This window comes from Streptomyces sp. NPDC046860 (assembly GCF_040645115.1).
Lineage (GTDB): Bacteria > Actinomycetota > Actinomycetes > Streptomycetales > Streptomycetaceae > Streptomyces.
Window position 1 is genome coordinate 1 of record NZ_JBEYXQ010000013.1, and the last position, 57671, is coordinate 57671.

The 57671-nt window shown below is 72.9% G+C and carries 51 protein-coding genes, 1 tRNA gene and 1 pseudogene (1 of these 53 running past the window's edge); 22 read left to right on the top strand and 31 right to left on the bottom strand.

Features of this window, described 5'->3' with window-relative positions; all coding sequences use genetic code 11:
• Positions 1–596 precede the first annotated feature (596 nt).
• A complete protein-coding gene (locus tag ABZ898_RS19685) occupies positions 597–2225 on the top strand; it encodes a penicillin-binding transpeptidase domain-containing protein (protein ID WP_361660129.1) in 1629 nt (542 codons plus the stop codon).
• A 96-nt stretch (positions 2226–2321) separates the two neighbouring features.
• Positions 2322–3977 (top strand): penicillin-binding transpeptidase domain-containing protein, encoded by a 1656-nt coding sequence (locus tag ABZ898_RS19690; RefSeq protein WP_361660132.1) that lies wholly within the window; start codon positions 2322–2324, stop codon positions 3975–3977.
• Between the two features lie 19 nt (positions 3978–3996).
• Here the strand turns inward: ABZ898_RS19690 and ABZ898_RS19695 are convergent, their stop codons facing one another.
• The gene (locus ABZ898_RS19695) at positions 3997–4338 is read right to left on the bottom strand and encodes an SsgA family sporulation/cell division regulator (RefSeq protein ID WP_361660135.1); all 342 of its coding nucleotides are present in this window, start codon (positions 4336–4338) and stop codon (positions 3997–3999) included.
• 158 nt (positions 4339–4496) lie between these two features.
• On the opposite strand from ABZ898_RS19695, the gene ABZ898_RS19700 reads away from it, so the two are divergent.
• The 4 genes from ABZ898_RS19700 (at position 4497) to ABZ898_RS19715 (ending at position 8307) form a co-directional block, all read left to right on the top strand.
• Positions 4497–5543: an energy-coupling factor ABC transporter permease gene (locus tag ABZ898_RS19700; RefSeq protein WP_361660137.1), complete on the top strand. Its 1047-nt coding sequence runs from the start codon at positions 4497–4499 to the stop codon at positions 5541–5543.
• 1 nt (position 5544) lies between these two features.
• On the top strand, positions 5545–6306 hold the full coding sequence (gene cbiQ / locus ABZ898_RS19705) for a cobalt ECF transporter T component CbiQ (RefSeq protein WP_361660139.1): 762 nt from the start codon (positions 5545–5547) through the stop codon (positions 6304–6306).
• Positions 6294–7055, top strand: coding sequence for an ABC transporter ATP-binding protein (locus ABZ898_RS19710; protein ID WP_361660142.1), 762 nt, complete (start codon positions 6294–6296; stop codon positions 7053–7055). Before cbiQ ends, ABZ898_RS19710 begins: the two co-directional genes overlap by 13 nt.
• 85 nt (positions 7056–7140) lie before the next feature.
• Positions 7141–8307, top strand: a complete 1167-nt coding sequence (locus ABZ898_RS19715) for a serine hydrolase domain-containing protein (protein WP_361660512.1) — start codon at positions 7141–7143, stop codon at positions 8305–8307.
• 3 nt (positions 8308–8310) lie between these two features.
• On the opposite strand, the gene ABZ898_RS19720 is transcribed toward ABZ898_RS19715, so the two are convergent.
• The 4 genes from ABZ898_RS19720 to ABZ898_RS19735 form a co-directional block, all read right to left on the bottom strand.
• The gene (locus ABZ898_RS19720; RefSeq protein WP_361660145.1) at positions 8311–8586 is read right to left on the bottom strand and encodes a DUF1876 domain-containing protein; all 276 of its coding nucleotides are present in this window, start codon (positions 8584–8586) and stop codon (positions 8311–8313) included.
• Between the two features lie 90 nt (positions 8587–8676).
• Positions 8677–9651 (bottom strand): NAD(P)-dependent oxidoreductase, encoded by a 975-nt coding sequence (locus ABZ898_RS19725; RefSeq protein WP_361660148.1) that lies wholly within the window; start codon positions 9649–9651, stop codon positions 8677–8679.
• Between the two features lie 18 nt (positions 9652–9669).
• Positions 9670–10779: an NAD(P)/FAD-dependent oxidoreductase gene (locus tag ABZ898_RS19730; RefSeq protein WP_361660150.1), complete on the bottom strand. Its 1110-nt coding sequence runs from the start codon at positions 10777–10779 to the stop codon at positions 9670–9672.
• A 125-nt stretch (positions 10780–10904) separates the two neighbouring features.
• Positions 10905–11216 (bottom strand): hypothetical protein, encoded by a 312-nt coding sequence (locus ABZ898_RS19735; RefSeq protein ID WP_361660153.1) that lies wholly within the window; start codon positions 11214–11216, stop codon positions 10905–10907.
• A gap of 279 nt (positions 11217–11495) precedes the next feature.
• On the opposite strand from ABZ898_RS19735, the gene ABZ898_RS19740 reads away from it, so the two are divergent.
• Together ABZ898_RS19740 and ABZ898_RS19745 are read left to right on the top strand one after the other, a co-directional pair.
• Positions 11496–12500, top strand: coding sequence for a transcriptional regulator (locus ABZ898_RS19740; RefSeq protein ID WP_361660156.1), 1005 nt, complete (start codon positions 11496–11498; stop codon positions 12498–12500).
• Positions 12501–12502: 2 nt separating this feature from the next.
• A pseudogene (locus tag ABZ898_RS19745) lies at positions 12503–12869 on the top strand (hypothetical protein).
• Between the two features lie 24 nt (positions 12870–12893).
• Here the strand turns inward: ABZ898_RS19745 and ABZ898_RS19750 are convergent.
• The 3 genes from ABZ898_RS19750 to ABZ898_RS19760 form a co-directional block, all read right to left on the bottom strand.
• Complete coding sequence (locus ABZ898_RS19750) at positions 12894–13739, bottom strand: EamA family transporter (RefSeq protein WP_361660159.1); 846 nt, start codon at positions 13737–13739, stop codon at positions 12894–12896.
• Positions 13740–13868: 129 nt separating this feature from the next.
• Positions 13869–16073: an MMPL family transporter gene (locus ABZ898_RS19755; protein ID WP_361660162.1), complete on the bottom strand. Its 2205-nt coding sequence runs from the start codon at positions 16071–16073 to the stop codon at positions 13869–13871.
• A 105-nt stretch (positions 16074–16178) separates the two neighbouring features.
• Positions 16179–16778, bottom strand: a complete 600-nt coding sequence (locus ABZ898_RS19760) for a TetR/AcrR family transcriptional regulator (RefSeq protein ID WP_361660165.1) — start codon at positions 16776–16778, stop codon at positions 16179–16181.
• Between the two features lie 203 nt (positions 16779–16981).
• On the opposite strand from ABZ898_RS19760, the gene ABZ898_RS19765 reads away from it, so the two are divergent.
• Complete coding sequence (locus ABZ898_RS19765; protein ID WP_361660167.1) at positions 16982–20281, top strand: S41 family peptidase; 3300 nt, start codon at positions 16982–16984, stop codon at positions 20279–20281.
• Positions 20282–20409: 128 nt separating this feature from the next.
• A complete protein-coding gene (gene helR / locus ABZ898_RS19770; protein ID WP_361660169.1) occupies positions 20410–22572 on the top strand; it encodes an RNA polymerase recycling motor ATPase HelR in 2163 nt (720 codons plus the stop codon).
• Between the two features lie 89 nt (positions 22573–22661).
• Here the strand turns inward: helR and ABZ898_RS19775 are convergent, their stop codons facing one another.
• From ABZ898_RS19775 to ABZ898_RS19790, 4 genes are all read right to left on the bottom strand, one after another.
• Positions 22662–22868, bottom strand: coding sequence for a hypothetical protein (locus ABZ898_RS19775; protein ID WP_361660172.1), 207 nt, complete (start codon positions 22866–22868; stop codon positions 22662–22664).
• 89 nt (positions 22869–22957) lie between these two features.
• Positions 22958–23842 (bottom strand): SDR family oxidoreductase, encoded by an 885-nt coding sequence (locus ABZ898_RS19780; protein WP_361660175.1) that lies wholly within the window; start codon positions 23840–23842, stop codon positions 22958–22960.
• The gene (locus ABZ898_RS19785) at positions 23839–24726 is read right to left on the bottom strand and encodes an alpha/beta hydrolase (RefSeq protein ID WP_361660177.1); all 888 of its coding nucleotides are present in this window, start codon (positions 24724–24726) and stop codon (positions 23839–23841) included. Before ABZ898_RS19785 ends, ABZ898_RS19780 begins: the two co-directional genes overlap by 4 nt.
• The gene (locus tag ABZ898_RS19790; protein ID WP_361660180.1) at positions 24723–26237 is read right to left on the bottom strand and encodes an NAD(P)/FAD-dependent oxidoreductase; all 1515 of its coding nucleotides are present in this window, start codon (positions 26235–26237) and stop codon (positions 24723–24725) included. The genes ABZ898_RS19785 and ABZ898_RS19790 overlap by 4 nt, the downstream gene beginning before the upstream one ends.
• A 184-nt stretch (positions 26238–26421) precedes the next feature.
• Between ABZ898_RS19790 and ABZ898_RS19795 the strand changes: the two genes are divergently transcribed.
• Positions 26422–27042: a MerR family transcriptional regulator gene (locus ABZ898_RS19795; protein WP_361660515.1), complete on the top strand. Its 621-nt coding sequence runs from the start codon at positions 26422–26424 to the stop codon at positions 27040–27042.
• 248 nt (positions 27043–27290) lie between these two features.
• On the opposite strand, the gene ABZ898_RS19800 is transcribed toward ABZ898_RS19795, so the two are convergent.
• Positions 27291–28094, bottom strand: a complete 804-nt coding sequence (locus ABZ898_RS19800; RefSeq protein WP_361660184.1) for an exodeoxyribonuclease III — start codon at positions 28092–28094, stop codon at positions 27291–27293.
• A 68-nt stretch (positions 28095–28162) separates the two neighbouring features.
• Here ABZ898_RS19800 and ABZ898_RS19805 point away from each other — a divergent pair, with 68 nt between their 5' ends.
• Both ABZ898_RS19805 and ABZ898_RS19810 read left to right on the top strand, forming a co-directional pair.
• Positions 28163–28675: a GNAT family N-acetyltransferase gene (locus tag ABZ898_RS19805; protein WP_361660187.1), complete on the top strand. Its 513-nt coding sequence runs from the start codon at positions 28163–28165 to the stop codon at positions 28673–28675.
• A gap of 2 nt (positions 28676–28677) precedes the next feature.
• Positions 28678–29172, top strand: coding sequence for a tetratricopeptide repeat protein (locus ABZ898_RS19810; protein WP_361660190.1), 495 nt, complete (start codon positions 28678–28680; stop codon positions 29170–29172).
• Positions 29173–29244: 72 nt separating this feature from the next.
• Here ABZ898_RS19810 and ABZ898_RS19815 read toward each other — a convergent pair whose 3' ends face one another.
• The 14 genes from ABZ898_RS19815 to galU all read right to left on the bottom strand — a co-directional run bounded on the left by ABZ898_RS19815 (position 29245) and on the right by galU (position 43831).
• Entirely contained in the window at positions 29245–29388 is a 144-nt protein-coding gene (locus ABZ898_RS19815; protein WP_361660193.1) for a hypothetical protein, read from the bottom strand.
• Positions 29389–29539: 151 nt separating this feature from the next.
• Complete coding sequence (locus ABZ898_RS19820; protein WP_361660196.1) at positions 29540–30865, bottom strand: MFS transporter; 1326 nt, start codon at positions 30863–30865, stop codon at positions 29540–29542.
• A 94-nt stretch (positions 30866–30959) separates the two neighbouring features.
• Positions 30960–32246, bottom strand: coding sequence for a hypothetical protein (locus ABZ898_RS19825; RefSeq protein WP_361660199.1), 1287 nt, complete (start codon positions 32244–32246; stop codon positions 30960–30962).
• A 114-nt stretch (positions 32247–32360) separates the two neighbouring features.
• On the bottom strand, positions 32361–32696 hold the full coding sequence (locus ABZ898_RS19830; RefSeq protein ID WP_361660202.1) for a hypothetical protein: 336 nt from the start codon (positions 32694–32696) through the stop codon (positions 32361–32363).
• A gap of 170 nt (positions 32697–32866) precedes the next feature.
• Positions 32867–33757: a LysR family transcriptional regulator gene (locus tag ABZ898_RS19835; RefSeq protein ID WP_361660205.1), complete on the bottom strand. Its 891-nt coding sequence runs from the start codon at positions 33755–33757 to the stop codon at positions 32867–32869.
• A 104-nt stretch (positions 33758–33861) separates the two neighbouring features.
• Complete coding sequence (locus ABZ898_RS19840; protein WP_361660208.1) at positions 33862–34953, bottom strand: phosphoribosylglycinamide synthetase; 1092 nt, start codon at positions 34951–34953, stop codon at positions 33862–33864.
• 89 nt (positions 34954–35042) lie between these two features.
• Positions 35043–38063 carry a BTAD domain-containing putative transcriptional regulator gene (locus tag ABZ898_RS19845; protein WP_361660211.1) on the bottom strand — a complete coding sequence of 1007 codons (3021 nt, stop codon included), beginning with the start codon at positions 38061–38063 and terminating at the stop codon, positions 35043–35045.
• Between the two features lie 202 nt (positions 38064–38265).
• Positions 38266–38339 (bottom strand) — tRNA-Ala (locus ABZ898_RS19850).
• 73 nt (positions 38340–38412) lie between these two features.
• Entirely contained in the window at positions 38413–39630 is a 1218-nt protein-coding gene (glpR, locus tag ABZ898_RS19855; protein WP_361660214.1) for a gephyrin-like molybdotransferase receptor GlpR, read from the bottom strand.
• A gap of 183 nt (positions 39631–39813) precedes the next feature.
• Positions 39814–40428, bottom strand: a complete 615-nt coding sequence (locus ABZ898_RS19860; RefSeq protein WP_361660518.1) for a GNAT family protein — start codon at positions 40426–40428, stop codon at positions 39814–39816.
• A gap of 26 nt (positions 40429–40454) precedes the next feature.
• Positions 40455–40985 carry a MogA/MoaB family molybdenum cofactor biosynthesis protein gene (locus ABZ898_RS19865; protein ID WP_361660216.1) on the bottom strand — a complete coding sequence of 177 codons (531 nt, stop codon included), beginning with the start codon at positions 40983–40985 and terminating at the stop codon, positions 40455–40457.
• Positions 40982–41461: a cyclic pyranopterin monophosphate synthase MoaC gene (gene moaC, locus ABZ898_RS19870; protein WP_030814523.1), complete on the bottom strand. Its 480-nt coding sequence runs from the start codon at positions 41459–41461 to the stop codon at positions 40982–40984. Before moaC ends, ABZ898_RS19865 begins: the two co-directional genes overlap by 4 nt.
• A 145-nt stretch (positions 41462–41606) precedes the next feature.
• Complete coding sequence (glp, locus tag ABZ898_RS19875) at positions 41607–42923, bottom strand: gephyrin-like molybdotransferase Glp (RefSeq protein WP_361660219.1); 1317 nt, start codon at positions 42921–42923, stop codon at positions 41607–41609.
• A 5-nt stretch (positions 42924–42928) separates the two neighbouring features.
• Positions 42929–43831 carry a UTP--glucose-1-phosphate uridylyltransferase GalU gene (gene galU / locus ABZ898_RS19880; RefSeq protein WP_361660221.1) on the bottom strand — a complete coding sequence of 301 codons (903 nt, stop codon included), beginning with the start codon at positions 43829–43831 and terminating at the stop codon, positions 42929–42931.
• A 94-nt stretch (positions 43832–43925) separates the two neighbouring features.
• Here galU and ABZ898_RS19885 point away from each other — a divergent pair, with 94 nt between their 5' ends.
• A complete protein-coding gene (locus tag ABZ898_RS19885; RefSeq protein ID WP_361660224.1) occupies positions 43926–44546 on the top strand; it encodes a 5-formyltetrahydrofolate cyclo-ligase in 621 nt (206 codons plus the stop codon).
• A gap of 71 nt (positions 44547–44617) precedes the next feature.
• Here ABZ898_RS19885 and ABZ898_RS19890 read toward each other — a convergent pair whose 3' ends face one another.
• Entirely contained in the window at positions 44618–47446 is a 2829-nt protein-coding gene (locus ABZ898_RS19890; RefSeq protein WP_361660227.1) for a penicillin acylase family protein, read from the bottom strand.
• 270 nt (positions 47447–47716) lie between these two features.
• Here ABZ898_RS19890 and ABZ898_RS19895 point away from each other — a divergent pair, with 270 nt between their 5' ends.
• From ABZ898_RS19895 to mscL, 6 genes are all read left to right on the top strand, one after another.
• The gene (locus ABZ898_RS19895) at positions 47717–49222 is read left to right on the top strand and encodes a potassium/proton antiporter (protein ID WP_361660521.1); all 1506 of its coding nucleotides are present in this window, start codon (positions 47717–47719) and stop codon (positions 49220–49222) included.
• A 223-nt stretch (positions 49223–49445) separates the two neighbouring features.
• A complete protein-coding gene (locus tag ABZ898_RS19900) occupies positions 49446–50735 on the top strand; it encodes an MFS transporter (RefSeq protein WP_361660230.1) in 1290 nt (429 codons plus the stop codon).
• A gap of 67 nt (positions 50736–50802) precedes the next feature.
• Positions 50803–51123 carry an FmdB family zinc ribbon protein gene (locus ABZ898_RS19905; RefSeq protein WP_361660233.1) on the top strand — a complete coding sequence of 107 codons (321 nt, stop codon included), beginning with the start codon at positions 50803–50805 and terminating at the stop codon, positions 51121–51123.
• A 110-nt stretch (positions 51124–51233) separates the two neighbouring features.
• Complete coding sequence (locus tag ABZ898_RS19910; protein ID WP_361660236.1) at positions 51234–52067, top strand: S-methyl-5'-thioadenosine phosphorylase; 834 nt, start codon at positions 51234–51236, stop codon at positions 52065–52067.
• 204 nt (positions 52068–52271) lie between these two features.
• A complete protein-coding gene (locus ABZ898_RS19915) occupies positions 52272–52874 on the top strand; it encodes an RcpC/CpaB family pilus assembly protein (protein ID WP_361660239.1) in 603 nt (200 codons plus the stop codon).
• Positions 52875–53015: 141 nt separating this feature from the next.
• Positions 53016–53540, top strand: a complete 525-nt coding sequence (gene mscL / locus ABZ898_RS19920) for a large conductance mechanosensitive channel protein MscL (RefSeq protein ID WP_361660242.1) — start codon at positions 53016–53018, stop codon at positions 53538–53540.
• Between the two features lie 19 nt (positions 53541–53559).
• Here mscL and ABZ898_RS19925 read toward each other — a convergent pair whose 3' ends face one another.
• On the bottom strand, positions 53560–53736 hold the full coding sequence (locus ABZ898_RS19925) for a hypothetical protein (protein ID WP_361660245.1): 177 nt from the start codon (positions 53734–53736) through the stop codon (positions 53560–53562).
• 73 nt (positions 53737–53809) lie between these two features.
• Between ABZ898_RS19925 and ABZ898_RS19930 the strand changes: the two genes are divergently transcribed.
• Entirely contained in the window at positions 53810–54463 is a 654-nt protein-coding gene (locus ABZ898_RS19930; protein ID WP_361660247.1) for a flavin reductase family protein, read from the top strand.
• 85 nt (positions 54464–54548) lie between these two features.
• Positions 54549–55319 (top strand): DUF6227 family protein, encoded by a 771-nt coding sequence (locus tag ABZ898_RS19935; protein WP_361660250.1) that lies wholly within the window; start codon positions 54549–54551, stop codon positions 55317–55319.
• Positions 55320–55334: 15 nt separating this feature from the next.
• Here ABZ898_RS19935 and ABZ898_RS19940 read toward each other — a convergent pair whose 3' ends face one another.
• Together ABZ898_RS19940 and pfkB are read right to left on the bottom strand one after the other, a co-directional pair.
• On the bottom strand, positions 55335–57446 hold the full coding sequence (locus ABZ898_RS19940) for a fructose-specific PTS transporter subunit EIIC (RefSeq protein ID WP_361660253.1): 2112 nt from the start codon (positions 57444–57446) through the stop codon (positions 55335–55337).
• 118 nt (positions 57447–57564) lie between these two features.
• A protein-coding gene (gene pfkB, locus ABZ898_RS19945) for a 1-phosphofructokinase (protein ID WP_361660255.1) crosses the window boundary here: on the bottom strand, positions 57565–57671 show its 3' end. It continues 841 nt past the right edge of the window; 107 of the gene's 948 nt are visible here — the last part of the coding sequence; its start codon lies beyond the right edge, outside the window; it ends in the stop codon at positions 57565–57567.

Here is a 57671-nt window from a genome sequence, read left to right on the forward strand (position 1 = left end):
AGGCGGAGGAGGGCGTCGACGCGGAGCGTCGGCAACCGACGACAACGCCGCAGACGCGCGTGCCAGACCCCGCGACCCCGGCAAGATCCGGAAGAAAGGCCCTAGGCGGGGCCGGGGCCGGGCGGCGGCACACGCCAGGTTTCGCCACCCCCCTGCCTCCGCTGCCTGCGGCTTCGGGATTCGCCATCCGAACACGCCAGTCGAACACCAGCGGGACCGCCACCGGCAAATCCGGGCGAACCACCGTCCGGGGGTGGCGGCGGGCGGCTTGAGCCCGCGGGGCGGTTGGGGTTTCCTCGTTCCCGGAGGCCCCAGGGGGAGAGCCTCCGTCACGGTCCCCGCAGGCGCGGGGCCCGGCTCCGGTCACGCACCCCGGAGCCGGGCGGGCGCGCGGGGACGGGGCGGGTCCGGCCGTGCGCGTGCCGGCCGGACCCGGCCCTCACACATCGAGCCGTTCGACGTCTCCGTTCGGACACATCTCGGCAACGGCCGCCCCAACTGCCTGGTGCACACATACAGTTCCCCCGCGACATCTTTTTTTGAACGCGTTCAGGAATCCGGTGCGCGACGGGCAGGACACGGGGAGGAAGCGCTTCATGGGCACGAGGAGCAAGGGAGTCAGAGTCGCGGTCGTCAGCGGGGTGTGCGCGACGATGCTGGGCGGGGCCGGGTACGGGATGTACACCTTCGCCTCCGCGCTGAACACCACCGCGACCGCCGACGGCCACGCACTGCCGACCGGGCCGCCCGGCCGCGAGGAGGTCGAGGCGACCACCGCGAAGTTCTTCGCCGCCTGGGAGAAGAACGAGCCGGAGCAGGCCGCCGCCCTCACCAACTTCCCCGAGGCGGCCGAGGCGCTGCTGACGGCGTACGGCTCGGACGCGCACCTCACCCAGGTGCACGTCACCCCCGGCAGGGCGAAGGGGGACTCGGTGCCGTTCCGGGTCCGCGCGACGGTGTCGTACGGCGAGGAGTCCCGGCCGCTGGAGTACGCGAGCAGGCTGCGCGTGGTGCGCGGGGTGAACTCGCACCGGGCGCTGGTGGACTGGGACCCCGCGCTGGTGCACCCGGAGCTGAAGAAGGGCGACTCACTGACCGTCGAGGAGTCCGGCACCCCGCAGATCGACGCCGTGGACCGCGACGGCAAGGTGCTGACCAAGGAGAAGTACCCCTCCCTCGGCCCGGTCCTGGACGAACTGCGCAAGCGGTACGGGGACAGGACCGGGGGCCGGGCCGGGGTGGAGCTGGTGGTCCGGCACACCGGCAGCGGCGCGGCCGACACCACGCTGGTGACGCTGGTCAAGGGCAAGCCCGGCAAGCTGCGCACCACGCTGAGCGCCAGTGCCCAGGCGGCGGCCGAGGCGGCGGTGACGAACTACACCAACTCCTCCGTCGCGGCCGTCAAGCCCAGCACCGGCGAGATCCTGGCCTTCGCCAACCACCGCGACGACGGCTTCAACGCGGCCTTCCTCGGTGAGCTGGCCCCCGGCTCCACCATGAAGATCATCAGCGCCGCGACCCTCATCGACTCCGGCCTGACCACGGCGAACGGCCCGGCGCCCTGTCCACCGTCGGCGGTGTGGCAGAGCCAGACCTTCACCAACCTCACCGGTCTCGCCCCGAACGAGAACGCGACCCTCTCCGAGAGCTTCGCCCGCTCCTGCAACACCGCGTTCGTGAAGTTCGCGGACGAGGTGAGGACGGACTCGCTGGCGACGGAGGCCGCGCAGCGGTTCGGGATCGGGCGGGACGACTGGAAGGTGGGCGTGCCCTCCTTCGACGGCCGGGTGCCCTCGCCGGAGGGCCCCGACAAGGCGGCCGGGCTGATCGGACAGGGCCAGGTGCAGATGAGCCCGCTGAACATGGCGTCGGTGACGGCGACCGCGAAGACCGGCGCCTTCCGGCAGCCGGTGATCGTGCCGCTGAGCCTGGACGGCCGGACGCCCGCCACCGCGCGGGGGCTGGCGCCGGGGACGTCCCAGCAGTTGCGGGCGATGATGAACCGCACCGCCCGCAGCGGCACCGCGGCGGGCGTGATGGCCGGCCTGAGCGGGAGCGTGGGCGCCAAGACCGGCTCGGCGGAGGTCGACGGGCAGTCGCGGTCCAACAGCTGGTTCACCGGATACCGCGACGACATGGCGGCCGCCGCGATGACGGAGGACGGCGGACACGGCATCGACGCGGCCGGTCCGATTGTCGCAAGAGTGCTACGGAGTGCGGGCTGAGTCCGGCCGGGTCCGCGAGGACTCTAGGCTGTTGAGGTCGTTGGGGACATGTGAGGGCTGCGGGGACCCTGGGGAGAGCGCGGAGGACTTGGGACTGTGGGCAAGAGAAGGCGTGCCACCGAACGGCCGAAGGGGAAACCCGCCGTCATCGGCGGCATGGTCGCCGTCGTCGTCTGCGGCGCCGGGTTCGGCCTCTACTCGCTGTACGGCGGCGGCTCGTCCGACGACGCGTCCACGCTGTCGGACCGCAAGAAGACCGGCCCGCCCAGCGCGCTGGAGGTGAAGACGGTCACCACCCGCTTCCTGACCGCCTGGCAGGAAGGCCGGATCACCGAGGCCGCGGCCGTCACCGACGACGTCCCGGCGGCCACCGCGCTGCTCACCGGCTACACCAAGGACGCCCGGCTCATGGGCGTGACGCTCACCGCCGGGAAGCCCACCGGCGCGAAGGTGCCGTTCGCCGTCAAGGCGAACCTCGCCTACCAGGGCGTCAGCAAGCCGATGGCGTACGGCAGTTCACTCACCGTCGTCCGGCGGGCGAGCGACGGCGCGGCACTGGTCGACTGGCAGCCCGGTGTCGTGCACCCGGATCTGAAGGACGGCGACACCCTGGTCACCGGCGAGTCCGGCACCCCGCCGGTCAAGGCGCTGGACCGCACCGGGGCAGAGGTGACGGCCGCGAAGTACCCCTCGCTGGGCACGGTGCTGGACGGGCTGCGGGAGAAGTACGGCAAGACGGCCGGCGGCAAGGCGGGCATAGAACTGCGCGTGGTGCGCGGCAAGGCGTCGGAGAAGGCCGGGCTGTCCGACAAGACGCTGGCGGAGCTGAGTGAGGGCACGCCGGGCACGGTGAAGACCACGCTGGACCCGGGGCTGCAGGCGGCGGCGGAGAAGCAGGTGGCGAAGCGGGAGAAGGCGTCGGTGGTGGCGCTGCGCGCCTCGACCGGGGAGATCCTCGCGGTCGCCAACAGCGGGCACGGCTTCAACATCGCCTTCCAGGGCTCGCTGGCCCCCGGCTCCACGATGAAGGTCATCACCTCCTCGCTGCTGATCGAGAAGGGGCTGGCGGAGGCGGACAAGAAGCACCCGTGCCCGAAGACCTTCAGCTACGGCGGCTGGAAGTTCCACAACGACGACGACTTCGAGATCAAGGACGGCACGTTCAAGGCGAGCTTCGCCCGCTCCTGCAACACCGCCTTCATCAGCCAGGCGAAGAAGCTGAAGAACGACGACCTGACCAAGCAGGCCCAGCAGGTCTTCGGCCTCTCCATGGACAACTGGTCGGTCGGCGTGCCCACGCTGGACGGCTCGGTGCCGGTGCAGTCGGCGGCCCCGATGGCGGCCTCCCTGATCGGGCAGGGCGGGGTGCGGATGAACCCGCTGAACATGGCCTCGGTGGCGGCGACGGTACGGACGGGCAGGTTCCACCAGCCGTTCCTGGTCGCCCCGTCCGTCGACCACCGCACCCTGGCGTCGGCGTCGCGCACCATGTCGGCCAAGACGCTGGGACAGCTGCGCGAGCTGATGAACTACACCGCCGCGTCCGGCACGGCGGCCGAGGCGATGGCCGGGCTCGGCCCGGACTTCGGCGCCAAGACGGGCTCGGCGGAGGTCGACAACCAGAAGAAGCCCAACGGCTGGTTCACCGCCTACCGGGGCGACGTGGCCTCGGCGGGTGTGGTGCAGGCGGGCGGCCACGGCGGCGACACCGCCGGCCCCATCGTCGCCACCCTGCTGCGGACCGCCCGCTGAATCAAGTTCCGTCGGGGAATCAGTTCCGTACGGGTTCGGCCGTGTAGGTGCGCAGCAGGAAGCGGGTCAGCGACTTCACGTCGAACTGGACCACGTCCACGCCCTCGGGCGAGTGGAACTCCAGCACGGCCTGCACGCGCCCGCACGGCCAGACCCGTACGTCCCCGCTCTCGGCCGGGGCCCGCAGCCCGTCCTCCAGCAGGGCCCGCGAGAAGGTCCACTCGGCGGGGCCGGGCAGGCCGACCTGGACGGAGAGGGGGTCGGTGTCGGGGTCGTAGCGCAGCACCACCCGTACCGCGTCGGGGTCGTCCTCGGCGTCCGTGACGATGTGGGCGCGTGTGTACTGCTCGACTACGGACATCGGATCGCCCTCTCACGTTCGGTGACCCTCAGGAAGGCCGCACAGCCACTTCGTCTCTAATGTCGCATATTTTCCGATTTGCGCCTCAGGGGGTGAATGTCGATCCGAGACCCCCTCGCTCTTGCAAGCCGTTCGCAACAAGCGCTTAAAATCGAACGGTGCATGTACCCGACGGATTCATCGACGCCCCCACCTCCGCCGTCACCGGCGTGGTCGCCGCAGGCGCCCTCGCGGTGAGCCTGCGCGGCGCCCGCCGCGAACTGGACGAACGCACCGCGCCGCTGGCCGGCCTGGTCGCCGCGTTCATCTTCGCCGTACAGATGCTCAACTTCCCCGTGGCGGCCGGAACAAGCGGCCACCTGCTGGGCGGAGCGCTGGCGGCGATACTCGTCGGCCCCTATACCGCCGTGCTGTGCGTGTCGGTCGTGCTGCTGATGCAGGGCGTGCTGTTCGCCGACGGCGGGCTGACCGCGCTCGGCGTGAACATCACCGACATGGCCATCGTCACGACCGTGGTCGCCTACGCCGTCTTCAAGACCCTGCTCGCGGTGCTGCCCCGCTCCCGGCGCTCGGTCACCGCCGCCTCCTTCGTCGCCGCGCTGCTCTCGGTGCCGGCCGCGGCCGTCGTCTTCACGCTGCTCTACGCGATCGGCGGCACCACGGACGTGTCCATCGGCAAGGTGGCCACCGCGATGATCGGCGTCCATGTGCTGATCGGCATCGGCGAGGCCGTGATCACCGCGCTCACCGTGGCCGCGGTCGTCGCGGTCCGCCCCGACCTCGTCCACGGCGCGCGCGGACTGCGGCAGCGGCTCCAGCTCAAGGTGAACGGCGAGCTGGTGGACGCGCCGGCCCGGACCCCGGCCCCGGCCGCCGCCCGCACCTCCCGGCGCACGGTGTGGATCACCGGCCTGGTGACCTCCCTCGTCCTCGCCGGATTCGTCAGCTTCTACGCCTCCGCCAACCCGGACGGCCTGGAGAAGGTCGCGCACGACCAGGGCATCGACAAGAAGACCGAGCCGCACCACTCCTCGGACTCCCCGCTGGCCGACTACGGCGTCAAGGACGTGACGAACGCCCGGCTCTCCGGCGGCCTCGCGGGCGTGATCGGCGTCGGCATCACCGTCGTCGCGGGCAGCGCGGTCTTCTGGGCGGTGCGCCGCCGCCGCGACCACGACACCTCTCCGGCGAGCACGAGCGTCTGAGATGGGAGCCGGGCACGCGCACAAGCTCTACCGGCACGGGCACTCGCCCGTGCACCGGCTGCCCCCGCACACCAAACTGGCGGCCGTCTTCGCCTTCGTCGTGGTGGTGGTCTCCACCCCGCGCGAGGCGATGTGGGCGTTCGGGGCGTACGCGCTGCTGCTGGCGTACGTCGCCCACCGGGCGCGGGTGCCCGCCGGGTTCCTGTTGAAGCGGCTGCTGATCGAGGTGCCGTTCGTCGCGTTCGCGGTGCTCATGCCGTTCGTCGCGGAGGGCGAGCGGGTGCACGTCCTCGGCCTCTCGCTCAGCGTCAACGGCCTGTGGGGCGCCTGGAACGTGCTGGCCAAGGGCACCCTGGGCGTCGCCGCGTCCGTGCTGCTGGCCGCCACCACCGACCTGCGCGAGCTGCTGCTCGGGCTGGAGCGGCTGAAGCTGCCGCCGCTGCTGGTGCAGATCGCCTCTTTCATGATCCGCTACGGCGACGTCATCACCGACGAGATGCGCCGGATGCGGATCGCCCGTGAGTCGCGCGGCTTCGAGGCGCGGGGCGTCCGGCACTGGGGCGTGCTCGCCAAGTCGGCCGGCGCGCTGTTCATCCGCTCCTACGAGCGGGGCGAGCGGGTCCACCTGGCCATGGTCAGCCGGGGATACGCCGGGTCGATGCCGGTCATCGACGAGGTGACGGCGACCCGGGCCCAGTGGTCGTACGCCCTGGCCCTGCCCTGCTCCGCCCTCGTCGTCTGTCTGCTGGGATGGTTCCTGTGAGTACCGCATCGCTGGAGGTCTCCGGCCTCGCCTTCGCCTATCCCGACGGCCACCAGGCCCTGTTCGGCGTCGACTTCACCGTGCCGCGCGGTGAACGGGTCGCGCTGCTCGGGCCCAACGGCGCGGGCAAGACCACCCTCGTGCTGCATCTGAACGGCATCCTGTCCGGCGGCACCGGCACGGTCACCGTGGCCGGACTGCCGGTCGGCAAGCGGCACATGGCCGAGATCCGGCAGAAGGTCGGCATCGTCTTCCAGGACCCCGACGACCAGCTCTTCATGCCGACCGTGCGCGAGGACGTGGCGTTCGGACCGGCGGCGGCGGGGCTGAAGGGAGCGGCGCTCCAGGAGCGGGTGCGGACCGCGCTGGAGCAGGTCGGCATGGCGGACTTCGCCGACCGTCCCCCGCACCATCTCTCCTTCGGGCAGCGGCGCCGGGTGGCGGTGGCGACCGTGCTGGCGATGGAGCCGGAGATCCTCGTCCTCGACGAGCCCTCCTCCAACCTCGACCCGGCCTCCCGGCGCGAACTGGCCGACATCCTGCGCTCGCTGGACGTGACGGTCCTCATGGTCACGCACGACCTGCCCTACGCGCTGGAGCTGTGCCCGCGCGCACTGATCCTCAGCGACGGGGTGATCGCGGCCGACGGCCCCACCGGCAAGCTGCTCTCCGACGACACGCTGATGCGCGCGCACCGGCTGGAGCTGCCCTTCGGCTTCGACCCGCGCACGGTGGCCCTGGACGCGTAGCACTCCCGCCGGGGCCGAGGAATCCAAGGCCGTACGCCCGTGTTTCACTCGTGAGTGCGGGCGAGGAAAGGGATACGGCGTGGATGTGAACGTGCACGGCACGGTTGCCGAGGGCTTCGAGCCGGTCAGGGAGGCGTTCGCGGCGAACTTCGCCCGGCTCGGGGAGCGGGGCGCGGCCGTAGCCGTCTACCGGGACGGGCACCGGGTCGTGGACCTGTGGGCGGGCACCCGTGACCTGGACGGCACCGCCCCCTGGGAGCGCGGCACCGCGCAGGTCGTGCGCTCCGCCACCAAGGGGATCGCCGCCACCGCGCTCCTGCTGCTGCACCAGCGGGGCCTGCTGGACCTGGACGCGCCGGTGGGGGCGTACTGGCCCGAGTTCAAGGCGGCGGGCAAGGAGCGCGCCCTGGTGCGCGATCTGCTCGCCCACCGGGCCGGTGTGCCGGTGCTGGACCGGCCGCTGACGCCGGAGGAGGCCGCCGACCCGGACCTCGGCGCCGCGGCCGTCGCCGCCCAGGCGCCGGTGTGGGAGCCGGGCACGGACCACGGCTACCACGCGCAGACCTACAGCTGGCTGACCGGCGAACTGGTCCGGCGTATCACCGGGCGCCCGGTGGGCGAGTTCGTCGCGGCCGAGACAGCGGCGCCCACGGGGGCGGACATATGGCTCGGGCTGCCGGACTCGGAGCAGTCCCGGGCGGGCCGGGTGGGCCCGGTGGCGGCGCCCGAGACGGCCGGCGCCCTGAAGGTCCGGCCCAAGCGGGCCGTGGCCGACGCCTACGCCGACCCGGAGTCCCTCACCCGCCGCGCCTTCGCGGCGATCACCCCGGCACCGGACGAGAACGCCCCGGCCTACCGCCGTGCCGCGCTGCCCGCCTCGAACGGCGTCGCCACGGCCGACGGCCTGGCCCGCGTCTACGCGTCGCTGATCGGTGAAGTGGACGGCGGTACGCGGCTGTTCACGCCCCAGACCATGGAGCTGGCCCGTGCCGAGGCGTCGGCGGGGCCGGACCGGGTGCTCGTCGTGGGCACCCGGTTCGGCCTCGGCTTCATGCTCCACGGCCCCGCGTCCCCGCTGCTGGCCCCCGGCTCCTTCGGCCATCCCGGCCGCGGCGGCGCCCTCGCCTTCGCCGACCCCGGTTCGGGCATCGCCTTCGGCTATGTCACCAACGGCTTCAGCGGCACGGTGACGGCGGACCCGAGGGCGCAGTCCCTGGTGCGGGCCCTGCGCGAGGTGCCGGGCGTGAGCTGATTCCTACACGTGGATGGGGTGCGAGATGCGCCCGGAGTCCGCGTCGATCTCCTCGTGGGCCTTGGTCAGCAGCCGCATGGCCAGTTCGTTGAGGGCGCGGGCACCGGCGATCTCCTCGCCGACCCTCGGCTGGTTGGCGTCGACCCGGTGCCGGGTGGCGTGCCCGTGCGCCCGTACCTCGCTGCCGTCCGGCAGCCGCACCATCGCCGCCGCGCGCGTGTGCTGGTCGTCCTCCTCGAACTCCAGCTCGATGTGCCAACCCACGGTGTCGTGCATCATCCCGACCACCTCCGAAAACGACCGTGCCCCCGCTGTCCCCTGCTTCCAGGGTGCTCCAGCGTCCGGTGAAGTTCATGTCGGCCGGTGCGCTCAGCCGTCCGTCTTCTCCTCGAAGCTGGCGAAGTAGGCCGCCGCCATGTCCTCGTCCCCGTGCCCCTGGGCCGCGGCGCGGGCGAAGCGGTCGGCGGTGGCCTCGGCGAGGTCGAGGCGGACACCGCCGCGGTCGGCGGCGGCCGTGATCAGGCGGGCGTCCTTCTCGGCGGTGGCCACGGCGAAGGAGGCCGGGGTGAGCCTGCCGTCCAGGACGAGGGCCGACTTCGCGCGCAGGTAGCCCATGTCCAGCGGGCCGCCCTCGATGAGGTCGAAGAACGAGCGGGGGTCGACGCCGAGGGCCTGGGCCAGGGCCAGCAGCTCGCCGGTGGCCGCCGTGACCGCGAGCACCCAGTTGTTGGCGACCAGCTTGAGCCTGCTGGCGCTGCCCTCGGCACCGTCCTCGCCGGTCCACACCGTGCGGGAGCCGACCGCGTCGAGGACCGGCGCGAGCGCGGCGCGGCCCGCCTCGGGTCCGGCGGCGAGCACGGTGAGCTGACCGTCCTCGGCGGGCCCCCGCGTGCCGAGGACGGGCGCGTCGTAGAACTCCAGGCCGTGTTCGCGGGCGAACCCGGCGAGGCGGCCGGTGAGTTCGGTACCGGCGGTGGTGCTCTGCGCCCACAGCGTGCCGGGGCGCAGGGCGGGGGCGGCCTCGCGCATCACGTCCAGCACGGTGTCACCGTCGTACAGCATGGTCAGCACCACGTCCGCGCCCTCGACCGCCTCGGCGGGCGTGCCGGTGACGCGGACGCCGTCCTCGGCGAGCGGCTCGGCCTTGGCGCGGGTGCGGTTCCAGGCGCGTACGGGGAGCCCGGCCGCGGCGAGGTTGCGGGCCATGGCGGCGCCCATGATGCCGGTGCCCAGCACGGCGACGGTCGGCCGGTCGGTGACGGTCATACGGTGGCTCTCCTTCTCACGGGGTTCCCACGAGGTTCTCGCGGGGGTGGGGGTGACGATCTTGTCCCTCGTCCCCATCCTGCCCGCAGACCCCGGTCAGTCCTGGGAGAAGAAGTCGATCAGTTCCCCGGACGTGGGCTTGTGGTGGGCCTCGGCGGAGGCGTCGGCGCTGCGCGGGAACATCACGCGCTCGTACGCGGCCAGCGCGGCCTCGGTGTCGCCGGGGTGCGCGGCGAGCGCCTCGCCGAGTTCGGCGGCGTCCAGCATGGCGAGGTTGGCGCCCTCGCCGTTGGGGACGGAGATGTGGGCGGCGTCGCCGACCAGGGTCACGCCGGGGACCCGGTCCCAGTGGTGGCCGATCGGCAGCGTGTGGTGGGGGCGCAGGAGCGGGGCGGTGTCGGAGCCGGTGACGAGGGTGGCGAACTGCGGCGCCCAGTCCTCGAACTCCGCCGCGATCCGCGCGGTCGACGCGGCGAGGTCGGTGAAGTCGATCCCGGCGAACCAGTCGAGCGGCCTGGCGAGCGTGACGTAGGCGTGCACGGTCCCGCCCTTCTCCCGGTGGGCGCCGATCCACCGTCCGTCGCCGTCCGGGTCGACCACGCCGAACATGCCGCCGCCGACCATCCGGGCGACGGCGGGGTGCCGGCTCTCGACGTCGAAGAGGTAGGTCTCGACGAACGCCTCCCCCGCGTATTCCGGCACCGCGTCGGAGAGCAGCGACCGCACCCGCGACCAGGCGCCGTCCGCGCCGACGAGGAGGGCGGCCGTGACGGAGGTGCCGTTCGTGAAGGTCACCTCGTGGCGGCCGTCGGCCAGGGTGCGGGTGCCGCCGACCTTGTGGCCCCAGCGGACGGTGCCCTCGGGCAGCGCGTCCAGCAGGATCTGCCGCAGCTCACCGCGCTGGACCTCGGGGCGGCCGCCCGTGCCGTCGTCGGCCTTGTCGAAGAGCAGGCGGCCGTCGCGGTGGAAGAACCGCATCGCCTGGCGGCCTTCGAGGACGATGGCCCGGAACTCGTCCATGAGGTCGGCCGCCTTGACGGCGAGCTGCCCGTTGTAGTCGTGGATGTCGAGCAGCCCGCCCTGCGTACGGGCACCGGGCGAGGACTCGGCCTCGTACACGGTGGCCGCCATCCCGTGGACGTGCAGCACGCGGGCCAGGGTCAGTCCGCCGAGACCGGCGCCGATGATGGTGACGTGGGTGGACATGGCTTCTCCTCGCTGACGGTTCCCACCGGGCGGCCACCCGACGAGCACCCCCAACGTCCCAACCCGCCCCGACACCGGCCCGACACCCACCCGACAGCCCCGACAGGCGGCCGACAGCGGTGCCACTACCCGGACCGGTCCTCGTCCCAGGTATGCCGTCCGCCGTGCCCGTAGAATAGGCAGCAGCCCTCCCACGCCGTACCAGCGCTCGTCACCGGGCAGTCCGCGAGGACGGCCGGCTCGGCCTCGTCCCCGGACCAGCGCAGCCAGGACGCGGTCGCGTACTCGGCGTCGTCGAGGAAGCCGTAGTGATCACCGGTCCGGTGCTCGGAGAGCTGGCACCGCACGGCAGGGTCGGCGTGCCCGGAGGGTGACCGTTCCCTGGCCTGCCGCAACAGGTCCAGCGGCACGCGCCGCCAATGCACGCACTGGGTCATGGCGTCGCCCTGACACCGGCGCCGGGGCGCGGCCGACGACCACCGCAGCGTGGACACGAGCAGGGCGGAAACCCGACAGGGTTCTCCGAGAGCCTTCGGTCCTTCTTCTCCAGCACTTCTACGACCCGGCCCCACGTCCGTCCGGAGCCGTGGGAGACCCGGAGCGTCATGAGAACCCGCGGCCGAGAACCGGAGTCCTGCGCGGGCGGCCCACCACTGCCGGAGTTCCCCTGCCCGTCGCCTCTGGCAGACATGGCCTCACCTCTCCGTCGTACAAAGATGATCCGCCGCGAATTCCTTCGCCTTCTCACCGTCAGCGGGGCACTTGCCGCGCTCCCCGCCGAGGAGGCCGAAGCACTGGCCGACGGGGTACGCAGGGGCGCTCCCGCCGACTTCGCGCGCATGAACGGCCACCTGTGGCAGGTCTACCAACTGGCCCGCTCCAAAAAGTCCGTCCATCCCGTCGTACGCGACCAGCTGACCAGGCTCACCGAGGCGCTGGCGCAAAACAGGTGCGGAACCCGCCCCTTGCTGACCGCAGCGGCGGACCTCTTCCAGTTGGCGGGCGAGGTGGCTTTCGACGCCGACCGGTATTCCGATGCCGTTTCCTCCTACGCGCTCGCCGCCTCCCTGAGCAAGGACGCGGGTGCGTACGACCTTTGGGCCTGTGCCCTCGTCCGGCACGCCTATGTCGAAATGGCGGAGCACCGGTACACCCAGGCCGCCGAGATGCTCGGCGCCGCGGAAGCCCTGGCAGCGCGGGGCGACGATGCCCTGTCGACCCGCTACTGGGTGGCGTCCGTACGGGCGGAGGCCCACGCCGGCCTCGGGGACCTGGACGCGTGCGAGCGAGCGCTGGACCGGGCGGAGGAGGTACAGGGCCTGGGCGGGGACGGCGGCAACGGCGGCTGGCTCAGGTTCGACGGCTCACGCCTGGCCGAGGAGCGCGGGACACGCTATGTGCGCCTGGGACGCCTGGACTTGGCGGAAAGCACGTTGAAGAAGGCACTTGATCAGGGGCCCTTGGCCTCGGGTCAGTCGTTCCGGCGGCGGGGCACCGTGCTGGCCGGTCTGGCGGCCGTCGGGGCGAAGCGCGGAGATCCCGAGCAGGTCGTCGCGTACGGCAGTCAGGCCGTCGAGCTGGCTCGCACCTCCGCCTCGGGATACGTCGCCCGTAGACTCCGTGATCTGTACGACGAGTTCGGCACTCTGCGCCGTGACCGACGCGTGGCGGAGCTGGGAGCGGAGATCGTCGCGCTGAGCACGCCGTCACGAGAGGGGTAACCATGTCGGAGACCGAGGGCGCACGACTCTTCCGGGAAGCGTGGATCGCCGGCGTACATCGCCACTTCCCCGGTGAGCCCAAGCCCGGTTACGTGGCCCCGTGGGACGAGACCCCCCCAGTGGGAGCGGGAGGCCGCAGGGGCGGTGGCCGCGCAGGTGCTTCAGTTCGTGAGCCTCAGCAAGGGTGCCGCAGCGCGGCTGACCCGCGAGCAGAAGGGCCGTGTCGTCGCCATCAGCTGGACCGCCCAGATGTACCGGCACTTCACCGACCCCAAGCCCGCGTACGTGGCCGACTGGCCCCAGCTCCCGGCCTGGCAGCAGGAGACGGACGCGGACATCTTCGAGGCGATCGAGAAGTCCGCGGGCTGACCAGCCGCGGCACCCCCCCTCGGCTCACCCCGCGTGCAGCATCAGCCCGATCCCCACGACCAGCAGCCCGGCGGCCGCGATGCGCGGGGCGCCGAAACGTTCCTTGAAGAAGAGGGCGCCGATGGCCGCGCCGACGATGATCGAGGATTCGCGCAGCGCGGCGACGGGGGCGAGGGGGGCGCGGGTCTGGGCCCACAGGACGAGGGCGTAGGCGGCGACGGAGAGGACCGCGCCCAGGAGGCCGAGCCTGGCGTACGGCTTCAGGTGGCGGACCATGTCGCCGCGCACCCGGTAGTACATGTACGCGGGGATGAAGATCCCCTGGGCGGCCATCAGCCAGGCGATGTAGCCGAGCGGGGTCTCCGCGTGCCGTACGCCGATGCCGTCGAGGACGGTGTACACGGCGATGGTGAGCCCGGTGGCGACGGCGGCGCCGATGGCCTTCCAGTCGGGACTGCGTCCGCGCAGCCCCCACAAACTGACCCCGGTCAGCCCGACGCAGGACACGGCGACCCCGGCCGCCGCCCACCCGTCGGGCACCTCGTGCGCGAACAGCGCGGCCAGCACGGTCACGATCAGCGGCGCGGTACCGCGCGCGATCGGGTACGCCTGCCCGAAGTCGCCGAGCCGGAAGGAGGTCATGAGCAGCGCGTAGTACGCGACATGCACGCAGGCGGAGAGCAGGAGGTAGGGCCAGGCGGGCCCGGCCGGCCACGGCGCGAACAGCGCCATCACCAGCCCGACGACCAGCCCTCCCCCGGCGATGAGGGTGAATCCGGTCAGCTTGTCGTCGATACGGTGCGCGATGGCGTTCCACCCGGCGTGGGTGAACGCGGCCAGCAGTACGGCGGCGGCGACGATCGGCGTCACCGGGCGGTCCCAGACGTCGTCATACCCGGCACGCTAACGGATCACTGCGTGGCCTGTACAAGGGGTTCTTCCCCGCCCGGGACCAGCACCAAGGCAAGCACCGGGGCCGGACGGGAGGAACCCTTCATCTCACGCGCGGACCAGTTCGCGGTCCTCGTCCGGGTCGGGCCGGGTCCGCAGGCCCTCGCCCTCCACGTCCACGTCGGGCAGCGCGCGGTCCAGCCAGGCCGGGAGCCACCAGGCGCGGCGGCCGAGGAGGGCCAGGACGGCCGGGACGACCGCCATGCGGACGATGAAGGCGTCGAAGAAGACGGCGATGGCGAGGCCGAAGCCGATCATCTTGATCATCGCCTCGCTGGAGCCGATGAAGCCGGAGAAGACGGCGACCATGATGACGGCGGCGGCGGTGACGACGCGGGCGCTGTAGCGGAAGCCGGTGACGATCGCCTGGCCCGGGTTCTCCCCGTGGACGTACGCCTCGCGCATCCGGGTCACGAGGAACACCTCGTAGTCCATGGCGAGGCCGAAGACCACGCCGACCATGAAGATCGGCATCATCGACATGACCGGCCCGGTCTGCTCGACGCCCATCAGGCCGGACAGCCAGCCCCACTGGAAGACCGCGACGACCGCGCCGAGGGCGGCGAGCACGCTGAGCAGGAAGCCGAGGGCGGCCTTCAGCGGGACCAGGACCGAGCGGAAGACGACGATCAGGAGGAGGAAGGCGAGGCCGACGACCAGCGCGAGGTACGGCAGCAGCGCGTCGTTCAGCTTCTGGGAGACGTCGATGTTCATCGCCGTCGCCCCGGTGACCAGGAGCGTCGCGCCGGTCGCGGAGGTGATCGAGGCGCTCTTGCCCCGGATCGCGTGCACCAGGTCCTCGGTGGTCGCCGAGGACGGCTGGGACTTCGGTACGACGGTGATGATCGCGGTGTCGCCCGCCTTGTTCGGGGCCGGCGGGGTGACCGTGACGACGTTCTCCAGACCCTTGATCTCGTCGCCGACCTCGGCGAACGCGGCCTTCTTGTCGTCGCTGCCCTTGGCGTCGACGACGACCGTCAGCGGGCCGTTGAAGCCGGGGCCGAAGCCGTCGGAGAGCAGGTCGTAGGCGCGGCGCTGGGTGGTGGAGACGGGCTGGGAGCCGTCGTCGGGCAGGCCCAGTTCGAGCGAGGCGGCCGGGACGGCGGCGGCGCCGAGGCCGACGACTCCGAGCAGCAGCACGGCGACCGGGCGCCGGACCACGAAACTCGCCCAGCGGGTGCCCATGTTGGGCCGCCCGGACTTCTTCGCGGCGCGCGCCCCGCCGAGCAGCCTGCTCTTCTCCCCGGCCGGCTTGACCGTGCGGCCCGCGTAGCCGAGCAGCGCCGGGATCATGGTGAGCGCGATCAGCACGGCGATGGCGACCGTGCCCGCCGCCGCGACGCCCATCTTGGTCAGCATCGGGATGTTGACGACGGAGAGTCCGACCAGCGCGATGACGACCGTGAGACCGGCGAAGACCACCGCCGAACCGGCCGTGCCCACGGCGCGGCCCGCCGCCTCCTCGCGGTCGCGGCCCTCGGCCAGTTCGGCGCGGTAGCGGGAGACGATGAAGAGGGCGTAGTCGATGCCGACCGCGAGACCGATCATCGTGGCCAGCGTGGACGTGGTGGAGCCGAGGTCCAGCGGGTTGGCGAGCGCGGTGATCGTGGAGACACCGATGCCGACGCCGATGATCGCGGTGAGCAGCGGCAGCCCGGCCGCGATGAGCGAGCCGAAGGTGATGACGAGGACGACGGCCGCGACGGCGATGCCGATGACCTCGCTGGACCCGGTCTCGGGCGCGGTGGTGAGCGCGTCGCCGCCGATCTCCACGGTCAGCCCGGCGTCCCGCGCGTGCCCGGCGCTCTCCTTGAGGGCGTCCCGGGAGGCGTCCTCCAGCTCCATCCCGGAGACCTTGTACTTCACCGAGGCGTAGGCGATGGTGCCGTCCCGGCTGACCGCCTTGCCGGTGTACGGGTCGGCGACGGAGGCGACCTCGGAGCCGGAGCCCAGCTCCTTGACCGTCTTCTCCACCGCCGCCTTGTTGCGGGCGTCGGTCATCTTCTGGCCCTCGGGCGCCTTGAAGACGACGCGGGCGGTGGCGCCGTCGGCGCTCATGCCGGGGAAGCGCTGCTCCAGCAGGTCGAAGGCGCGCTGGGCCTCGGTGCCGGGGATGGAGAAGGAGGAGTTGCCGGCGGGCGGCGCGGAGGCGGCGCCCACCCCGGCGAGGGTGAGCAGCGCGACCCACAGCAGGGCGACGAAGTGCCGTCGCCGGAAGGCGAATCGGCCTATTTTGTACAGGTAGGTGGCCACGAGGGCGTACTCCCGGTCAGGTCGTGACAGGCATCTGGGCAGGAAAGGTCAGCCCGGCGACGTGAGCGGTGACGTCAGGTGGTGGGCTTGCGGGGAGGGGGTCGGTCAGGTGGTGGGGACGCCGAGGGCGGGGAGGACCACGGCGTCGATGTAGGAGCGCAGGAATTCCTGCGTGGGGGGCTGCTCGTCGATGAGCGCCCGGGTGGCGAACGCGCCGATCATCATGTGCACCACGAACGGCAGCGCCGGGTTGTCCGGGGCCACCTCACCCCGGCCCACGGCCCGTGCGACCATCGCGCGCAGCGCGGCCGTCTCGGGCTCGATGAGGTGCTCCCGGAAGGCCGCGAGCAGGTCGGGGTTGTTGTGGACGGCCATGGCCAGGCCCCGCATCAGGGCGCTGTTCTGCTCCATGGCGCAGTCGTCCTCGCGGCCGACGACGGCGTGGAAGTCGCCGCGCAGCGAGCCGGTGTCCACGTCGGAGATCCCGCCGGGTTTGCCGTGCCGGATGGCGCGGGCGACCAGTTCGGCCTTGCCGCCCCACTGGCGGTAGAGCGTGGCCTTGCTGGAGCGGGTGCGGGCGGCGACGGCGTCCATGGTGAGGGCGTCGTAGCCGACCTCGCGGAGCAGGTCGAGGACCGCCTCGTACAGCTCGGCCGCCCGCTCGGGCGTGAGTCTGCTGCGACGCGCGGTGGCGGCATCGGTCATCCGCCTCACCCTTTCCGCTTCGAACGACACGGCTCTCGTACGGGACTCCGTACGGGACTCCATACGCGACTCCGTACGGGATGAAGGTACCCCGGCGGCTTACGAAACGAAACCGTTTCGTATCGCTGAGGCGAGTGTCCTGCGTCACGGGGTGCCGGGCCGCACGAGTTGCTGTGCCTCCCGTGCCGGAAAAGCATGGATGAGTGAGCTATCTGCGCCTTCCCCACATCAGCGACGACCTGCTGTGCTTCGTGGCCGAGGACGACCTCTGGCTGGCGCCGCTCGACGAACCGGGCCGCCCCTGGCGGCTCACCGCGGACCGCACCAAGGCCGGTCATCCCCGCTTCTCGCCCGACGGCAAGCAGATCGCCTTCACGAGCTGGCGCAGCCTGGTGCCCGAGATCCACGTCGTGGACGTGGCCGGCGGCCCGGCGCGGCAGCTGACGTACTGGGGCAGCGCCGACACCCAGGTGTGCGGCTGGACTCCCCCCGACCAGCACGGCAGGAGCGACATCCTGGCCGTCGCCTCGCACGGCCAGCCCTTCTCCTACTTCACCTGGGCCCACAAGATCGGTACGGACGGCAGTCCCGGCGGGCGGCTGCCCTGGGGCCCGGTCGGCGACATCCAGGTGGCCGACGTGGACGGGGAGCACCGGACGCTGCTCCTGACCGGCACGCCCCCGCACGAGCCGGCGTCCTGGAAGCGGTACCGGGGCGGCGCCATGGGGCGGCTGTGGCTCCAGGGGCAGCGGCTGCTGGAGGACATCGACGGCCAGCTCTCCTCCCCGATGTTCGTCGCGGGCCGGGTCGCCTTCCTCTCCGACCACGAGGGCATCGGCAACCTCTACTCGGTCGCGCCCGACGGCACCGACCTGCGCCGCCACACCGACCACGACGCCTTCTACGCCCGGCACGCCGCGACCGACGGCGAGCGGATCGTCTACCAGTGCGCGGGCGACATCTGGATCGTGGACGACCTCTCCCCCACCGGCACCCCGCGCAGGCTGGACATCGACCTGGGCGGACCGGCCCCCGGCCGCCGCCCGTACCAGGTGCCCGCCGCGCACAACGTGGACGGCCTCTCCGTGGACGAGACCGGACGGGCCAGCGCGGTCACCGTCCGGGGCAGTCTGTACTGGCTCACCCACCGCGACGGCCCGGCCCGCACCATCTCCGACACCCCGGGCGTACGGGTGCGGCTGCCGGAGATGCTGGGCTCCACGGGCCAGCTCGCCTACGTCACCGACGCCGAGGGCGACGACGCCGTGGCCATCACCCAGCTCCCCCGTGCCAGCGGCCACCGCGAGCCCCGGCTGCTCGCGCCGGGCAGGCTGGGCCGGGTGCTGGAGCTGGTCTCCGACCCGGAGGGCGAGCGGCTGGCGGTCGCCTCGAACGACGGACGGCTGCTGCTGATAGACGTCGCCGAGAACGACGAGGGCGGCTTGGGCGACACGGGCGACGGGGGCTCCGGGGGCGGGCAGCCCGGCACCGTCACCGAGCTGATCCGCTCCGACAACGGGCCCGTGCGCGACCTCGCCTTCTCCCCCGACGGCGCGTGGCTCACCTGGTCCCACCCCGGCGTCGGCCGCTCGCTGCGCCAGATCAAGCTGGCCCGCATCAAGGACCGGATGGTCGTCGACGTCACCAACGGCCGCTTCGAGGACGAGAACCCGGTCTTCACCAGCGACGGCCGCTACCTCGCCTTCCTGTCCTGGCGCGGCTTCGACCCGGTGTACGACGTGCACACCGGCGACCTGTCCTTCCCGCTCGGCTGCCGCCCCTACCTGGTCCCGCTGAACTCGGCGACCCCCTCCCCGTTCGCGCTGAGCCCGGAGGGCCGTCCGGCCGCGGGCGGGCTCGACCCGCTGGAGGCGGGCTCCGGCGAGGGCGGCGCGGTGACGGTGGAGGTGGAGGGGCTGGAGAACCGGGTCACGCCGTTCCCGGTGATGTCCTCCAAGTACTCCGCGCTACGCCCGGTCGCGGGCGGCGGGCTGGTCTGGCTGCGCTGGCCGATCTCCGGCGCGCTGGGCGAGACCTTCGTGAACCCGGCCGACATCAGCGGGCGGCCCACGCTGGAGCACTTCAACATCAGCAAGGCGAAGAAGTCCGAACTGGTCGGCCACCTCGACTGGTTCGAGGTGAGCGGTGACGGCACACGGCTGGTCGTGGTCGACGAGGGCGATCTGCGCGCGGTGCCGGCCACCGAGCCCGGCGACAGCGACAGCACGGTCTGGATCGACCTGCGCCGCATCCTGCACGAGGTGGACCCGGCCGCCGAGTGGCGCGGGGCGTACTCCGAGGGCGGGCGCATCATCCGGGACTACTTCTGGGACCCCGGCATGTGCGGGATCGACTGGCAGGCGATCCTGGAGCAGTACCGCCCGCTGGTCGAACGGGTCACCTCCCCCGACGAGTTCGCCGACCTGATGCGCGAGGTCCTCGGCGAGCTGGGCACGTCGCACGCCTACGTCACCCCGGCCCGGCGCAACGAGGGCCCGCCGCACTACCAGCGCCGCCAGGGCCTGCTGGGCGCCAACTTCGTGTGCCGGGACGGCGCCTGGACCATCGCCCGCATCCTGGACGGCGACTCCTCCGACTCCCGCGCCCGCTCCCCGCTGGCCGGCACCGGCATCCGCGAGGGCGCGGTGCTGACCCACGTCAACGGCCGCCCGGTGGACCCGGTGACCGGGCCGTACCCGCTGCTCGCGGGCTCCGGCGGCACCACCGTGGACCTCACCTTCACCCCGCCCGCGGGCGAGCCGGGCCCCGCGCGCCGGGTGGCCGTGGTCCCGCTGATCGACGAGCGACCGCTGCGCTACCAGGACTGGGTGGCCAAACGGCGTGAGGTGGTACGGGAGTTGAGCGGCGGGGAGTGCGGCTATCTGCACATCCCCGATCTGGGCGGCTCCGGGTGGGCGCAGTTCAACCGGGACCTGCGCCTGGAGGTGGCCCGGCCCGCACTGATCGTGGACGTGCGCGGCAACGCGGGCGGGCACATCAGCGAGCTGGTGATAGAAAAACTGACCCGGACCATCCTCGGCTGGGACCTCACCAGGAACGAGCAGCCGGTGTCGTACGCCTCCAACGCGCCGCGCGGGCCGGTCGTGGCGCTCGCGGACGAGGCGACGTCCTCCGACGGCGACATGATCACCGCCGCGTTCAAGCTGCTCGATCTCGGCCCGGTGGTCGGGCAGCGCACCTGGGGCGGGGTCGTCGGCATGACCGGACGGCACCGGCTCGGGGACGGCACGGTGATCACGGTGCCGATGAACGCGGCCTGGTTCGACGAGTACGGCTGGGCGGTGGAGAACCACGGTGTCACCCCGGACCTGGAGGCGCTGCGCACCCCGCTGGACTGGGCCGAGGGCCGCTACGCCCAGCTCGACGACGCGGTGGGGCTGGCGCTGGACATGCTGCGGGAGAAGCCTGCCGCGGTCCCGCCGGACTACAGCGACGTACCGGACCGCTCGCGGCCCAAGCTGCCGCCGCGTGAGGAGACATGAGCCGGGAGGCGTACACACTCCCCGCCACTTACAACGTATAGCGCAAGGGGGGCCTTGCGGCAAGGCCCCCCTCGTGCCGCAGAATCGCTCGTCAAGCCCCGAACCTGCGGAAATGAGTGATCCACCACATGTGTGCGCGTCCCGTGCTCGAGCCCGCGCCCGAGTCCCGCGTGTTCGAGCTGCCCGACCGGCTCGCCGCCAAGGCCGATCCGGACCTGATCGCCGCCGACGAGAAGCACTTCGCGGCCGTCGCCACGAGCCTGGAGCAGTCCGTCGCCGAACTCTCCGAGAGCCTCGACCGGCTGCGCCGGGCGCCCGGCGGGGCGGGCCGGGAGGCACTGGAGCGGGACCTGGAGATCCACCGGCTGACCGCCCGGCTGCGGGCGCTGCGCCGCTTCGGGCTCGACCTGTGCCTCGGCCGTATCGTCCACTCCGACGACCCCGAGCCGGTCTACATCGGACGGCTCGGACTCACCGACGGCGACGGCCGCCGGCTCCTGATCGACTGGCGCTCCCCCGCCGCCGAGCCCTTCTTCGCCGCCACCCACGCCCACCCGATGGACCTGGCGAGCCGCCGCCGCTACCGCTGGACGCGCGGCCGGATCAGCGACTACTGGGACGAGGTGTTCACCGCCGACGGCCTGGAGCACCACGCGGCGCTGGACGACCAGTCCGCGTTCATCGCCAGCCTGGGCGCGGGCCGCTCGGAGCGGATGCGGGACGTGCTCGCCACCATCCAGTCCGACCAGGACGCGATCATCCGGGCCTCCTCGCGCGGCGCGCTCGTCGTCGACGGCGGCCCCGGCACCGGCAAGACCGTCGTCGCCCTGCACCGCTCCGCCTACCTGCTGCACTCCGACCCGCGCCTCGGGCACCGCCGGGGCGGTGTGCTGTTCGTCGGCCCGCACCAGCCGTACCTGAACTACGTCGCCGACGTGCTGCCCAGCCTCGGCGAGGAGGGCGTGCGCACCTGCACCGTGCGGGACCTGGTGGCCGAGGGCGCCGGGGCAGGCGTGGAGGCCGACCCGGAGGTGGCCCGGCTGAAGTCCTCCGCGGACCTGGTGAAGGGCATCGAGAAGGCGGTCCGCTTCTACGAGACCCCGCCCACCGAGCCCCTGACCGTCAGCACGCCCTGGGGCGAACTGCGCCTGACCGCCGCCGACTGGGCCGAGGCGTTCGAGGCCGCGGAGGCGGGCGTCCCGCACAACGAGGCCCGCGACCTCATCTGGGAAGCGCTGATCACGATCCTCGGGGACCAGCTCGGCAAGGACGTCCCAGCCAGGCTGTTCCGCCGGGCGCTCGCGTCCGACGGCGAGCTGACCGGCACCCTCAGGCGCTTCTGGCCCCTGCTGGAGGCGGCCGACGTGGTCGGGGACCTGTGGACGGTCCCGGCCTACCTGCGGATGTGCGCCCCCTGGCTCACCCCGGACGAGGTACGCCTGCTGCGGCGCGCCGACCCCGCCGCGTGGACGGTGTCCGACCTGCCGCTGCTGGACGCGGCCCGGCAGCGGCTCGGGGACCCCGAGACCTCCCGGACCAAGCGCCGCCAGGCCGCCACGGTGGCCGCCGAGCGCGACCGCATGTCCGCCGTCATCGACAGCGTGATCGCGGCCGACCCCGACGGCGAGGGCGCGGTGACGATGCTGCACGGGCAGGACCTGAAGGACAGCCTGGTCGACGAGGACGCGCTGCCCGCCATCGAGGCGGACGCGCTGGCCGGACCGTTCGCGCACGTCGTGGTGGACGAGGCCCAGGAGCTCACCGACGCCGAGTGGCAGATGCTGCTGCTGCGCTGCCCGTCCCGCAGCTTCACCATCGTCGGTGACCGCGCCCAGGCCCGGCACGGCTTCACCGAGTCGTGGCGGGAGAGGCTCGCGCGGGTCGGCCTGGACCGCGCGGAGGTGGCCTCGCTGAGCATCAACTACCGCACGCCGCAGGAGGTGATGGCCCAGGCGGAGCCGGTGATCCGCGCCGCGCTCCCGGACGCCAACGTCCCGGTCTCGGTGCGCGAGAGCGGCATCCCGGTCACCTACGGCGCGGTGTCGGACCTGGACTCCGTCCTCACCGACTGGCTGGACGGACACGCCGAGGGGACCGCCTGCGTCATCGGCGATCCCGGTTTCGAGGAGCGCCCCCGCGTCCGGTCGCTCACCCCGGAGCTGGCGAAGGGGCTGGAGTTCGATCTGGTGATCCTGGTGGACCCGGACGCCTTCGGCGAGGGCATCGAGGGCGCGGTGGACCGCTATGTGGCGATGACCCGGGCCACCCAGCGGCTGGTCGTCCTCGGCTAGAGACACTCCCCGGGCGAGGAAGCGGGCGCGGGGCGGGGCACCCGGGTGTACCGGGTGCCCCGCCGCGTGGCTCGCGCCGGACTGCCGCGTCAGGCGGTGTGGTCCGGGTCGAAGCGGTCCTCCGTGTCCCGCATGCCGCCCTCGGCGCGGTCACGCTGGGGCTGGTGAGCGCGCTCCTGGTGGTCACGCCCCTGCGGGCCGCGCTGACCGGCCTTCTCGCGGGCCTGGCCGGCCTTCTCCTTGGCCTGCTCCTGCATCTTGCGGGACTTCTCCTGGAACTGGTCCTTCATACCCATGTGGGTTCACATCCCTGGTGAGACGGGGTTTTCGGCCCTCGGTGGGGCCTCGACCAGATTCACACGGGTGAACACCCTCCGCATGTCGATCAGTTACGCTGCGTAGCGCGGGCCGCTTCGTCGGCCGCGCCGCCCGCGCCGACCAGCCCCGAGCGCATGCCGGTCAGCCGGTCCGCGTACCGGCGCATCTCGCGCTGTCCGACGGTGCCGATGAGCGCGGGGAGGTAGCCGCGCATCCCCTGCATCCCGCGCAGCCACCACTGCCCGTACACGTGCGCCGAGCGGCGCTCGATGCCGTCCACCAGCCGGTCGACGGCCGGGCCCAGCGGGTACGTCTTGTTCGACGGCCAGGGCAGCCGCTGCCTCAACTCCCGCATCACGTCGTCCTGGTCGGCCCCGCGCACCATGTCGGTGTCGGTCCAGGACAGATAGGCGACGCCCACCCGCACGCCCAGGTGGCCGACTTCGCCGCGCAGGCTGTGCGCGTACGCCTCCACTCCCGACTTGGAGGCGCAGTACGCCGTCATCATCGGCGCCGGGGTGATCGCGGCGAGGGAGGCGATCTGGAGGAGGTAGCCGCGGCTCTCGGTGAGCACCGGCAGGAAGGCGCGGGCGGTGACGGCCGAGCCGATGAGGTTCACCTCGATCACCCGCCGCCAGGCCACCGGATCGGAGTCGGCGAACGGACCGCCGCTCGCCACACCGGCGTTGGCCACCACGATGTCGACCTTGCCGAAGCGCTCCTTCACCTCGGCGGCGACCCGGCTCATCGCCTCGTGGTCGGTGACGTCGGCGTACCAGTGGGCGCTGTCGCCGTGCAGCCGCGCGGAGACGGCCTTCAGTTCGTCCTCCTCCAGGCCGACCAGGGCCACCGTGGCGCCGCGCGCGGAGAGTTTGCGGGCGAGCAGCTCCCCGACCCCGCGTGCCGCGCCGGTGACGACGGCCACCTGTCCTTCGAGTCCGACCCTGCTCATGCGCCCTCCTTCACAGTGGCGGGGGTGTTCCCCGTGACGTACGTGGTGACGAGTTCCCTGATCCGTCCGGTCACCGCCTCCGGCGCCTCCACCGGGGTCATGTGTCCGACGCCGAACAGCTCGGTGAGACCGGCCCCCTGGGGCAGCGCGGCCAGCAGGGCGCGGGCGTGCACCGGGGGCGTGAGCCGGTCCGCGGTGCCGTGCAGCACGGCGGTGGGCACGGTCAACCGCCGTACGCCGTGGTCGAGATCGAGCCGGTCCAGCACTGCGCCCCAGACGTGCCGGGCGGCGCGGGGGCAGGCGTGCACGATCCGGGCGCAGGCGTCGACCTGGTGCGGGGCCGCGCCGGGGCCCATGGTCGCGTACTTGAGGATCTTCCGCGCCAGGGGCGTGACCGGGCCGAGCGGCAGGGCCGAGCCGAGGATGCGCCCGGTCAGCCAGGTGCGCGCCCGTCCGGCGCGCAGCGGCACCACGCGCGCCTCGGCGGTCAGCCGTCCGCTGCCGGTGCTGCACAGCAGGGCGGCGGCCGCGTGCTCCTCGAAGCGGGGGCGGCCCGCGGCGGCCATGATCGTCATGCCGCCCATGGAGTGGCCGGCGACCAGGGCGCGTTCACCGCGCGCCAGGGTGGCCGCGAGCACCGCTTCGAGGTCGTCCGCGAGCGCGTCGGTGGAGCAGGCCGCGCTGTACGGGCTGCGGCCGTGGCCGCGCTGGTCGTAGGCGATGACCCGGTGGTCGCGGGCCAGGTCCCGTATCTGCGCGTCCCAGAAGGCGGTCGAGCAGGTCCAGCCGTGGGAGAGGACGACGGCCGGGGCGTCCTCGGGGCCGTGCACCTCGACGTGCAGGCGGGCGCCGTCGGCGGAGGTGGCCTGAAGGGTGCGGCTCATGCGGTGGCCTCGCTCGGGACGGCGGTCGGCCCGGGTGTCGCCGGCTTGCGCAGCACCTCGTACTCGGTGAGGTCCACGCGGCGGGTGGCCTGGCGGAACTCGGTGGTGGTGCCCGGCCAGACGGTGGTGTTGCGGCCACTGGCGTCCAGGTACCAGCTGGTGCAGCCGCCGGTGTTCCAGACGGTGCGCTTCATCCGCTCCTGCACCCGCCGGTTCCAGCGGTCGACGGCGGCGGGGCGGGCGTCCAGCGCGGTGCGGCCGCCGAGGGTGTCGAGCTGGCGCAGGTAGTCCGCGAGGTAGTTCAGCTGGGACTCGATCATGAGGATCATGGAGGAGTTGCCCAGGCCGGTGTTGGGCCCGATGACGCTCAGCCAGTTCGGGAACCCGGCGGCCGATCCGCCGCGCAGCGCCTCCATCCCGCCCTTCCACGCCTCGGCGAGCGTGACGCCCCCGGCGCCGACCACGCGCTCGGCGATGGGCATGTCGGTGACGTGGAACCCGGTGCCGAAGATGATCGCGTCGACCTCGGTCTCGGTGCCGTCGGCGGCGACCACGGTGGAGCCCCGGATCTCGCTGACCCCGCTGGCGACCACGTCCACGTTGGGCTGGGCGAGCGCCGGATAGTACGCGCTGGACAGCAGGATGCGCTTGCAACCGATGCGGTAGTCGGGGGTGAGCTTGGCGCGCAGGGCCGGGTCCTTGATGGCGCGGGCCATGTTGCGCTTGGCGAGCCGCTCGACCAGGCCGAGTTCGTCGGGGTGCTTGGTGAACGCCTGCACCTGCAGTTCCCGGATGCCCCACAGCAGCCCCCGCCGCAGCCGCGCGGTGACGGGCAGGGCCTGGTGCAGCCTGCGTTCGGCGGTGCCGATGGCCCGGTCCATGCGGGGCATCACCCAGGGCGCGGTGCGCTGGAAGACGGTGAGCCTGCCCACCTCGGGCTGGATCGAGGGGACGATCTGGATGGCGGAGGCGCCGGTGCCGACCATGGCGACGCGCTTGCCGCGCAGGTCGTAGTCGTGGTCCCAGCGGGCGGAGTGGAACACCCGGCCGGGGAAGGTGTCGAGGCCCGCGATCGAGGGGATCTTCGGGTCGGACAGCGGGCCGGTGGCGGAGACGACCACGTCGGCGGTGAGCGAGCCGCTCGCGGTCTCGATGTTCCAGCGCAGCTCGTCCGCGTCCCAGGTCATCAGCTTGACCTCGGAGTCGAAGCGCAGGTGCGGGCGGAGCCCGAAGTCGTCGGCGACGCGCTCCAGGTAGGCGCGGATGTGCTCCTGCCCGGAGAAGGTGCGCGGCCAGTCGGGGTTGGGGGCGAAGGAGAAGGAGTACAGGTGCGACGGCACGTCGCAGGCGCAGCCGGGGTAGCTGTTGTCGCGCCAGGTGCCGCCGACGCTGCCGGCCCGCTCCAGGACGACGAAGTCGGTGATCCCCTCGCGGCGCAGCCGCACGGCGGCCCCCAGTCCGCCGAAGCCGGACCCGATCACCGCCACCCGTACATGCTCGTGCTCGGTCATCCCGACGCCTCCACGCATCCTCGGACTCTGCCAGTGAACACTGGCGCAATGGGACTGTAGAACAGCTCCGTACCGAGCGGTAGGGGGCGCGGGAGGGAAAGTTACCGGCGGTACGCCATAGGCTGCGGGCGTGGCAGAAGACGGCGGACACAGCGGCGGACGGGCCGGCGGACGCGAGTACCGGATGGAGGAACTGGCGCACGCCGCCGGGATCACCGTGCGCACCCTGCGCTTCTACCGCGAGCGCAGACTGATCCCGCCGCCGCGCCGCGAGGGCCGTATCGCCTGGTACGACGACCATCACCTGGCCCGGCTGCGCACGATCGCGGCACTGCTGGAGCGCGGGCACACCCTGAACGGCATAGCCGAGCTGGCCGAGGCGCTGGACCACGGCCGGGACGTGGCCGACGTGCTGGGCGTCACCCCGCCCACCGAGGAGGAGCCGGTCCGGCTGACCCCGGAGGAGCTGGCGGCCCGCTTCGAGGGCGACGTCACCCCGGAGAACCTCGCGGCCGCGATGGACCTCGGCTACCTCGGCACCGACGGCGACGAGATCGTCCACATCAGCCGCCGCCTGCTGGACGTCTCCTCGGCGCTGGTCCGCGAGGGCATACCGCTGGCCGAGGTGCTGGCGGCGGGGGCGCGGGTGCGCGAACACGCCGACGCGCTGGCGGAGCTGTTCGGCGAGCTGATCCTCCGGCACGCCCCGGAGGAGTCCCTGCACCGCCTGCGCCCGCTCGCCCGCAGCGTGGTCGAGGCGGAGCTGTCCCTGGCGCTGGACCGGCGACTGAACAAACGGGACTAGGGCCTTTCTTCCGGATCAGGCCGGCTCGGATCGACGGCGCCCTTCGGGCCGAGCCGAGCGGGGTCTGGTGCGTGCGGCTGCAAGGCGGAGGAGGGCGTCGACGCGATGGGGGTCCCCCCGCGCGAGCGCAGCCGAGCGTGGGGGAGTCGGCAACCGACGACAACGCGGCTGGGGGTCCCCCCTGCTCGCAGAGCTTGGGGGAGTGCGTGCCAGACCCCGCGCCCTCGGCAAGATCCGGAAGACAGGTCCTAGCGGTCGTACACCACGGTCACCGGCGCGTGGTCGGACCAGCGCTCGGTGTGGGTGGCGGCGCGCTCGACAAAGCCCTTGACCGCCTTCTCCGCGAGGCCGGGGGTGGCCAGGTGGTAGTCGATGCGCCAGCCGGAGTCGTTGTCGAAGGCGCGGCCCCGGTAGGACCACCAGGAGTACGGCCCCTCGACGCCGGGGTGCAGGGCGCGGACGACGTCCACGTACCCGCCGTCCCCGGCCGCGAGCACCCGGCTCAGCCACTCCCGCTCCTCGGGCAGGAAGCCGGAGTTCTTGGTGTTGCCGCGCCAGTTCTTCAGGTCGGCCTGCTGGTGGGCGATGTTCCAGTCGCCGCAGACCAGGACCTCGCGGCCGTCGGCGGCGGCCCGCTCGCGCAGCCCCTTGAGGTGGGCCAGGAACTCGCCCATGAAGCGGATCTTCTCGTCCTGCCGCTCGGTGCCGACCTCGCCCGAGGGCAGGTACAGCGAGGCGACGGTCACACCGGGCAGGTCGGCCTCGACGTACCGGCCCGAGCCGTCGAACTCCGCCGAGCCGAAGCCGACCCGGACGCGGTCGGGCTCACGGCGCGTGCAGAGGGAGACGCCCGCGCGCCCCTTGGCCGCGGCGGGGGCGTGGACGACGTGCCAGCCCTCGGGCTGCCGTACGTGCCCGGGGAGTTGCTGCGGTTCGGCGCGCACCTCCTGGAGGCAGACCACGTCGGCCGAGGTCTGGTCCAGCCACTCCACGAAGCCCTTCTTGGCGGCGGCCCGCAGTCCGTTCACATTCACCGAGGTCACAGTCAGCACCAGGGCACGATACCGGCACACTGGGAGAGTCCGACGCTCACTCGCCGCATAGAAGTACGATGCCCAGCATGATTATACGCCGCGTTCGCTTCGACCACCCCGACGCCGTGAAGCTCAACGACGAGGTCCAGGCCGAGTACCACGTGCGCTACGGCGACGGCGGCGACGCCACCGTCCTGGACCCCGCCGACTTCGACCCGCCCAGAGGCGCGTACCTGATCGCGTACGACGCGCTGGACCGCCCCGTCGCCACCGGCGGCTGGCGCAGCCAGGACCTGAACGACGAGGGCAACAGGGACGGCGACGCGGAGCTGAAGCGCATGTTCGTCGTCGAGCAGATGCGCGGCCACGGCCTGGCCCGCCGCATCCTCGCGGAACTGGAGGCGGACGCCCGCGCGGCCGGCCGCACCCGCATGGTCCTGGAGACCGGCACCGAACAGCCGGAGGCGGTCGCGCTGTACACCTCCAGCGGCTACACCCCGTGCGCCAAGTTCGGCTACTACCGCCACCACGACAACAGCCTCTGCTACGCCAAGCCGCTCCAGGGGCCCCAGGACGGCGAGCGACGCGCCACGATATGACCATGCAGACCACACCGGAGTGGGAACAGCGGTGCGCCGCCCTTTGGGACGCCTTCGAGGACACGGACGCGGATGAATTCCGGTCCCGGATGGCCGCGTTGACCAGCAAGCTGCCCACCGGCCATCCCGTGGCCGCCTTCGAACTCGCCTCCGCCCACGACGCCACCGACCTCGGCCGGGACGCCGTCCGTCTCTACCGCCGGGCCCTGGACGCCGGCCTGCCCGAGGACCGCCGGCGCCAGGCCGTCATCCAGCTGGCCAGCACCCTGCGCGCCCTCGGCCGGCCGGAGGCGGCGGCCGAGCTGCTGCTCGCCGAGCGCGCCCGCACCTCGGACCGCCTGGACGACGCGCTGACCGCGTTCCTCGCCCTGACCCTCATCGACCTCGGCCGCGAACGGGAGGCCGCCGCCCTCGCCCTCGGCGCCCTCGCACCCCACCTGCCCGCCTACCGGATCTCCGTCGCCCGGTACGCGGACGCCGTGACCGGCACGGCCTGAAACGCGGACCGCCCCGCACGCCGGTGCGGCGTACGGGGCGGTCCGTGGCGGTACGGGGACCGGGCGGGGCGGTCAGGCTCTCGGACTCGCCGGGCCCTCCCCCTGGGCCACGCCGTGCCCCGCCTCACCCGAACCGGACAGCGCGGCGCTCCCCCCGAGCGCCAGCACGAGCGTCGTGACGAGAACCCCGGCCAGCCTGATCGCGTTGCTCAGCATGCCCCACCCCTTTGTCCCGGCCCGCGCCGAGTCGTGGTCGTACCGGTCGCTTCGACGCCACGGATACTGCTGGCCGCCGTTCCCGCCGCCCTCCTCCCGGACGGGAACGAACCGGGAAACGCACCTCAGGGGCCGTGTCCGGTGCCGGATGTCAGGGCACGGGCTGCGGCGCGCGCTCCTCGGCCACCGGCTGCCCGCCCGGCTCGCCGTCCGTCTCCCCGGCATCCCCGGCATCCCCGGGCGGCCGCAGCGCCTTGAGGTCGACCCAGCGCAGTGTCGCCAGCGTCATCAGCACCGGCAGCGTCCCGCCGAGCACGAAGACGGTCACCACGAACGCCCGGCCGCTGCCCACGCCCGCGATCACCGCCGACAGCGGGACGAGCGCCAGCGAGCCCAGCCAGTCGACGCTGATGACCCGCCCGCGCACCGCGCTCGGCACCGTCTGGACCAGCGTCGACCAGTACACGTTGCCCACGGTGGAGAAGAAGCCGTACACCACGGCGAGCGGGAGCAGCAGCCAGAACGACGGCACGAAGACGATCAGGGCGAGGGAGGCGGCGCCCGCGGTCCAGGCGAGCAGCATCCGGCGGGCGTAGTCCCGCGGGGGCTTGCGCGCCCCGAGCATCAGGGAGGCGGCGACGGCCGCGACCCCGGTCACGGCGACCAGCAGGCCGTAGTCGCGCGCGTCGCCGCCGAGCCGGCCGCTGATCAGGAAGGGCAGCAGCACCTGCCGGGGCCCGGACTGGAGCAGCAGCACCACGCCGGACCACACGATCAGCACCCACAGCCACCGCTCGCCGAAGAGGTACCGCAGCGCCTCCCGGTAGGAGACGGTCCCGGCCTCCTGCTCCTCCCCGGCCGCCGCGCCGGTCCCGCCGCCCCGCCGCATGAGGGCCACGCACAGGGCCGCCAGCCCGAAGCTCACCGCGTTGATCACGATGATGCCGAGGGAGTCGAGCACCGCGACCAGCACCCCGCCCAGCGCGGGCCCCACCATCCGCACGGCCAGCGCGCGCACCGTGGACTCCAGGGCGTTGGCGGAGTGCAGGTTCTCCTCGGGCACGAGGTCGGGGGTGAGGGCGTCGGAGGCGGGCCCGCTGATCGCGGCGGAGGCACCGAGCACGAAGGCGGCGCCGACGAGCTGCCACACGGCGAGGCCGCCCACCAGATGGACGGCGGCCAGCAGGCCGAGCACGGCGGAACTCGCCGCGAACGACCAGCCGATGACCCGCCGGCGCGGATACCGGTCGGCGAGCGCCCCGCCGACCAGCACGCAGGAGATCAGGCCCACTGCCTCCGCGCCCACCACCATGGCGAGTTCGGAACTGTCACCGCCCATCTCCATCGCCACCCACGGCAGCGCGACCAGCCACACGCCGTCGCCGAGCATGCTGATCAGGTACGCGAGGAAGAACAGGCGGTAGTCGCGGTGCCGCAGGGGCGCCAGCGACCGGTGTGGATGACGGAACCTCGGCACGGGGGCCACCTTTCGCCGACGGCGGCGGACGGGAGGGGACGTGGAACGCCCGCGGTGCGGCGCCGGGTTCGGCGGCCGCACCGCGGGCCGGTGTTCAGGAACCGGTCGCGACCCGCTTGCGCAGCGCGACCCGGATCTCCTTGCCGTCCTCCCCCTTGATCATCATGACCGCGGGGGTGGAGTGCGTGACCGGCAGCGCCCGCAGCGCCTTCTGGTCCGCGACCTGCGCCTCGTAGTACTCCCGCTCGGCCGGCACCGTGTTGGCGCGCAGCGCCGGGATCGGGCGCTTGGCCACCGCCCAGTCGATGACGTCGTTGCCCGGCTGGTACTCGCTGCCGTCCGCGGGCAGCAGGGTGCGCGGGCGGTTGACGGTGAACACGTTCTCCAGGTGCTCGAAGGCGTGCCCCACACCCGGCGGGATCAGCAGGTACCGCTCGGGGTCCGGGTAGAAGGTGTACGCCACGTCCGCGCCGTAGGTCGGCGAGTCCACCCGGGTGTCGATCAGGTGCAGCGTGACCAGCTGGTCGCGGGGTCCGGCGAAGGTGAGCCGGTCCTCCTGGCCGAGGTGGATGCCGTAGGCGTCGTGGGTGTAGCCCGTCTCGCCGTGGTCGATGAAGTAGAGCGGGTGGCGGTCCAGCAGGGCGGAGAAGCCGGACTCGGCACCGCTGCGGATCACCGGGTGGCGCACCCAGCCCACGCCGAAGACGTCGGCAAGCGGCTCCCAGTTCTTCCTGTCGTCCTTGGGCAGCGGGCGGCGCAGCTCGACCCGGCGGACCGTGCCGTCGGCGAGCTTCACGTCCCGGGTGACCGGGTACTCGTAGGCCACCTTGGGGATCATGGCGCGCTGCTGCGCGGCGACCATGTCGTACCAGAGCTCGCTGGCGGGGTGGGAGTTGGGCCGGTAGAGCGGGAGGTCCTCGTCGGCGACACCGAGGGGCAGGTTGATGATGTCCGCGTCGGGCTGCCAGTCGAGGCTGCCGTGGACCCATTCGGCCGGGTCGGGCAGGAACAGCTCGTAGGAGTTGAGGGTGTTGACGAACTCCAGGCCGTCGAAGGTGTGGGCCACGCCCGGCGGAATGTAGAGCGCCTGGGCCGAGGAGGGCGACCAGGTGTGCTTCTCCCGGACCCCGGCGGTCGGCGAGCCCTCACGGCAGTCGATGAACCAGCCGGTGACGGTGCGGCCGCTCGGCCCCATGAAGGTCAGGACGTCCGCCTGGCCGAGGTGGATTCCGTAGTGCCCGTAGCTGAATTCCGTTTCCCCGTGGAAAACCAGGGTCGCCGGCCGCAGCGTCGGGAAAGGGACGACGTAGGAATCGTTCCCGTTCTCGATCCGCCAGTTCTCACGCCAGCCGAGTCCTTCGATGGAAAACGACTCACTCACGACGTTCCCTTTCTTCTCTGCTTCGGGTGGAGCGGGTGCGGAATTCCGCCGAGGGGGGCGGTCCGCACCCGGACCCGGGGGCCGGGTGACGGACCGCTCCGTCCCGCGTCGGGATCAGGCGAGGATCTCGACCTCGTAGCCGGCGGCCTCGGCGGCGACGCGCAGGTCCTCGATGGAGGTGGTGGGCAGCTCCTCGAAGACCTCGGCCACGGCCGCCTGCTTGATGCCGGCCAGGGAGGCGGAGAGGCGCGCGGCCTGCTCGGCACCCTCGAACTTGCTGAACGCCAGGCTGGTGAGGAGCGACTGGAGCGCCTCGTCACCGGAGGCCGCCGCCTCGCGCAGCTTGGCGAGCGTGGCGTCGTCGACCTGGCTCCAGTCGGCGTCGAACTGGGCGCCGTCGGCGTAGAGGCCGTTCATCATCTGCTGGGCGGGGTTGGAGACGTTGCTCATAGCGGACTCCTTTGTTTTCCGCCCCCTGTCTTTGCTTTCCTTCGGGGGCTTCCCTGTTGGTGATTTGATTTCATCAACCGCGGCCGCCACGGTCAATGAATTCCCGATCGGCTTAAGTGAAAGGGGAATTCGGACAAGCCGATGGGTGGCGCTCGCCCGCCTCGGCCCCCTCAGGCCGCGTGGAGGCCGTTCTCCTCGACCATCAGGCTGCTGACCTGGTCGATGAACAGCCGCGCCTCCCGGCCGACCGGGGCGCGCCGCCGCACGAGCTGGGCGTAGACGGCGGACGGCGGGCGCCAGTCGAGCGGTACGAGCACCCCGGCCGCGATGTCGTCGGCGACGGCCATGTGGGGGAGCAGGCCGACGCCCAGCCCGGCCGCGGCCCAGCGCTTGGTCGACTCCACCGTGCCGGACTCCAGCACCGGTGCGGGCCGGGCGCCCAGCTCGCCCTCCAGCAGCCGCCGGTAGCCGCGCCCCGACTCCGGCGCCAGGATGGGCACGTCCCGCAGCCGTTCCCCGGTGACAGCACGGCCGGCGGCCAGCGCGTGGTCCGGCGCGACGACGGCGACCAGCGGCTCGGGCCCGAACACCGTGCTCTCCAGGCCCGGATGGAGTGTCTCGGCGTCGATCAGCAGGGCCAGATCGAGGGCGCCCTGGCGCAGCCCGTCGAGGAGTTCCGCCCCGCTGCCGGGGCGCAGCACCAGTTCCACCTGGGGGAAACGGTGGTGGAAGTACTCCAGCAGCGGCGGCATGCGATAGGTGGCGAGGCTCTCCAGCACCCCGACGACCAGCCGTCCCGACGGCTCGGGGGAACCGGCCGCGGCGCTGCGGGCCTCGTCGGCGAGCAGCAGCAGCCGCTCCGCGTACGGCAGCAGCCGCCGGCCCGCCGGGGTGAGGCTGACCCGGCGGCCGGAGAGCCGCTCGAACAGCGCCACGCCCAGGGCGTTCTCCAGCCCCTTGATCTGCCCGGTCACGCTGGACTGCGCGTAGTTGAGCTCGGCGGCGGTGCGGCTGAAGCTGAGCAGGGCGGCGGCCCGGTAAAACGTTCTGAGCTGGCGCATGTCCACGTGTCCTGTCCTCCGGAGTGTCGGGAGATGAGGGGGCACTGCGGTGAGCGGTCGGCGGGTCGGAGGTCGGCGGGTCAGAGGGTCGGCAGGCCGGCGGATCAGGGGGTCGTCCCGGTCCCGGCGCGTCGCGACCGCCGTACGGCGGCGATCCGTGCGACGGCCCGGCCGGCGTCCACCGCGCCGACCACGACGTGCACGGCCCCTCGCCGGCCGGGCGGCGGCGGGAGGAGGCCGAGCGCGGCGGTGCGCGCGGCGGGGGTGTGCGGCGGGCAGACGCCGAGCAGCAGGCTGCGGAAGAACTCCGCCTCCGGATCGGTCCCCCGCGCGACCCCGAACAGCAGGGACACGCCGTGGCCGGGGAAGCCGGGGCGCGCGGAGACGATGCGGGGGCCGGTGCGGGTCAGGACGACGGTGGTGTCGGCCGGCCCGTGCTCGAATCCCGCGAGGTCCAGCAGCGCGCACACCGCCGACCGGATCTCGGCACTCTCCCGCCCGCCGAGCGGGGCCGGATGCACCTGTTCCTCGGGCACGTGGTCCGGCGCTCCCCCGCTCCGGGTGGCGGTGACGCCGGCGACCCGGTGCATGCCGTCGACGCTGAGGGTGCTGACGACGTACCGCGTCCCGTGAAGGAACTCCTCGACGAGGTACGGCCCGGGCGCCCGCCGCGCCCACCTCGTCAGCGCGGCCGGGCCGGACGCGAGGACCGCGTCCCCCCGGGACAGGGAGCGGGCGACCACCGGATGACCGCCTATCTCCCGTACCGCACCGGGGAGTTCGGCGATCCAGTCGGCGCGCCGGAACCGCACGCCGAGCCTGCCGTGGCCGTGCAGCAGTTCCCGCAGGGCGGCCGGGTCCCCCAGAATCCGCTGCGCCTCGGGCGGGTTGGCGCTCAGGCCCAGCTTGTGGGCCTCCTCCAGCACGGGCAGGAGGCCCGTTCCGTCGCCGAGGTACATCACATGCCCGGTGCGATGCTCCTCGGCGGCCCCTACGACGAGTGCGCGCACGGACGGTTCGTCGGCGAGGTCGGCGCTGAGCACCTCCTCGGACCACCGGGCCACACCGGCCCGTTCGTCCGGGCCGCGGCGCACCGGGTCCCACACGGACCAGACGCGGAACCCCGCGTCGACCGCCTTGCGGACCAGCCGGGCCCGCGGCAGGACCATGAGCATGCGGTCGGGTCGGGTCTGCATGGTGCGGCTCCTCGGCAGCGGGGACATCGCCTGCCGGAAGTCTCCGCGCGCCTCTTCCCGTTTCGTTCCCGCGCCCGTCCGGCGGCGGATCAGCCCTCCGCGATCCCCAGCTCCGCCCGCAGCACCCGCGCCCGCTCCCGGTACCCGGCCGCCTCGGCCTTCTCTCCCAGGTCCTCGGCCGCGTCGGCCAGTCCGGCGAAGGCGTCGAGCAGTTCGGCGCGGTAGCCGAGGGCCGTCGCGTGCTCCAGGGCGCGCCGGTGCAGCCGCAGCCCCTGGGCGGGGTCGCCGGCCCTGCGGTGGACGCGGCCCGCGATGTTCTCGACCTCCGAGGCGCGCAGCCGTACCCCGGAGCGGTCGACGATCTCGCGGGCCCGCCCGGCGTCGAGCAGGGCGCGCCCGGTGTCCCCGAGGAGCTGGCGGGCCTCCGCCGAGAGGGCGAGGGCGAGCGCCTGGTTCTCCGGCTGCCGGGTCTCGTCGGCCGTGAGGCCCTCGCCGAGGACCGCCAGCGCCCGTTCCGGCTGCCCGAGGCCCAGCAGCCCGGCGGCCAGGTCGTTCAGGACGGACTTCTCCTTGTCCGGGTCCCCGGCACGGCGGTTGAGGCGCAGCGCCTCCTCGGCGGCGTCGACGGCCTCGCGGTGCCGGCCGAGGCGGCGGTAGGCGGAGGAGAGGTTGGCCCAGCTGTCCGCCTCGCCGGTGGTGTAGCCGCTCTCCCGCCGCAGCACCACCGCCTGTTCGAGGCAGCGGACCGCCTCGGCCAGCTCCCCGGTGTCCAGGTGCAGCAGCCCCAGCCGTCCGACGCTCATCGCCTCCCCCACCTCGTCCCCCAGCTCACGGGCGATCTCGCGGGCCTCGGAGACGCTGTCGACGCCGTCGCGGAAACGGCCGGCCCGCCACTGCGCGACCCCGAGGTTGTTGAGGCTGAGGCACAGCAGGTTCCGGTCCCCGAGCCGCCGCGCGGCACGCACGGCGGTACGGCCCTGCGCGACCTGCTCGTCCGGTTTGCTGCGCGTGTACAGGTAGAAGGCGAGGTTGCGGGAGAGGCGGACCACGCAGGCCGGGTCGGCGAGATCGCCCTCCCGCTCCAGGGCCGCCTGCATCACGTGGTACTCCCGGTCGAACCACTCCATGGCCTCGGCCGCCGTGCGCAGCGGGGGCAGCCCGGCGGCGGGGCGGACCGGCCCGCCACACTCCACGCGCAGCCGGTCGGGGAACAGCACGTCGCAGGCCGCCTCCGTCGCGTGCAGGTAGTACGGCAGCAGCCGCTCGGCGAGCATCCCGCCCCCGGTGCCCTCGCCCGGCAGGGAGCGGGCGAAGCTGCGCACCAGGTCGTGGAAGCCGTACAGGCCCAGCGCGTGCTGCTGCGTCATGTGCGCGTCCAGCAGGTATTCGAGGAGGTCCTCGGCCTCGCGCGCGGAGGTGCCGGTGAGCGCCGCCGCCGACCAGACGTCGAGCTCGGTGCCGGGATGCTGTCCCAGCAGCCGGAACCCGGCCCGCCCGGCCGCGCTCAGCGCCTGGTACGACAGCTCCAGCGTGGCCGTCACGCTGCGCCGCCCGGTGCTCAGTTCGTCCAGCCGGCGCGTCTCGTGGCTGAGCCGCTCCACCAGATGGGCCACGGTCCAGCGGGGCCGGTTGCGCAGCCGGGCCGCCGCGATGCGCAGGGCCAGCGGCAACCGGCCGCACAGCTCGGCGAGTTCGGCCACCGCCTCGGGTTCGGCCTCGGTCCGCTCGGTGCCCAGCGTCTCGGAGAGCAGCTCCGCGCTCTCCTCGGGGGCGAGCATGCCGAGCCCGATCCAGTCCGCGCCGTCGAGGTCGACCAGCCTGCCCCGGCTGGTGACCAGCACCAGGCAGCCGGAGGAGGCGGGCAGCAGCGGCACCACCTGGCCCGGCTCGGCGGCGTTGTCCAGCAGGATCAGCACCCGTTTGCGGGCGACCGTGACCCGCCACAGCGCCGTCCGCTCCTCGGTGCCCTCCGGGAGCCGCTCGTCCGGCACGCCGAGCGCCCGCAGCAGCCCCTCCAGGGCCACCTCGGGCCGCAGCGGCCGCTCCCCCGGGGTGAAGCCGCGCAGGTCGACGAAGAGCTGGCCGTCGGGGTAGCGGTCGGCCAGCCGGTGCGCGGCCCGCACCGCGAGCGTGGTCTTGCCGGAGCCGCCCATGCCGTCGACGGCGATGATCCGGGTGCCCTCGCAGCCGGGCTCGGCGGCCTTGTCCAGCAGCAGCCGCAGCTTGTCGTCCCGGCCGGTGAAGTCGGTGAGGTCGTACGGCAGCGTGCACACGCCCCGGTCCGCCGGGCCGGGTCCGGGCGCGGAGCCGGGCGCGGAGCCGGGCCGGGATGCGGGAGGGGGCGGGGGCGGGTCGAGGTCCTCGCGCAGGATGCCCTCGTGGAGGCGGGTGAGCCGGGCGCCCGGATCGATGCCGAGTTCCTCCGCCAGCAGGCGGCGCACGGCCGCGTACTCCTCCAGCGCCTCGGCGCCGCGTCCGGAGCGGTGCAGCGCGAGCATGAGGTGGCCGCGCAGGGTCTCGCGCAGCGGGTGACGGGCCACCAGGTCCCTGAGGTCGCCGACGATCTCGGCTGCCTCGCCCTGGGCCAGGCACAGTTCGAAGTACTGCTCGGCCGCGGCCAGCCGGCGTTCCTCCCACACCGTCACCGCCGCCTCGACCACCGGGCCGCCGCGCCCCGACAGCACCGGCCCGCGCCACAGGGCCAGCGCCCGGCGCAGGGCGGTGACCGCCTCGGCCGCGCGGTCCGCGCCGACGGCGGCGCGCGCGGTGCGCAGCAGTGCGGCGAAGTCGTCGAGATCGAGCTGTCCGCCGCCCAGTTCCACGCGGTAGCCGGGGTCGGCGGTGACGACGACCGCCGCGCCGCCCGGTATGCGCCTGCGCAGCTCCGACACGGCCTTGCGCACCTGGTGTTCGGCGCTGCTCGGCGGCTCACCGTCCCAGGCGGCCTCGACCAGCCGGCCCACCGGCACGATCCGCCCGGTCTCCAACAGCAGGGTCACGAGCACGCGTTCCTGGATCGGCCCCCCGAACCGCAGCCGGGTCTCCCCCGCCCATGCCTCCAGCGCTCCCAGCACATGGAACCGAAGACGGTCCGGCTCTCCCCCCGTCACACCGCGCCCCCCTCACCTCGGGTGGAGCCCTCGCTCAGGCGGTGCCCTCGCAGCGGGCTCTCTCTTCACCGGATCTTCGCTTCTCGCGGAAGCCCAGGGAAGAGAAGCCGGGAATCTCACCCGGAAACGACGAAATCCCACCGATCGATGATCGGTGGGATTTCGTGAACTCTTCCCGAGCGGACTCGGGGAGAGCGTTACGTGGACCTGTGGGGATTTGAACCCCAGACCCCCTCGATGCGAACGAGGTGCGCTACCAGACTGCGCCACAGGCCCTTGCAACGAGTGAAACTCTAGCATCCCGATCGGGGTGCTCGGAAATCCGCTCCCGGACTGGTCAGGGCACGGGTCACTCGTTGGCTGCGCGCGGCCGGTCGCCGTCCTCGTACTGGTCGAACAGCGGGGTGCGGCCCCGCTCGCGGGACCGGCGGGCGGAGGCGCTGCGCCGGGCGTCGCCCCGCATGTCCTCCGGCCGCTCCTCGTCCGGTGCCGGACCGGCCGCGGGGACCTCGGGCCGCTGGTCCGGGGTGACGGCGCTGGAGCGGGCCGAGCTCCAGGTGCCGGGGGCGCCCAGGTCGACGTCGGCGGTGGCGCGCGGGGCGACCGGCGCGGTCACGTACGTGGGCAGCGGCACCGGGACCGGGTCCCAGCTGTCGCCGTGGCCCGGGCGGCGCTGCCGCTCGCGCTGCTGGTCGACCCACTCGGCGTGGTCGGTCTGCTCGACCAGGGCCCGCCGGTCGGCGGCGAGGGCGGCGGACAGGGCGGGATCGGTGTGCGGCCCCGTCCCCTCCTCCGGCTCGTCGACGGCGGCGGCCGCCTCGGCGCCCGCGCGGCGGCGGGGCTGGCGGGCGCGCTCGCGCAGCCGCGCGGCGGCGTCCTCGGCGCTCCTGCGGTCCATCTGGAAGGCGAACCGGCGCCGTTCCTGCTGCCGCAGGTAGGCGATGTACGCGCTCAGCAGGACGGCGGGCACGGCGGGCACCCAGAGGAAGGCCAGGCCCCCCACCGCGGCGGCGATCGCGCCGAGCGTGAAGCCGAGGAAGAGCATCACGGTGGTGCGCCGCCTGCGGGCGAGCACCTTGGTGCGCTGGGCGCGCGCCGCGGCCGCCTGCGCCGAGGGCGTGCGCCGGGCGGGTGCGGGGACGGGTCCGGGTTCGGGTTCGGGCGCCTGGGCGGAACGGGACGGATGCGCCTGGGCGGAGGGCGACTTGGGGGCCGGCTGGGCCACCTCCTCGCGCGGGGCTTCCGCCCGCTCCTGCCACTCCGGCTCCGCGTCCGCCCGGACCTGACGGCGCGTCGGAGGCACGGCGAAGTCCCGGGCGTCCACCGAGTCGGTGGCGACGTCCGGGTCACCGGCGTCCGGCTCCCCCTCCTGGGTGGAGCGCGCCCGCAGGTCCCTGGCGTAACGGCGCTCCATCCCCGCCCTTCCGGACAGCAGCCGGATGGCGGTGCTGAAGCGTTCCGTCGGACGGGCCTCGTTCAGCTCGTCCTGCCTACGGAGCCACATCGGCACCAAGTAGGCGGCCCAGGCCCCGACGATGACTGCGTAGATGAGGCCGCTGCTGCTCACGACTCACACGGTAGAGGGATTTCCCTGAGGCCATCCGCCAATTGAGCCGGTGTGTCGCACGATCTGGCTGATATTTCCAGCTTTTTTTGCGACCGATGCGATCAGCGGACCGTCGAAGGGGGGAATTTAATGCCCGGAGACGGACTTAAGACGGTCCGCTCCGGCATTAATTCGAACACTTATTCAATTTCCCGTGCTGTTCGCATTTCCCGGCCGTCCGGCCCGTGTGCGCCGCCAGCGGTCGACCAGGCCGTCGGGGATCTCCTCGGCGGTGAGCGCGTAGACCAGATGGTCGCGCCAGGCGCCGTCGATGTGCAGATAGCGCGGGCGCAGGCCCTCCTCGCGGAAGCCGAGCTTCTCCACCACGCGGCGGCTGGGCCGGTTCTCCGGGCGGATGCAGACCTCCAGCCGGTGCAGGCCCACCGAGCGGAAGCAGTGGTCCGACACCAGCGCCACGGCGGTCGGCATCACCCCGCGCCCGGCGACGGACTCGTCCACCCAGTAGCCGATGTGCCCGGAGCACATGGAGCCCCAGGTGATCCCGGCGACGGTGAGCTGGCCCACCAGGCGCCCCTGGTACTCGATGACGAAGGGCAGCATCCGGCCCGCCCCCGCCTCCGAGCGCAGGTGCCGGATCATCTGGCGGTAGGTGGGCCGGTGCGTGATCGGCCCGCTCGGGGTGGGCGGCGGGATGGTCGCCTCCCAGGGGCGCAGCCAGTCCCGGTTGCGCCGGTTGACCTCGCGCCAGGCGCGCTGGTCGCGCAGCCTTATCGGCCGCAGGACGACATCCCCGTCCACCAGCACGACGGGCCAGGTTCTGCCGGTCAGCTCGCACCCCCGGCACCCGTGCGGCCCGGTGCGTCGGGCCGGGGGTGGTCGCCGCCGCGGATCTGGTCGACGGCGTGCGTCAGCAGGGGTTCCAGCACGGCGAGGCCGTCGCGCACCCCGCCGCTCGAACCCGGCAGGTTCACGATCACCGTGGTGCCCGCGACCCCGGCCAGACCCCGGGAGAGCGCCGCGGTGGGCACCTTCTCGCGTCCGTACGCCCGGATCGCCTCGGCGATGCCGGGCACCTCGTAGTCGAGGACCGCGCGGGTCGCCTCGGGGGTGCGGTCGGTGGGCGAGATGCCGGTGCCGCCGGTGGTGACGACCGCGTCGTACCCGGCCGCCACGGCCTCGCGCAGGGCGGCCCCCACCGGGTCGCCGTCCGGGACCACGCGCGGGCCGTCCACGGCGAAGCCGAGGCGGGTGAGGCCCTCGGCCACCGCGGGGCCGCCCTTGTCGGCGTAGACACCGGCGGCGGCGCGGTTGGAGGCCGTGACGACCAGCGCCCGGTAGGCCGGGGTGCCGGTCACGCCCGGCTCCAGTGGCCGGACTTGCCGCCGGTCTTCTCCTCCACCCGCACGTCGGTGATGACGGCGCCCTTGTCGACCGCCTTCACCATGTCGACCACGGTGAGGGCTGCGACGGAGACCGCCGTGAGCGCCTCCATCTCCACGCCCGTGCGGTCGGTGGTCTTCACGGTGGCGAGGATCTCCACACCCTCGTCCGTGACCGCGAGGTCCAGGGTGACGCCGGACACCGACAGCGGGTGGCACAGCGGGATCAGGTCCGGGGTGCGCTTGGCGCCCATGATGCCAGCGATCCGGGCGGTGGCCAGGGCGTCGCCCTTGGGCACCCCCTCGCCGCGCAGCAGCTCGACCACGCGCGGTGACACGAGCACCCGGCCACTGGCACGGGCGGTGCGCGCGGTCACTTCCTTCCCGGATACGTCGACCATCCGGGCCGCGCCCGCCTCGTCGATGTGCGTCAGTCGGTCGTGCGTACTCATGGTGTGCGGTGCTTCCCGTTTGCGGCCCGCCGGCGCTTGCGGTGCGCGGGCCTCTTGTGCGCGCCACGCTACCGCCAAGTCGGCCCGGGCACCGGCCCGGGACCCCGCGTGAGTCCCCCGCGGACCTTCCGGGGCACCCTCGCGGTCAGCCCAGCAGGACGACCTCGACCTCGGTGCCGGGCTCCGCCGCGGACATGTCCTCGGGGAGCACGATCAGCGCGTTGGCGTGGGCCAGCGCCGCGATCAGATGGGAACCGCTGCCGCCCACCGGGACGACCTCGCCGTTGTCGTGGTTGCCCCGCAGGAACTGCCTGCGGCCCTCGGGCGAGCGCAGCGGCTCGTCCACCTTGAGGGTGGCGCGCGTGCGCGGCCGGTGGACGTCCGGGAACCCCATCAGGGCGCGGATCGCGGGGCGGACGAACAGCTCGAAGGAGACGTACGACGACACCGGGTTGCCGGGCAGGGCCAGCAGCGGGGTGTGGTCGGGGCCCACCGCGCCGAAGCCCTGGGGCTTGCCGGGCTGCATGGCGAGCTTGCGGAAGTCGACCCCGCCGCCCTCCTCCTCGCCGACCTCGCCCAGCGCCTCCTTGACCACGTCGTACGCGCCGACGCTCACCCCGCCGGTGGTGACCAGCAGGTCGGCGCGGACCAGCTGGTCCTCGATGGTGGAGCGCAGGATGTCCGCGTCGTCCGCGACGGCGCCGACCCGGTAGGCGATCGCACCCGCGGCCCGGGCGGCGGCGGTGAGGGCGAAGCTGTTGGAGTCGAAGATCTGACCGTGCGCCAGCGGCTCGCCCGGCTGGACGAGTTCACTGCCGGTGGACATCACGACCACGCGCGGGCGCGGCCGCACCCGGACCGTGCCGCGGCCGATCGCGGCCAGCAGGGCGATCTGGGAGGGGCCGAGGACCGTGCCCGCGGCGAGGGCCCGGTCGCCTGCCCGGACGTCGCTGCCGCTGGGCCGCACGTGCGCCCCGGTCTCGGCGGGCCGGAAGATCCGGACCTGCCCCTCGGCGCCCTCGGGCGCCTGGGCGCGGGCCCGCATGCCGCTCGCGGGGCCGCCGCCGAGCCCGGCGTCCGTCCACTCGACGGGGACGACGGCCTCGGCACCGGGCGGCAGCGGCGCGCCGGTCATGATGCGCGCCGCCTGGCCGGGGCCCACCTGGACCGGGGACGCGTCCCCGGCCGCGACGTCACCGACGACGTCCAGGACCGCCGGGTATTCCTCGGTGGCCCCGGTCACGTCCGCGACGCGTACCGCGTAACCGTCCATGGAGCTGTTGTCGAAGGGCGGCAGGGACACCGGCACCATGACGTCGTCGACCAGCGCACAGCCCTGCGCGTCGGGGAGCTGGAGCTCGATGGGGTCGAGCGGGCGGACGGTGCTGAGAATGTCCTCAAGGTGCTCGTCCACCGACCACACGTGGTCCGGTCCGACGGGACGGTTAGCGGCGGTGCTCAACGTTCCTACATCTCCTCGGCGACGAAACTGCGCAGCCAGGTCTGGAAGTCCGGGCCCAGGTCCTCACGTTCGCACGCGAGGCGGACAATGGCACGCAGGTAGTCGGCACGGTCGCCGGTGTCATAGCGGCGGCCCTTGAAGACGACGCCGTGCACCGGGCCGCCGACCTTCTCGTCCTCGGCGAGCTGCTGGAGGGCGTCGGTGAGCTGGATCTCGCCGCCGCGGCCCGGCTCGGTCTTGCGCAGTATGTCGAAGATGTGCGGGTCGAGGACGTACCGGCCGATGATCGCGTAGTTCGACGGGGCGTCCGCCGGGTCCGGCTTCTCGACCAGGCCGGTGATCTTGACGACGTCGCCCTCACCGGTGCTCTCCACGGCCGCGCAGCCGTAGAGGTGGATCTGCTCGGGGGCGACCTCCATGAGGGCGATCACGCTGCCGCCGTGCTGCTCCTGCACGTCGATCATGCGCTGGAGCAGGGGGTCGCGGGGGTCGATCAGGTCGTCGCCGAGCAGCACCGCGAACGGCTCGTGGCCGACGTGGGGCGCGGCGCACAGCACGGCGTGGCCGAGGCCGCGGGGGTCGCCCTGGCGGACGTAGTGCATCGTGGCCAGGTCGCTGGACTCCTGCACCCGCGAGAGCCGGTCGGCGTCGCCCTTCTTCTGAAGGGCGGACTCCAGCTCGTAGTTGCGGTCGAAGTGGTCCTCCAGCGGACGCTTGTTACGCCCGGTGACCATCAGTACGTCCTCAAGGCCGGCTGACACCGCTTCCTCGACCACGTACTGGATCGCCGGCTTGTCCACGACCGGCAGCATCTCCTTGGGAGTGGCCTTGGTGGCCGGCAGGAAACGGGTGCCGAGCCCGGCTGCCGGGATGACAGCCTTGCTGATCCTTGGGTGCGACTGAGTCATGCGCGCCACTCTAACCGGTGTCCTTTGCGGAGAATCCGCTGCTCCGCTTAGGTGAACGTGATACGGGCGGACCGAGAGAAAGCCGAGACCGGCTGTGGAAGACGACGGACGCGCGGCCGAGCCGGAAAAGCGCGGGCTGCGCCGTGAACTCCTCGCGTCGAGAAGGGAATCGACGCCGGACGAACGCGCCCGCGCGAGCGCCGCGCTGACCGCGCACGCCCTCGCGCTGCCCGAACTCGCCGGGGCGCGCACGGTCGCCGCGTACGTGTCGGTGGGCACCGAACCCGCGACCACCGCACTGCTGGAGGCACTGCGGCTGCGGGGCACGCGCGTGCTGCTCCCGGCGCTGCTGCCCGACGACGACCTCGACTGGGGCGCGTACACCGGCCCCGGCTCGCTGGCGGCGGTCCGGCACGGCGGGCGAATGGAGCTGTCCGAGCCCACCGGGGCGCGGCTCGGCCCGGACGCGGTGGTCTCGGCGGACGTGGTGCTGCTGCCCGGTCTCGCGGTGGACGCGCGCGGGATGCGGCTGGGGCGGGGCGGGGGGTCGTACGACCGGGTGCTCGCGCGCCTGGAGCACGCGGGCGCGCGCACGGCGCTCGTGGTGCTGCTGTACGACACGGAGGTCGTGGCGCGGGTGCCCGCCGAGGCGCACGACCGCCCGGTGCACGCGGTGGTGACACCTTCGGGCGTACGCCGCTTCGCGCGCCCCTGACCGGGGTCCCGAAACGCGGCGGGGCCCTCCACGCGCGCGTGGAGGGCCCCGGTCTTCCGCTCGTCAGCGGCTCACGGCCGCAGGTTCAGCGTGTCCTTCGTCTCCCCGTCGACCGACTTGGCGGAGAAGGACCAGGGCAGCAGATCGCCCTCGGCCCACTTGTCCGTCTGGTCGGTGTAGTGGGCGCTGAAGGCGTGCCCGGAGGCACCGCTGAGGTTGATCCAGCGGGACTTGTCGAGGTCGGCCATGTTGACCACCATCCGCATGGACGGCACCCACACCACTCCGTAGCCGCCGGCCGCGTTCCAGCCGGTGGCGTTGACGGTGGCCTCGCCGCCGCTGAGCTTCCAGGGGCCGCGGTTCAGGGCGTACTGGACCAGGTCCGGGCCCTCGATGCCGAGCGTCTGGTTCTTCAGGAACAGCCGGTGCAGCCGGCCCCAGCTCCAGGTGTCGATGTCCTTGCCGAGCTTGGCGGTCAGCTCCCAGCGGGCGTCGATCATGGCGCGGGTGAACAGCTCGTCTCGGTCGTGCGCGGCCGGGCGGTTGCCCGACTTGGGCGCCTGCCACCACTGGCTGTCCGGCTTGTCCATGAGCGTGCGCACGACCTCGAACCAGCGGTCGCCGCCGTCGGGCTGCGCCTGGTCGGCGTCGCGCCGGCCGCATTCGCGGACCTTGCTCTCGTCGTCCAGCGGCCCGGTGCTGCCCGCCTTCTCCACCCACAGGCACTGGCCCTTGGCGCGCAGCTCCTTGGGGAGCTTGTCGCCGAAGCCGAGCCGGAGGATGTTGCGCCACACGGCGTTGAAGTAGGCGGTGGCGGCCGAGTCGGCGTCCTGGGTGTAGTCCCAGCCCTCCAGCAGCTTCTGGGCCTTGCGGACCTCGGAGTCGTCCAGGTCCAGCTTCAGCAGCTTGGGCACCAGCAGCTTGGCGATCTCGCTGCTGTTGTCGAGCTGCATCTGGCGCATGTCGTCGGTGGAGACCTTGCCGCCGTCCTTGATCTTGGACTCGATCAGGTCGGCGATGCGCTGGCTGCGGGTGCCGTAGCCCCAGTCGGTGGTCAGGGTGTAGGGGTACGCCTTGTCCACCACGGCCTGGTTGGCGGTGACGATGTAGCCGCGCTCCGGGTCGTACTCGTAGGGCAGCTCGTCCTTGCCGATGAAGCCGGTCCAGCGGTACTTCGACTCCCAGCCCGGCGCCGGCAGGGAGCCGTCGTCGCCCGCGGAGCGGGTCGGGATCTTGCCGGGCAGGGTGTAGCCGATGTGCCGGGTGTCGGCGTAGATCAGGTTCTGCGAGGGCACGTCGAACAGGGCGGCGGCGGAGCGGAAGCTCGTCCAGTCCGACGCCTTGTCCATGGCGAACACCGCGTCCATGGAGGTGCCCGCGTCCAGCGCGGTCCAGCGCAGCGCGATGCCGTAGCCGTCGCCCCGGTCCGGCGCGGCGGTGTCGACGCCGGCCTTGCGGCCGACCTCCACCAGCTCCTCGTCGCGGTCGGAGAGCAGCGGCATGCCGTCGGCGGTCTGGCGGACGACGATCTTCTTCGACGCTCCCCCGGCGACCTTGATGGTCTCCTCACGGGTGCGGAAGGGGCGGACCTTGCCGTCGTAGAGGTAGCCGTCGCCGGAGAGCTTCTCCAGGTAGAGGTCGCTGACGTCGACGCCGGAGTTGGTCATGCCCCAGGCGATCTTGCCGTTGTGGCCGATGACCACGCCGGGCATGCCCGCGAAGGTGTAGCCCGCCACGTCGAACTGGCACTTGCTGGAGACGCTCCGGCAGTGCAGGCCCATCTGGTACCAGACCGAGGGCAGCGACGCGGAGAGGTGCGGGTCGTTGGCCAGCAGCGGCTTGCCGGTGATCGTGTGCTGCCCCGAGACGACCCATGAGTTCGAGCCGATGCCCTGGCCGTTCACTCCGACGGCGGTGGGCAGGTCGTCCAGGACCTTGGAGAGGCCGGTGAGCTGGCCGGTGAGGCCGGTGCCGGCGGCGGTGCCGCCGGTGGCACCCGTGGCGCCGGTCGCGCCGGTGCCGGTGCCGGTGCCCGCGGTGCCGGTGCCGCCCGTCGTGCCCGTCGCCCCCGTCGAGCCCTGCGTGCCCGTCCCGGTGGACGCCGGGGCGCCGCTCTGCTGGAAGGTCTTGCTCAGCGCGCTGTACTGGCCCTCGCGCACGATCGGCTTGTTCCGCTCGTACGGGTAGTCCGGGTACAGCTCGCGGATCTGCTGCGGGCTCAGCCGGCTGGTCATCAGCGCGCGGTCGGTCTCGTCGCGCATGTTGCCGCGCAGGTCCCAGGCCATCGCCTTCAGCCACGCGACGGAGTCGACGGGCGTCCACTCGGCGGGCTTGTAGTCGTTGGCGAATCCCAGGGCGGCGTACTCCAGGGAGACGTCCTTGCCGTCCTTGCCCTTGAGGTAGGCGTTGACCCCCTCGGCGTAGGACTGGAGGTACTTCTTCGTCGCCGGGGACAGCTTGCTGTCGTACTCCTGCTTCGCCACCCGGTCCCAGCCGAGGGTGCGCAGGAACGCGTCGTTCTTGACCTGGCTCTTGCCGAACATCTCCGACAGGCGCCCGGAGGTGAGATGGCGGCGCACGTCCATCTCGTAGAACCGGTCCTGCGCCTGGACGTAGCCCTGCGCCATGAAGAGGTCGGCGTCGGAGGACGCGTAGATCTGCGGGATGCCGTGACCGTCGCGCTTGACGTCGACGGGGCCGGACAGGCCCTTGAGCGTGATCGATCCCTTGGTCTGCGGGAAGGAGGCACGCACGGTGCTGATGGACCAGAACGCCCCGAAGGCTATGCCTCCGATGAGGGCCAGGACCAGCAGAATCACGACAAGTCGGGCTTTGCGCCCCTTCTTCCTGCCGGACTTGCCGGGCTTGTCGCCCGATGTGGCGGTGGTATTGGGGGGCATCGCTGTCCTTGCTGTCCTCACGCGAGCGGCAGACGGGGCTGTGACTTTGAATGAGCGCTGGAGCAACCATAGGCGCAGGGTCCGGAGCCACTTGACGCGGAGTCGGGAACGAGCGCGCACGGGCGTTCGATCTTGCCAAGGCGAGCGTCAAGGAAACGTCAAGAGTTAGGTAAGGTAACGAAGTAGTCGGGTGCGGTGCGCCGCCCCTCGGTGTCTTGATGTACGCGAGCCCGCGCGTGCCCCCGCGCGGGCCAAGGAAGGGATGCGCCGCTGACTGTCCACCACCTCAACCAGCTCCTGCTCGCCTGCTCGCTGGTCCTCCTGGTCGCGGTCGCGGCCGTGCGGATCTCCTCGCGCAGCGGGCTCCCCAGCCTGCTCGTCTACCTGGGGATCGGCGTCCTCATGGGCTCCGACGGCATCGGGAACATCCACTTCGACAACGCCGAGATGACCCAGGTCATCGGGTACGCGGCCCTGGTCGTGATCCTCGCCGAGGGCGGTCTGGGCACGAAGTGGAAGGAGGTGCGGCCGGCGCTGCCGTCCGCCTCCGTGCTGGCGACGGTGGGCGTCGCGGTCAGCGTCGGCGCAACGGCGGCGGGCGCGCACTACCTGACCGGACTGGAGTGGCGGCAGGCGTTCATCGTCGGCGCGGTCGTCTCCTCGACCGACGCGGCGGCCGTGTTCTCGGTCCTGCGCAGGATTCCCCTCCCCTCGCGCGTGACGGGCACCCTGGAGGCCGAGTCCGGCTTCAACGACGCCCCGGTGGTCATCCTGGTCGTCGCCTTCTGCCAGGCCGGGCCGGTCGAGCACTGGTACGTCCTGCTGGCCGAGATCGTGCTGGAACTGGCCATCGGCGCCGCCCTGGGCCTCGCCGTGGGCTTCCTCGGCTCCTGGGGACTCAGGCACGTCGCCCTGCCGGCCTCCGGCCTCTACCCGATCGCCGTCATGGCCATCGCCGTCACCGCGTACGCGGCGGGCGCCCTGGCCCACGGCAGCGGCTTCCTCGCCGTCTACCTGGCGTCGATGGTGCTGGGCAACGCCAAGCTGCCGCACTGGCCGGCCACCCGCGGCTTCGCCGAGGGGCTCGGCTGGATCGCGCAGATCGGCATGTTCGTCCTGCTCGGCCTGCTGGTGACCCCGCACGAGCTGGGCGACGACGTGGTGCCCGCACTGATCATCGGACTGGTGCTGACCATGGCGGCCCGCCCGCTGAGCGTGGTGCTCAGCCTGACCCCGTTCCGGGTGCCGTGGCCGGAGCAGGCGCTGATGTCCTGGGCCGGGCTGCGCGGCGCGGTGCCCATCATCCTGGCGACCATCCCCATGGTGAGCGGCATCGAGGGCAGTCGCCGCATCTTCAACATCGTCTTCGTGCTGGTCGTCGTCTACACCCTGGTCCAGGGCCCGACCCTGCCCTGGCTGGCCCGCAAGCTGCGGCTCGGCGAGGAGGGCGAGACGTCGGACCTCGGCATCGAGTCGGCGCCGCTGGAGCGGCTGCGCGGCCATCTGCTGTCACTGACGGTCCCCGACGACTCCCGGATGCACGGCGTGGAGGTGGGCGAGCTGCGGCTGCCGCCGGGCGCCGCCGTCACGCTGGTGGTGCGGGACGGCAAGTCGTTCGTGCCGTCGCCGACGACCGTGCTGCGGCACGGGGACGAACTGCTGGTGGTGGCCACCGACCCGGTCCGCGACCAGGCCGAACGGCGGCTGCGCGCGGTCACCCAGGGCGGCAAGCTGGCCGACTGGCTGGGCACCGGCGGCCGGGCGCACCGGCACTGAGCGTGCTCGTTCTCACAGGGCCGCGGGCATCGGGCCGCCTGTACGATCAGGGCACCTGATCGAACCAACTCTGTCGGATCTGTCTGACGCAGAGCTGGCGCGACCGTATGGCGGCCGGAAGAAGCCCTGGAGCCCACCGGTATCTACCGCAGTCCCGCGCAAGAGGACGGCTCTCGGCGCCCCCCGCACGGGCGCGCTACCAGGCGGAAGAGAGGCACGGGCCGTGGCATCCACGGTCACCGCCGAGCAGTCGGCGAACTCCCGTCCGGGCTACGGACAACTGCTGCGCACCAAGGGCGCGTGGACCTTCCTGGTCCCCGGCTTCGCGGCACGCCAGCCGTTCGCCATGCTCACCATCTCCATCGTGCTGCTGGTGCGGCACACCACCGGTTCCTACGGCGCCGCCGGTGCCGCCGCGGCCGTCACCGGGGTCTCCATGGCCCTGTTCGCCCCCTACAGCGGGCGCCTCGCGGACCGCTACGGCCAGCGGGCCGTGCTGATGCCCGGCGTCGTCGTGCACGCGGCGGCGGGGCTCTCGCTCACCGCGCTCGCGCTGGCGCACGCGCCCCTGTGGGCGGTGTTCGCGGCGGCCGTACCGACCGGCGCCTCGGTCCCGCAGGTCGGGCCGATGGTCCGGGCCCGCTGGGCCGCACGGCTCAAGGGGTCCCCGCTGATGAGCACGGCGGCGGCCTTCGAGTCGGTCACGGACGAGCTGACCTTCGTCGTCGGCCCGCTGCTGGCCACCGCGCTGTGCACCGCCGTCACCCCCTCGGCCGGACTGGTCGCGGAGGCCACGCTGACCCTGGTCGGCGGGCTGCTGTTCGCAGCCCGGCGGGGTTCGCAGCCGGCCGTCGGGCACGACACGGAGGCAGGCCAGGAGGCGCCCGCGCGCGTGTCCGCCCTCGGGGTGCCCGGTGTCCGGGTGCTGATCGTGGCGTTCCTGGGCATCGGGTCGGTCTTCGGCGGCATGCAGGTCGCCCTGGCCGCGTTCACCGAGTCGATCGGCGAGCCCGGTCTGAACGGCGTCCTCTATGGCGTCTTCGCCGCCGGAAACATGCTTTCCGGGGTGGTGTGCGGCGCGGTCGCCTGGAAGTCGTCGCCCCGGCGCAGGCTCGTGGTGGGCTACGCGGCGCTCGCGCTGGCCACGTCCGCGCTGTGGACGGCCCACTCGGTGCCGTTGCTGGCCGGGCTCGGCCTGCTGGTCGGCATGTGTGTCGCGCCCGCGCTGATCACCGGCTACACCCTGGTGGAGGACCTGGTTCCCGCGGGCGCCCGGACGGAGGCGTTCACCTGGCTGACCGGCGCGGTCGCGCTGGGCCAGGCGGCCGCCGTCACGGTCGCGGGACAATGGGAGGACCGGCTGTGGGACGGCGCCGGGTTCCTGGTCCCGATGGCCGGAACCGTACCGGCGCTGGTGACGATCCTGGCCCTGCGATCCCTGCTGGTCGCGCGGGCCCGGAACCGCACCGTGGCGCGTGGCGTCGGTCACCGCGAGCCGGTCACGGTGGACTGATCCACGGGAATGCGTCACTATGGAGCATCGTTAGCACTCACTGAGTGAGAGTGCCAGGAGGAAGACAGTGCCGACCTACCAGTACCAGTGCAAGGACTGCGGCGAGGGCCTTGAAGCGGTGCAGAAGTTCACCGACGACGCCCTGACCGAGTGCCCCAGCTGCGGTGGCCCCTTGAAGAAGGTGTTCTCCGCGGTCGGCATTGTCTTCAAGGGCTCCGGCTTCTACCGCAACGATTCGCGCGGTGCGTCGTCGAGCAGCAGCCCGGCCGCGAAGCCGTCGACCTCGTCGACCTCGTCGTCGGACTCGAAGCCGTCGTCCTCGTCGACCTCGTCGTCCACGAGCTCGTCGTCCTCCTCCACGTCGTCCTCGGCCGGCTCCGCCGCCTGAGGCCCCTGTTCTCCTGAAGACCCTGCCGTCACGCGACGGCGGGGTCTTCGGCATGGGTGCGCGCGGACGATCCTGGTGGCCGCTTCCGGTGGCCCGTTAGGGTGCTGGGCATGGCGAACGCAGAGATCGGCGTAATCGGGGGCTCCGGCTTCTACTCCTTCCTGGACGACGTGACCGAGGTCCAGGTGGACACGCCCTACGGCGCGCCCTCCGACTCCGTCTTCCTGGGCGAGGTGGCGGGCCGGCGGGTGGCCTTCCTGCCCCGGCACGGGCGCGGGCACCACCTTCCGCCGCACCGCATCAACTACCGGGCCAACCTGTGGGCACTGCGTTCGCTGGGCGTGCGGCAGGTCCTCGGCCCCTGCGCGGTGGGCGGGCTGCGGCCGGAGTACGGTCCGGGCACCCTGCTGGTGCCGGACCAGATGGTCGACCGGACCAAGGCGCGCGCGCAGACCTACTTCGACGGGTTCCCGCTCCCCGACGGCACGGTGCCCAACGTGGTGCACGTGTCGCTGGCCGACCCCTACTGCCCCGCCGGGCGGAGCATCGCGCTGAAGGCGGCCCGCGCGCGGGACTGGACGCCGGTGGACGGCGGCACGCTGGTCGTGGTGGAGGGGCCGCGCTTCTCCACCCGCGCCGAGTCGCTGTGGCACCAGGCGCAGGGCTGGTCGGTGGTGGGCATGACCGGGCATCCCGAGGCGGCCCTCGCCCGCGAGCTGGAGCTCTGCTACACCTCGCTGACCCTGGTCACCGACCTCGACGCCGGTGCCGAGACCGGCGAGGGGGTGTCCCACGACGAGGTGCTCCAGGTGTTCGCGGCCAACGTGGACCGGCTGCGGGGCGTGCTCTTCGACGCGGTGGCCGCGCTTCCGGCGACGGAGGAGCGGGACTGTCTGTGCGTGAACGCGCTCGGGGGGATGGAGCCGGGGATCGCGCTGCCGTGAGGCGGGGTGCGCTGAGGCAGGGGGCGGGCGGGCGGTCGCGGTGCCTTGGGGGCAGGGCGGCGTGACGTCGCGGTGGCGGCCGTTCCCGTCCGGGTGACGGAGTTTTCCACAACCGGCCGGTAGTCCACGGGTCAGGGCGGGGTCCGGCGGGGCGGGTCATCGTGGGGAGCGCAAACCGTTCCCTCGCCGCCGGTGGTGATCCGCATGTCCGTGAACCCGAACACCGTCCCCGCTCTCCGCGTCCCGCGTCCGCTGGGCACCGATGCCCCGGCGACCCGTGAGGTCCCCTTCTTCCCGCCCGTGCGCGTGCGGGGCGGGAGCCGTCAGGCGGGGCGGCTGGCGCGGTACCGGGGCCGGGCGGTCGCCGCGGGACTCGCGGTGACGGCGGCCGCGCTGGTCGCGGCCGGTCCCCGGCCCCTGTCCGGCGGCGACCGGGCCACCGAGCGCCCCCGGGGCCACCCGGCCGCGGACCCGGGCCGACGGCACGGCCCGGGCGAACTGGTCCGGGCCCCGGTCCGCATCGCCGACGCGGCCACCGTCCGGCTGCTGCGCCCCGGGGACCGGGTGGACGTGGTCGCGGCCGAGGACGAGCGGGCGGCGGGCGGGGGCGCGGCGCGCGTCCTGGCGCGCGGGGCCAGGGTGGTGCGGCCGCCGGAGCCGCCGGTCCCGGAGGGCGAGGAGCGGGCCGGCGCCGACGAGGCAGGCGTCACCGGCGGGGCGCTGCTCGTGCTGGCGGTGCCCCGTGCCACCGCGGCCCGTCTGGTGGGGGCGAGCCCCACGGCACGCCTGGCGGTGACGCTGTGGTGAGCCCTGTCGGCCACATTTGCGACGGGGTGTGGTCAAGTCGCTCGATCGAGCGACGGGATTGGACACCGCCGCCGCACCTTGACGTAGGTTGCGGAGCGCTCTGTTCCCCAGCCTGTGCACACGACGAGGAGAGTCACCGAGGTGGGCAAGACGAAGAAGGAAGCGACGAGTGTCCTGGACGGCTTCAAGGCCTTCCTGATGCGCGGCAACGTCATCGACCTGGCGGTCGCGGTGGTCATCGGTGCCGCCTTCACCGGCATCGTGACCGCCGTGGTGAAGGGGGTCATCAACCCGCTGGTCGGCGCGGTCGGCACGAAGAACCTGGACCACTACAGCTCGTGCCTGAAGGACCCCTGCAAGCTGGGCCCGGACGGCGACGTCATCAGCGGCGTCCAGATCATGTGGGGCTCGGTGGCCGGTGCCGCGCTGAACTTCCTGATCACCGCTGCGGTGGTGTACTTCCTGATGGTGCTGCCGATGGCGAAGTACCTGGCCCGCCAGGAGGCCCGCAAGCAGGCCCGCACGGGCAACCCCGAGCCGGAGCCGATCCAGGTCACCGAGCTGGAGGTCCTCCAGGACATCCGCGACCTGCTGATCGCCCAGCGCACGGGCGCCGCGGACGGGACGGTCGCACCGCAGCGCACGGCCGGACCCGACGGGCGCTGACGGAAGCCTTCCGTACCGCTCAGAGGTGGTGGGGCGGCTTCTCGTCGAGGAAACGCCTGAGGTCGGCGGCACTGTCGCCGGACGGAGCCTCGCCCCACCCCCGGTCGGTGTCGTCCGAGGACTGCTGGTTCAGCGGGTCGTCGAAGACGAGCGCGGCCTTCGGGTCGCGCGGCTCGGGTGCGGGGACGGTGCTCATGCGTCAAGGGTACGGTCCGCGGCCCGGCACACTTCGGCGCCCGCCGAACAGTCCGCTTCCTAGGCTCACCCCCATGAACAGCCACACGGCGATCGAGCCGAGCGTCCTGTATTTCGGCACCCCTGTGGTGCTGCTGTCCACCGAGAACGAGGACGGCACCTTCAACCTGGCCCCGATGTCCTCCGCGTGGGCACTGGGCCGCACGGTGGTCCTCGGGCTGGGCCGCGAGGGCCAGACCGCCCGCAACCTTCAGGCCCGCCCGGATCTGGTCATCAACCTCCCCGCCCCGGACCAGTGGCGGGCGGTGGAGCGCCTCGCCCCGCTGACCGGCCGCACCCCGGTCCCGCCGTCCAAGGCGGCGGGCTGCCGCTTCGAACCCGCCAAGTTCGCGGCGGCGGGACTGCGCGAGGAGCCCTCTCACCTGGTCCGGCCGCCCCGGGCCGCCGAGTGCCCCCTCCAGCTGGAGGCGCGCGCCGAACGCATACGGCCCGACCTCTCCGGCGACTGCGTCATTGTCGAGACCACGGTTCTGAAGGTCCACGCCGCTCATGGCCTGGTGGTCCCGGGCACCCAGCACATAGACCCGGCCGCCTGGAGCCCCCTGATCTACAACTTCCGCCACTACTTCGGTCTCGGCCCCGAGCTGGGCAGCTCCTACCGGACCGAGACCCCGCGCGCGGCCACCGGGCGGGAACTCTCCGGCCACGCCCGGCGTTTGGTCCAGTAGGTTTCTCGGTTCCCGGACACGACGTCCGACCGAGGGGCTACGGTATGCACCCACCAGGTGACATGCAGCGACGCCGGGAGACACCTTGAGCGTTCCGTACGAGACGGCGGAGTACGAATCCGCCCAGTCGCCCGAGTCTCCGGAGGAGCACCTCGCGCGGCTCCTCGGCCGTGCCCTGAACTCGTTCGAGCTGCCCGACGAGGTGCTCCGGGACCTGGACTGCGCGCTGGCGCACGACAGTTCACTGCACTCCGCCCACCACAGCGCGGGCCTGCACCGCGAGACGTACCGGCACACCTGGCTGCTGGCGGACGGATCGGCGGTCACCCTGTGGGAGCTGGCCCACAACACCGCGCCGGGCGCGGAGGCACAGCACGAGGTGTACCTCGACGAGGAGGAGCTGCACACCGCGACGACCCGGCTGGCGCTGCCGTACGACACCGCGGAGTTCGAGCCGCCGGTACCGCCCGTGCCGTCGGTCGCCCCCGCGCCCCGGCACGCCTACGTGGAGGACAACTCCCCCGACCACGCGCGCAGGCTGCTGCGCCGGGCGGAGAACCCGGACCGGCCCGGCACCGATCTGGCGGCCCTGCTGTCCACGGCGTCGGGGCACGAGATCACCCAGGCGTTCGGCCGCCCGGGCAGGACCGCGCGGGCCGGGATGAGCTTCGCGCTGTACGAGCACGCGTTCCTGCTGCGGGACGGGCGGGAGATCTCCCTGTGGGAGGTCGAGCACACCGCGACGCCCGACGGCCGCCACATGTGCGAGGTGTACACGTCGCCGGACGCGGCCCGCGACGCCATGGAGCATCGCGCCGCGTCCCCCCGGCGGACTTCGCCGGGAGGACGCGCGTGAGGTGAGGGACGGGGATCAGGCGGCGACCGCCTGCTTCGTGCCCTTCTCCCCCGCCGTCCGGTCCTCCGCCGGCTCCGCCGCCGGGGTGCCCTGAGCGGGCTTGCGCATGCCCTTGAGGACGACCACCAGGGCGGTGCTGACGCAGACGCCGGCGGCGATGGCGAGGAGGTAGAGGAACGCGTTGCCGATCAGCGGGACGACGAAGATGCCGCCGTGCGGGGCCCGCAGGGTGGCGCCGAACATCATCGACAGCGCGCCGGTGACCGCGCCGCCCGCCATCGCGGACGGGATGACCCGCAGCGGGTCGGCCGCGGCGAACGGGATCGCGCCCTCGGAGATGAAGGAGGCGCCCAGCACCCAGGCGGCCTTGCCGTTCTCGCGCTCGGCCGGGGTGAAGAGCCTGCCGCGCACGGTCGTGGCCAGGGCCATCGCCAGCGGGGGGACCATTCCCGCGGCCATCACCGCGGCCATGATCTTCATCGCGGAGTCACCGGGGCCGGCGACGGCGATGCCCGCGGTGGCGAAGGTGTAGGCGACCTTGTTGACCGGGCCGCCCAGGTCGAAGCACATCATCAGGCCGAGGAGCGCGCCGAGCAGGACGGCGTTGGTGCCGGTGAGGCCGTTGAGCCAGTCGGTCATGCCCTTCTGGGCGGCGGCGATGGGCTTGCCGATCACCACGAACATCAGGAAGCCGACGACCGCCGACGAGATCAGCGGGATCACCACCACCGGCATGATGCCGCGCAGGGCCGCCGGTATCCGCACCCGCTGGATCGCCAGCACCACGCCACCGGCGATCAGACCGGCCGCGAGGCCGCCGAGGAAGCCCGCGTTGATACTGAGGGAGATCGCGCCGCCGACGAAGCCGGGGACGAGGCCGGGCCGGTCGGCCATGCCGTAGGCGATGTACCCGGCGAGCACCGGGACCAGGAAGTTGAAGGCCATGCCGCCGATCTGGAACAGCAGCGCGCCCCAGCTGTCGGCCTGGGTCCACACGAAGTGGTCCATGACGGAGGGCGCCTTGTTCACCGTCCAGCCGCCGATGGCGAAGCCCACGGCGATGAGCAGACCGCCCGCGGCGACGAACGGCACCATGTAGCTGACGCCGGACATCAGCCACTTGCGCAGCTTGGTGCCGTAGCCCTCGGTGGAGTCGCCCGCGCGTTCCACGGGGGTGGCGGCCGCGCCCGCGGGGGCGGTGCTCTCGCCGCGTTCCGCCTTGGCGCGGACCTCGGTGATGAGTTCGGCCGGGCGGTTGATGCCCGCCTTCACGCCGACGTCCACGGTGGGCTTGCCGGCGAAGCGTTCCTTCTCGCGCACCGGCACGTCGTGGGCGAAGACCACGCCGTCCGCCGCCGCGATCACGGCCGGGTCGAGCCGGGTGAAGCCGGCCGAGCCCTGCGTCTCGACGGTCACCTCGACGCCCGCCTCGCGGCCGGCGTTCTCCAGTGACTCGGCGGCCATGTAGGTGTGGGCGATGCCGGTGGGGCAGGAGGTGACGGCGACGATGCGGAACGGCCGCGCTTCCGTGGCCACGGCGGGCTCCGGAGTCGTACTGCCCGCCGCGGCGCCGACGGAGGCCGCCGTCGGCGCCGTGGCGGTGTCCGCGTCCTCCGCGGCAGGGGCATCCTCGGCGGAGGCGTCCCCGGCGGAGGCACCCTCAGCAGCCGCACCCTCCGTCGGCGTCTCGTCGCCCCGGATCAGCGCCGCCGCCGTCTCCGGGTCAGAGACCGCCCGCAGCGCGTCGGTGAACTCGGCGTTCATGAGCTGCCGGGCCAGGGAGGAGAGGATCGTGAGGTGGGCGTCGTCCGCCCCGGCCGGGGCGGCGATCAGGAAGATCAGGTCGGCCGGACCGTCCGCCGCGCCGAAGTCGATCCCGGCGGCGCTGCGCCCGAAGGCGAGCGTCGGCTCGGTGACGTGCTCGCTGCGGCAGTGCGGGATGCCGATACCGCCGTCGAGACCGGTCGGCATCTGGGCCTCGCGGGCGGCCACGTCGGCGAGGAAGCCGTCCAGGTCGGTCACCCGCCCCTTGGCCACCATGCGCTCGGCGAGGGCTCGCGCCGCCGCTTCCTTGCTCTCGGCGGACAGGTCGAGGTCGACCAGGTCCGCGGTGATCATCTCGCTCATCGCGGGCTCCTTTGCTCGCGTATCGCCCTGCCGCACAGGTCGGGCGTGACGGGGATGTGAGGGGTGAGGGGGTCAGCGGGTGACGCATGCCGGAGCGGGCCGTCCGTGACATCGGCGCTCATGACACCGGCTCCGTCAGCACCAGGCCGGCCGGGACGTCCGAGGTGACCGTGACCGAGGCGGGGTCCAGGTCGGCCGGCGTCGGCATCACGCTGCCCGGCAGTC

Coding starts and splice junctions, on each gene's coding strand:
- ABZ898_RS19685 (WP_361660129.1), top strand. CDS start 597: ATGGGCACGAGGAGCAAGGGAGTCAGAGTCGCGGTCGTCAGCGGGGTG.
- ABZ898_RS19695 (WP_361660135.1), bottom strand. CDS start 4,338: ATGTCCGTAGTCGAGCAGTACACACGCGCCCACATCGTCACGGACGCC.
- cbiQ (WP_361660139.1), top strand. CDS start 5,545: ATGGGAGCCGGGCACGCGCACAAGCTCTACCGGCACGGGCACTCGCCC.
- ABZ898_RS19710 (WP_361660142.1), top strand. CDS start 6,294: ATGGTTCCTGTGAGTACCGCATCGCTGGAGGTCTCCGGCCTCGCCTTC.
- ABZ898_RS19720 (WP_361660145.1), bottom strand. CDS start 8,586: ATGATGCACGACACCGTGGGTTGGCACATCGAGCTGGAGTTCGAGGAG.
- ABZ898_RS19725 (WP_361660148.1), bottom strand. CDS start 9,651: ATGGGGACGAGGGACAAGATCGTCACCCCCACCCCCGCGAGAACCTCG.
- ABZ898_RS19730 (WP_361660150.1), bottom strand. CDS start 10,779: ATGTCCACCCACGTCACCATCATCGGCGCCGGTCTCGGCGGACTGACC.
- ABZ898_RS19735 (WP_361660153.1), bottom strand. CDS start 11,216: ATGACCCAGTGCGTGCATTGGCGGCGCGTGCCGCTGGACCTGTTGCGG.
- ABZ898_RS19740 (WP_361660156.1), top strand. CDS start 11,496: ATGATCCGCCGCGAATTCCTTCGCCTTCTCACCGTCAGCGGGGCACTT.
- ABZ898_RS19760 (WP_361660165.1), bottom strand. CDS start 16,778: ATGACCGATGCCGCCACCGCGCGTCGCAGCAGACTCACGCCCGAGCGG.
- helR (WP_361660169.1), top strand. CDS start 20,410: ATGTGTGCGCGTCCCGTGCTCGAGCCCGCGCCCGAGTCCCGCGTGTTC.
- ABZ898_RS19775 (WP_361660172.1), bottom strand. CDS start 22,868: ATGGGTATGAAGGACCAGTTCCAGGAGAAGTCCCGCAAGATGCAGGAG.
- ABZ898_RS19780 (WP_361660175.1), bottom strand. CDS start 23,842: ATGAGCAGGGTCGGACTCGAAGGACAGGTGGCCGTCGTCACCGGCGCG.
- ABZ898_RS19785 (WP_361660177.1), bottom strand. CDS start 24,726: ATGAGCCGCACCCTTCAGGCCACCTCCGCCGACGGCGCCCGCCTGCAC.
- ABZ898_RS19790 (WP_361660180.1), bottom strand. CDS start 26,237: ATGACCGAGCACGAGCATGTACGGGTGGCGGTGATCGGGTCCGGCTTC.
- ABZ898_RS19795 (WP_361660515.1), top strand. CDS start 26,422: ATGGAGGAACTGGCGCACGCCGCCGGGATCACCGTGCGCACCCTGCGC.
- ABZ898_RS19805 (WP_361660187.1), top strand. CDS start 28,163: ATGATTATACGCCGCGTTCGCTTCGACCACCCCGACGCCGTGAAGCTC.
- ABZ898_RS19810 (WP_361660190.1), top strand. CDS start 28,678: ATGCAGACCACACCGGAGTGGGAACAGCGGTGCGCCGCCCTTTGGGAC.
- ABZ898_RS19815 (WP_361660193.1), bottom strand. CDS start 29,388: ATGCTGAGCAACGCGATCAGGCTGGCCGGGGTTCTCGTCACGACGCTC.
- ABZ898_RS19830 (WP_361660202.1), bottom strand. CDS start 32,696: ATGAGCAACGTCTCCAACCCCGCCCAGCAGATGATGAACGGCCTCTAC.
- ABZ898_RS19835 (WP_361660205.1), bottom strand. CDS start 33,757: ATGCGCCAGCTCAGAACGTTTTACCGGGCCGCCGCCCTGCTCAGCTTC.
- ABZ898_RS19840 (WP_361660208.1), bottom strand. CDS start 34,953: ATGCAGACCCGACCCGACCGCATGCTCATGGTCCTGCCGCGGGCCCGG.
- moaC (WP_030814523.1), bottom strand. CDS start 41,461: ATGAGTACGCACGACCGACTGACGCACATCGACGAGGCGGGCGCGGCC.
- galU (WP_361660221.1), bottom strand. CDS start 43,831: ATGACTCAGTCGCACCCAAGGATCAGCAAGGCTGTCATCCCGGCAGCC.
- ABZ898_RS19890 (WP_361660227.1), bottom strand. CDS start 47,446: ATGCCCCCCAATACCACCGCCACATCGGGCGACAAGCCCGGCAAGTCC.
- ABZ898_RS19910 (WP_361660236.1), top strand. CDS start 51,234: ATGGCGAACGCAGAGATCGGCGTAATCGGGGGCTCCGGCTTCTACTCC.
- ABZ898_RS19915 (WP_361660239.1), top strand. CDS start 52,272: ATGTCCGTGAACCCGAACACCGTCCCCGCTCTCCGCGTCCCGCGTCCG.
- ABZ898_RS19925 (WP_361660245.1), bottom strand. CDS start 53,736: ATGAGCACCGTCCCCGCACCCGAGCCGCGCGACCCGAAGGCCGCGCTC.
- ABZ898_RS19930 (WP_361660247.1), top strand. CDS start 53,810: ATGAACAGCCACACGGCGATCGAGCCGAGCGTCCTGTATTTCGGCACC.
- ABZ898_RS19940 (WP_361660253.1), bottom strand. CDS start 57,446: ATGAGCGAGATGATCACCGCGGACCTGGTCGACCTCGACCTGTCCGCC.